Annotated in this window: 48 protein-coding genes, 2 tRNA genes, 1 pseudogene and 1 riboswitch (2 of these 52 only partly in view); of the genes and pseudogenes, 21 read left to right on the top strand and 30 right to left on the bottom strand. The window is 67.2% G+C overall.

Translation table 11 applies throughout. The annotated features are described in order from the left end of the window. A protein-coding gene (locus tag AC0IZS_RS32365) for a carbohydrate kinase family protein (protein WP_471639401.1) crosses the window boundary here: on the top strand, positions 1–850 show its 3' portion. 185 nt of this gene lie to the left of the window's left edge; the window shows 850 of its 1,035 coding nt (coding positions 186–1,035); its start codon lies off the left edge, out of view; its stop codon occupies positions 848–850. Between the two features lie 36 nt (positions 851–886). Here AC0IZS_RS32365 and AC0IZS_RS32360 read toward each other — a convergent pair whose 3' ends face one another. The 6 genes from AC0IZS_RS32360 to AC0IZS_RS32335 form a co-directional block, all read right to left on the bottom strand. After that, positions 887–2,275 (bottom strand): FAD-dependent oxidoreductase, encoded by a 1,389-nt coding sequence (locus AC0IZS_RS32360; RefSeq protein WP_471639400.1) that lies wholly within the window; start codon positions 2,273–2,275, stop codon positions 887–889. An 8-nt stretch (positions 2,276–2,283) separates the two neighbouring features. Further along, positions 2,284–2,853 (bottom strand): phosphonate degradation HD-domain oxygenase, encoded by a 570-nt coding sequence (locus AC0IZS_RS32355; protein WP_471639399.1) that lies wholly within the window; start codon positions 2,851–2,853, stop codon positions 2,284–2,286. 58 nt (positions 2,854–2,911) lie between these two features. Continuing rightward, entirely contained in the window at positions 2,912–3,940 is a 1,029-nt protein-coding gene (gene phnD / locus AC0IZS_RS32350; RefSeq protein ID WP_471639398.1) for a phosphate/phosphite/phosphonate ABC transporter substrate-binding protein, read from the bottom strand. Positions 3,941–4,045: 105 nt separating this feature from the next. Beyond that, entirely contained in the window at positions 4,046–5,494 is a 1,449-nt protein-coding gene (phnY, locus tag AC0IZS_RS32345) for a phosphonoacetaldehyde dehydrogenase (RefSeq protein ID WP_471639397.1), read from the bottom strand. Between the two features lie 19 nt (positions 5,495–5,513). Further along, the gene (gene phnA, locus AC0IZS_RS32340) at positions 5,514–6,740 is read right to left on the bottom strand and encodes a phosphonoacetate hydrolase (protein WP_471639396.1); all 1,227 of its coding nucleotides are present in this window, start codon (positions 6,738–6,740) and stop codon (positions 5,514–5,516) included. Position 6,741: 1 nt separating this feature from the next. After that, positions 6,742–7,470 carry a phosphonate utilization associated transcriptional regulator gene (locus tag AC0IZS_RS32335; protein WP_471639395.1) on the bottom strand — a complete coding sequence of 243 codons (729 nt, stop codon included), beginning with the start codon at positions 7,468–7,470 and terminating at the stop codon, positions 6,742–6,744. Between the two features lie 159 nt (positions 7,471–7,629). On the opposite strand from AC0IZS_RS32335, the gene AC0IZS_RS32330 reads away from it, so the two are divergent. Genes AC0IZS_RS32330 through AC0IZS_RS32315 form a run of 4 tightly spaced genes read left to right on the top strand, consistent with a single transcriptional unit; the run spans position 7,630 to position 12,759 of the window. Continuing rightward, the gene (locus tag AC0IZS_RS32330) at positions 7,630–8,670 is read left to right on the top strand and encodes a putative 2-aminoethylphosphonate ABC transporter substrate-binding protein (RefSeq protein ID WP_471639394.1); all 1,041 of its coding nucleotides are present in this window, start codon (positions 7,630–7,632) and stop codon (positions 8,668–8,670) included. 46 nt (positions 8,671–8,716) lie between these two features. Further along, positions 8,717–9,853 (top strand): putative 2-aminoethylphosphonate ABC transporter ATP-binding protein, encoded by a 1,137-nt coding sequence (locus tag AC0IZS_RS32325; RefSeq protein WP_471639393.1) that lies wholly within the window; start codon positions 8,717–8,719, stop codon positions 9,851–9,853. Next, the gene (locus tag AC0IZS_RS32320) at positions 9,850–11,583 is read left to right on the top strand and encodes a putative 2-aminoethylphosphonate ABC transporter permease subunit (protein ID WP_471639392.1); all 1,734 of its coding nucleotides are present in this window, start codon (positions 9,850–9,852) and stop codon (positions 11,581–11,583) included. Before AC0IZS_RS32325 ends, AC0IZS_RS32320 begins: the two co-directional genes overlap by 4 nt. Before the next feature lie 45 nt (positions 11,584–11,628). After that, positions 11,629–12,759 carry a 2-aminoethylphosphonate--pyruvate transaminase gene (locus AC0IZS_RS32315; RefSeq protein WP_471639391.1) on the top strand — a complete coding sequence of 377 codons (1,131 nt, stop codon included), beginning with the start codon at positions 11,629–11,631 and terminating at the stop codon, positions 12,757–12,759. Between the two features lie 49 nt (positions 12,760–12,808). Here the strand turns inward: AC0IZS_RS32315 and AC0IZS_RS32310 are convergent, their stop codons facing one another. The 11 genes and pseudogenes from AC0IZS_RS32310 to AC0IZS_RS32260 all read right to left on the bottom strand — a co-directional run bounded on the left by AC0IZS_RS32310 (position 12,809) and on the right by AC0IZS_RS32260 (position 21,223). Continuing rightward, entirely contained in the window at positions 12,809–13,411 is a 603-nt protein-coding gene (locus AC0IZS_RS32310; RefSeq protein ID WP_471639390.1) for a GNAT family N-acetyltransferase, read from the bottom strand. Positions 13,412–13,443: 32 nt separating this feature from the next. After that, positions 13,444–14,487, bottom strand: coding sequence for an ABC transporter substrate-binding protein (locus AC0IZS_RS32305; RefSeq protein ID WP_471639389.1), 1,044 nt, complete (start codon positions 14,485–14,487; stop codon positions 13,444–13,446). 136 nt (positions 14,488–14,623) lie between these two features. Further along, positions 14,624–15,562, bottom strand: a pseudogene (locus AC0IZS_RS32300) (NtaA/DmoA family FMN-dependent monooxygenase); the annotation flags it as partial. Positions 15,563–15,765: 203 nt separating this feature from the next. Further along, the gene (locus AC0IZS_RS32295) at positions 15,766–16,233 is read right to left on the bottom strand and encodes a hypothetical protein (protein WP_471639388.1); all 468 of its coding nucleotides are present in this window, start codon (positions 16,231–16,233) and stop codon (positions 15,766–15,768) included. A gap of 98 nt (positions 16,234–16,331) precedes the next feature. Continuing rightward, positions 16,332–16,553 carry a TOBE domain-containing protein gene (locus AC0IZS_RS32290; protein WP_179681338.1) on the bottom strand — a complete coding sequence of 74 codons (222 nt, stop codon included), beginning with the start codon at positions 16,551–16,553 and terminating at the stop codon, positions 16,332–16,334. Positions 16,554–16,863: 310 nt separating this feature from the next. Beyond that, a complete protein-coding gene (locus AC0IZS_RS32285; protein WP_471639387.1) occupies positions 16,864–17,055 on the bottom strand; it encodes a hypothetical protein in 192 nt (63 codons plus the stop codon). Between the two features lie 129 nt (positions 17,056–17,184). Then, on the bottom strand, positions 17,185–17,622 hold the full coding sequence (locus AC0IZS_RS32280) for a DoxX family protein (RefSeq protein ID WP_471639386.1): 438 nt from the start codon (positions 17,620–17,622) through the stop codon (positions 17,185–17,187). Positions 17,623–17,827: 205 nt separating this feature from the next. Next, positions 17,828–18,631, bottom strand: a complete 804-nt coding sequence (locus AC0IZS_RS32275; protein ID WP_471639385.1) for a DNA/RNA non-specific endonuclease — start codon at positions 18,629–18,631, stop codon at positions 17,828–17,830. A 136-nt stretch (positions 18,632–18,767) separates the two neighbouring features. Next, complete coding sequence (locus tag AC0IZS_RS32270) at positions 18,768–19,238, bottom strand: GNAT family N-acetyltransferase (RefSeq protein WP_471639384.1); 471 nt, start codon at positions 19,236–19,238, stop codon at positions 18,768–18,770. Between the two features lie 27 nt (positions 19,239–19,265). Further along, positions 19,266–20,687, bottom strand: a complete 1,422-nt coding sequence (locus AC0IZS_RS32265; protein WP_471639383.1) for an FAD-binding oxidoreductase — start codon at positions 20,685–20,687, stop codon at positions 19,266–19,268. A gap of 107 nt (positions 20,688–20,794) precedes the next feature. Further along, the gene (locus AC0IZS_RS32260) at positions 20,795–21,223 is read right to left on the bottom strand and encodes a DUF2069 domain-containing protein (protein WP_471639382.1); all 429 of its coding nucleotides are present in this window, start codon (positions 21,221–21,223) and stop codon (positions 20,795–20,797) included. 239 nt (positions 21,224–21,462) lie between these two features. On the opposite strand from AC0IZS_RS32260, the gene AC0IZS_RS32255 reads away from it, so the two are divergent. After that, on the top strand, positions 21,463–22,728 hold the full coding sequence (locus AC0IZS_RS32255; protein ID WP_471639381.1) for a YihY family inner membrane protein: 1,266 nt from the start codon (positions 21,463–21,465) through the stop codon (positions 22,726–22,728). Between the two features lie 124 nt (positions 22,729–22,852). Here AC0IZS_RS32255 and AC0IZS_RS32250 read toward each other — a convergent pair. The 6 genes from AC0IZS_RS32250 to AC0IZS_RS32225 form a co-directional block, all read right to left on the bottom strand. Continuing rightward, positions 22,853–24,093, bottom strand: a protein-coding gene (locus AC0IZS_RS32250; RefSeq protein WP_471636968.1) for an IS3 family transposase whose coding sequence is annotated in 2 segments (ribosomal slippage) — positions 22,853–23,736 and positions 23,736–24,093 — 1,242 coding nt in all. Because the reading frame shifts where the segments join, the coding sequence is not laid out codon by codon here. Between the two features lie 776 nt (positions 24,094–24,869). Then, on the bottom strand, positions 24,870–27,224 hold the full coding sequence (locus AC0IZS_RS32245) for a hypothetical protein (protein ID WP_471639380.1): 2,355 nt from the start codon (positions 27,222–27,224) through the stop codon (positions 24,870–24,872). Positions 27,225–27,293: 69 nt separating this feature from the next. Further along, a complete protein-coding gene (locus AC0IZS_RS32240; protein ID WP_057205579.1) occupies positions 27,294–28,181 on the bottom strand; it encodes a DMT family transporter in 888 nt (295 codons plus the stop codon). A 55-nt stretch (positions 28,182–28,236) separates the two neighbouring features. Further along, on the bottom strand, positions 28,237–28,686 hold the full coding sequence (nrdR, locus tag AC0IZS_RS32235) for a transcriptional regulator NrdR (protein WP_007856647.1): 450 nt from the start codon (positions 28,684–28,686) through the stop codon (positions 28,237–28,239). 12 nt (positions 28,687–28,698) lie between these two features. Then, on the bottom strand, positions 28,699–29,943 hold the full coding sequence (gene glyA, locus AC0IZS_RS32230) for a serine hydroxymethyltransferase (RefSeq protein ID WP_471639379.1): 1,245 nt from the start codon (positions 29,941–29,943) through the stop codon (positions 28,699–28,701). Positions 29,944–29,978: 35 nt separating this feature from the next. After that, positions 29,979–30,130, bottom strand: a riboswitch (ZMP/ZTP riboswitch). A 41-nt stretch (positions 30,131–30,171) separates the two neighbouring features. Further along, positions 30,172–31,026 carry a lytic transglycosylase domain-containing protein gene (locus tag AC0IZS_RS32225; protein ID WP_471639378.1) on the bottom strand — a complete coding sequence of 285 codons (855 nt, stop codon included), beginning with the start codon at positions 31,024–31,026 and terminating at the stop codon, positions 30,172–30,174. Positions 31,027–32,108: 1,082 nt separating this feature from the next. Between AC0IZS_RS32225 and AC0IZS_RS32220 the strand changes: the two genes are divergently transcribed. Then, entirely contained in the window at positions 32,109–34,901 is a 2,793-nt protein-coding gene (locus tag AC0IZS_RS32220) for a DUF349 domain-containing protein (RefSeq protein WP_471639377.1), read from the top strand. A gap of 225 nt (positions 34,902–35,126) precedes the next feature. Here AC0IZS_RS32220 and AC0IZS_RS32215 read toward each other — a convergent pair. Continuing rightward, positions 35,127–35,211, bottom strand: a tRNA-Leu gene (locus AC0IZS_RS32215). 304 nt (positions 35,212–35,515) lie between these two features. Next, positions 35,516–35,600 (bottom strand) — tRNA-Leu (locus AC0IZS_RS32210). A gap of 19 nt (positions 35,601–35,619) precedes the next feature. Between AC0IZS_RS32210 and rnr the strand changes: the two genes are divergently transcribed. Continuing rightward, the gene (rnr, locus tag AC0IZS_RS32205; RefSeq protein ID WP_471639376.1) at positions 35,620–37,953 is read left to right on the top strand and encodes a ribonuclease R; all 2,334 of its coding nucleotides are present in this window, start codon (positions 35,620–35,622) and stop codon (positions 37,951–37,953) included. Positions 37,954–38,004: 51 nt separating this feature from the next. Here rnr and AC0IZS_RS32200 read toward each other — a convergent pair whose 3' ends face one another. Continuing rightward, complete coding sequence (locus tag AC0IZS_RS32200) at positions 38,005–38,997, bottom strand: alpha/beta fold hydrolase (protein WP_471639375.1); 993 nt, start codon at positions 38,995–38,997, stop codon at positions 38,005–38,007. Between the two features lie 79 nt (positions 38,998–39,076). On the opposite strand from AC0IZS_RS32200, the gene AC0IZS_RS32195 reads away from it, so the two are divergent. Continuing rightward, positions 39,077–39,814 (top strand): helix-turn-helix transcriptional regulator, encoded by a 738-nt coding sequence (locus AC0IZS_RS32195; RefSeq protein ID WP_471639374.1) that lies wholly within the window; start codon positions 39,077–39,079, stop codon positions 39,812–39,814. An 18-nt stretch (positions 39,815–39,832) separates the two neighbouring features. Here the strand turns inward: AC0IZS_RS32195 and AC0IZS_RS32190 are convergent, their stop codons facing one another. Beyond that, positions 39,833–41,353 carry an NAD(P)H-hydrate dehydratase gene (locus AC0IZS_RS32190; RefSeq protein WP_471639373.1) on the bottom strand — a complete coding sequence of 507 codons (1,521 nt, stop codon included), beginning with the start codon at positions 41,351–41,353 and terminating at the stop codon, positions 39,833–39,835. 18 nt (positions 41,354–41,371) lie between these two features. Then, positions 41,372–42,331 carry a LysR family transcriptional regulator gene (locus AC0IZS_RS32185; protein ID WP_471639372.1) on the bottom strand — a complete coding sequence of 320 codons (960 nt, stop codon included), beginning with the start codon at positions 42,329–42,331 and terminating at the stop codon, positions 41,372–41,374. Positions 42,332–42,410: 79 nt separating this feature from the next. Between AC0IZS_RS32185 and AC0IZS_RS32180 the strand changes: the two genes are divergently transcribed. From AC0IZS_RS32180 to AC0IZS_RS32165, 4 genes are read left to right on the top strand one after another with little or no spacing between them, the layout of a single operon-like run. Continuing rightward, a complete protein-coding gene (locus AC0IZS_RS32180) occupies positions 42,411–43,400 on the top strand; it encodes a hydroxyacid dehydrogenase (protein WP_471639371.1) in 990 nt (329 codons plus the stop codon). Between the two features lie 4 nt (positions 43,401–43,404). Continuing rightward, positions 43,405–44,103, top strand: a complete 699-nt coding sequence (locus AC0IZS_RS32175) for an RraA family protein (protein WP_471639370.1) — start codon at positions 43,405–43,407, stop codon at positions 44,101–44,103. Between the two features lie 42 nt (positions 44,104–44,145). Further along, a complete protein-coding gene (locus tag AC0IZS_RS32170; RefSeq protein ID WP_471639369.1) occupies positions 44,146–45,126 on the top strand; it encodes a Bug family tripartite tricarboxylate transporter substrate binding protein in 981 nt (326 codons plus the stop codon). A gap of 7 nt (positions 45,127–45,133) precedes the next feature. After that, entirely contained in the window at positions 45,134–46,354 is a 1,221-nt protein-coding gene (locus AC0IZS_RS32165; RefSeq protein WP_471639368.1) for an alpha-hydroxy acid oxidase, read from the top strand. Here the strand turns inward: AC0IZS_RS32165 and AC0IZS_RS32160 are convergent. Together AC0IZS_RS32160 and AC0IZS_RS32155 are read right to left on the bottom strand one after the other, a co-directional pair. Then, positions 46,351–47,583, bottom strand: a complete 1,233-nt coding sequence (locus AC0IZS_RS32160; protein ID WP_471639367.1) for an FAD-dependent oxidoreductase — start codon at positions 47,581–47,583, stop codon at positions 46,351–46,353. The genes AC0IZS_RS32165 and AC0IZS_RS32160 overlap by 4 nt on opposite strands. A 49-nt stretch (positions 47,584–47,632) precedes the next feature. Beyond that, positions 47,633–48,967 carry an amidase gene (locus AC0IZS_RS32155; protein ID WP_471639366.1) on the bottom strand — a complete coding sequence of 445 codons (1,335 nt, stop codon included), beginning with the start codon at positions 48,965–48,967 and terminating at the stop codon, positions 47,633–47,635. Between the two features lie 169 nt (positions 48,968–49,136). Between AC0IZS_RS32155 and rpsB the strand changes: the two genes are divergently transcribed. From rpsB to rseP, 8 genes are all read left to right on the top strand, one after another. Beyond that, positions 49,137–49,889, top strand: a complete 753-nt coding sequence (gene rpsB, locus AC0IZS_RS32150) for a 30S ribosomal protein S2 (protein ID WP_322595741.1) — start codon at positions 49,137–49,139, stop codon at positions 49,887–49,889. 108 nt (positions 49,890–49,997) lie between these two features. Then, a complete protein-coding gene (gene tsf, locus AC0IZS_RS32145) occupies positions 49,998–50,927 on the top strand; it encodes a translation elongation factor Ts (protein WP_471639365.1) in 930 nt (309 codons plus the stop codon). 56 nt (positions 50,928–50,983) lie between these two features. After that, positions 50,984–51,706 (top strand): UMP kinase, encoded by a 723-nt coding sequence (pyrH, locus tag AC0IZS_RS32140; RefSeq protein WP_010457839.1) that lies wholly within the window; start codon positions 50,984–50,986, stop codon positions 51,704–51,706. 60 nt (positions 51,707–51,766) lie between these two features. Next, the gene (frr, locus tag AC0IZS_RS32135) at positions 51,767–52,327 is read left to right on the top strand and encodes a ribosome recycling factor (RefSeq protein WP_322595743.1); all 561 of its coding nucleotides are present in this window, start codon (positions 51,767–51,769) and stop codon (positions 52,325–52,327) included. Between the two features lie 29 nt (positions 52,328–52,356). After that, a complete protein-coding gene (gene uppS, locus AC0IZS_RS32130) occupies positions 52,357–53,088 on the top strand; it encodes a polyprenyl diphosphate synthase (protein ID WP_471639364.1) in 732 nt (243 codons plus the stop codon). 8 nt (positions 53,089–53,096) lie between these two features. Continuing rightward, entirely contained in the window at positions 53,097–53,954 is an 858-nt protein-coding gene (locus tag AC0IZS_RS32125; protein ID WP_471639363.1) for a phosphatidate cytidylyltransferase, read from the top strand. Next, on the top strand, positions 53,951–55,129 hold the full coding sequence (ispC, locus tag AC0IZS_RS32120; protein ID WP_471639362.1) for a 1-deoxy-D-xylulose-5-phosphate reductoisomerase: 1,179 nt from the start codon (positions 53,951–53,953) through the stop codon (positions 55,127–55,129). Before AC0IZS_RS32125 ends, ispC begins: the two co-directional genes overlap by 4 nt. 61 nt (positions 55,130–55,190) lie before the next feature. Beyond that, positions 55,191–56,129: the 5' portion of an RIP metalloprotease RseP gene (gene rseP, locus AC0IZS_RS32115; RefSeq protein WP_471639361.1), read on the top strand. 423 nt of this gene lie beyond the right edge of the window; only the first 939 of its 1,362 coding nucleotides appear in the window; its start codon is at positions 55,191–55,193; its stop codon lies off the right edge, out of view.

Genomic DNA, 56,129 nt, shown 5'->3' with positions numbered 1-56,129 from the left:
TGAACTCGCGGCGCAGCTCGCGGCCGATGGCGTGCAACTGGCCCTGCCCACACCCGTGGGCGAGGTCACCTCGCTGGCCGTGGTCAACCTCACCGAGCAGGGCCACCCCGACTACGCCTTCTACCGCGAAGGCGTGGCCGACCGCACCGTGAGCCCAGCGGGGCTCAACGCCGCCTGTGCCGCCCACGGTGAGGCACTGCAGCTGGTCTGCACTGGCGCCCTGGCCCTGGATGCGCGCGATGCAGCCATCTACCTGCCCTGGCTGCAGGCCCAGCGCGCCGCGGGCCGCTGCGTGGTGGTGGACGCCAACCTGCGCCCCTCCGTCATGCCCGACCTGCCCGCTTACCGCGCACAGGTCCACGCCGCCCTGACCGAGGCGCACATCATCAAGGCCAGCGACGAAGACCTGGACCACCTGCAGGTGCCCGGCACCGGTACGCTGGAGCGCGCCCGCCACCTGCTGGCTGCCAACCCCCGCGCCCGCCTCATGGCCCTGACCCTGGGCGGCGAGGGCGCCTGGCTGCTGCAGCAGCAAGGGGAGGGTGCTGACCAGTGGTTTGCCAAGGAAGCCCAACCCCTGGCCGTGGTCGATACCGTGGGCGCAGGCGACAGCTTTCTCGCGGGCCTGCTCGCTTACCTGCTGCGCGCCCATGCGCAACAGGACCGTTCGGCACCTGCGGGCATGGCCGACTTCATCGCGGCACTGCCAGCCGCCGTGTACCAGCAGGCCCTGCGCCACGCCCTGGCCAGCGCCAGCCTGTGCGTGCAGGAGCGCGGCTGCGTGCCGCCAAGCTGGCAGGTCGCGCAGGACTGGGCTGCGCAGCACCCTGCGCTGGGCCAACAGCCCTGAACGGGGCTTTCAGCCGCAATGGGGGGTAATCGGCCGTCAGGCCTTGTCGGCTTTGCCGGCAGCGCTGGCCAGCTTGCTGAGCATCCGGTCCGCCAGCCAGGGTTGGCGGTCTTCATCCTCCGCCAGCTCCTTGCGGCGGATGGCGTTGCGCACGACGATGGAGCCCACGAAGCGCAGTGGCTCCGGCGGGAATTGGCCCAGCGGGCCGCTCGTCAGCGGGCTGCGCGTCCACGCGTTGTCCTGGTCCAGCACCAGGGACGACAGGATCTGCCCCCCCATGTAGGTGGGGCCGACGCCATTGCCCGAATAGCCGAAGCCATAGTAGATATGCGGCGCACCGTTGAAGCGGCCGAAAAATGGAAACCCCGTCACCGAGCGGTCCGACGGCCCGTTCCAGCTGGCGGTGATCGGCGTGCTGCGCAGGCTTGGGAAGAACGAATGCAGGGCGCGCGTCAACTCGGCCTCGTAGGGCGAGCGCTCGTCGAACACCCGCGCCATGCGACCGCCCCAGGCGAAGGTGTTGCCGCCCTTGCCCAGCATGAGGCGGCCGTCTATGGTGCTGCGGTAGTAGTACACGAAGGTGCGCGAGTCGAGCACCGAGACGCCGTTGTCGAGCCCGATGGCCTTGAGCAGGTCCGGGCATTTCTCAGTGATGACCATATCGCTCGACACGATGGCGATGGTGCGCTCGAACTGGGCAAAGGCGCTGGCCATCCATGCATTCATCGCCAGCACCAGCTTCTTCGCCTTGACCGTGCCGCTCGGTGTGCGCACCACGGTGGGTTGGTCGTTGGTGAAGTCCAGCATCGGGGTGCGTTCATGGATGCGGATGCCCATGGCAAGCGCCACGCGCCGCAGCCCGCGCACCAGCTTGCCCGGATGCACGGTGGCCGCAACCGGCGAGAACACCCCGGCCAGGTTGCGCGCCGAGCCGGACCGCGAGGCCACCTCGTGTGCAGGCAGGTGCTGGTAGGAGTGGATGCCCCGCGCCTCCAGCGCCTGCACCATCGGATCCAGCGTGCCGATCTGGGCCTGTGACGTGGCGGTGTACAGCGTACCGTCCTGCCGAAATTCTGCGTCGATGTCGTGCGCCCGGCAGAAGTCGCCGATGTGCCCCACGGCCGCCTCCGATGCCTTGACCAGGCGCACCGCCTCGGCTTCTCCAAACAAGCGGTGCAGCGTGAGGAACTTGGCCGACCAGGTGAGCAGGCAGCCGCCATTGCGCCCGCTTGCGCCGGCTCCGCAAAGGTCGCTCTCGAGTATCACGATATCGAGTTCGGGGGCCTGCAGCTTGGTCTGGATGGCCGTCCACAGGCCCGTGAAACCACCGCCGACGATGCATACGTCGGCGCTGTGTTCACCCTGCAGGGCTGGGGCCAGGTCGCCGTCGATGAAAAGCGCTTGTTCGATCCAGAAGGGACGCATGGGAATCCTCAGGAGGCCAGGGGCTGGCGGTGCTCGGCCGCGCTGATTTCGAGATGGCGCACGAAGTGCTCCAGGCAAGGGGTGTCCGCAGTGGCCGACTTGGCCATGTCGTCCCAGCGCCGCAAACGGACCGCGTCCATCGCATGGGGCAATGCCTCGAAGGCCGTGGCCTGCGCCTCGTTGAAGACACCGCCTTGCAGCGCCAGGCTGCGCCTGGAGTCGGGCGACAGCTCTGCGAGGTAGCCCGGCTCGCGCGCGCACAGAAAGCGCTTGGCGTCCACATGCAAGCGGATCGGCTCCAGCGTCCCGGGACCGAAAAGCGCGCGCAGAAACGGCATGCAACGGTACTGGTGTACGTCGTCCAGTCCCTCCTGGGTGGGCGTGCCGCCCCACTCGTGCAGCAGGTGCCCCAGGTCATGCAGCAGCGCGGCTGCGATCAGGGCACTGCCGGCGCCCGCCTGCTCGGCCAGGTGGGCCGACTGCAGCGCATGTTCAAGTTGCGTCACTGGCTCGCCGTCATACTGGGCGTGGCCCCTGGACAGGAAGAGGCCGGTGATGTCCGGGATGGTGAGGCTCATGGTGGGCTGTTTGTGGGGAGTTTCGGGTGGAGGCATCGCTTCATCTGGCGCTCCCGCATCACGGGCCATCCAGGCGGGTGGCGTTGAGCACGGTGTCCAGGCGCGCGGCGCGCTTCGTCAAGCCCTCCATCACGGACTGAAAGCGCTCCGGCGAATTCGCCTTGCCGTCCATGGCGGTGGTCAGCATCTGAAAGAGTTCCAGGTCCACCACAGGGCGCAACTGGTAGTTGGAGGAGGCCCGGAAGCCCGAGAGGCCATTGATGGCTTTCAAGGTGGCTTTCTCCGCGTCGCTGCGCCCATAGGCGGTGAAGAACTTGCGGATGCGCTGCTGCGTGGCGGAGGGCAGGTCTTTGCGGTAGAGGATGGGATCGTTGGGTATCAGCGGCGACTCCCAGACCACGCGAACCCGCGCCAGCTTGTCTGGAAACTCGGCCTGGTAGCGGGGCAGTTCCTCCGTGTTGTTCGTGGCCAGGTCCACCCGCCCGTCGGCAACGGCCAGGAAGTTGTCCAGGTGGTTGGCGTGGCTGATCTGCTTGAAGTGCTTTTGCGGCTCTATCTTGTTCTTGGCGAACACGTAGTAGTTGGGCACCAGGTAGCCGGAGGTGGACTTCTTGTCGCCCGAACCGAAGCTGTAGGCGCCTGGGCGGCCCACCACATCGGCCAGCGACTGGATGGGGCCATCTTTTCGGGCAAAGAGAACCGAGCGATAGCCGCGTGAACCGTCCACCCTTACCATCTGCGCGAAGACGGTCGCGCGGTCGCTTTCCACCAGATCAATCGCCAGTTTGTTGTTGATCCATGCCAGCTGAACGCGCCCGTCCATCAGCGCGCCGGAGATGTCTGCGTAGTTTTTGGAGGCCAACACCTTGACCGGAATCTGCAGCTCTTTCGCGAGAGCTTCCGTGAAAGGTCTCCAGTCTTCGACGACCTTCTCGACGCTTCCCGCGACAATCAGCCCGACGGTCAGCGCGGAGTCCTTGTCGGCCGCACGGGCGGCGAGGGGGCCCAGCAAGGCAAGCGACGCCAGGGCCCACCCCAGGCGCTGGCGGGCATGGACTGTGCGGCGAGGTCGTTCATCGGCATTCATGGAAATACATCCTTGGTTTCGAACCAGGCCAACGCGGGCTGCTCCAGGACCCTCGCGGCGCCGTGCGGCCACCGATAGCTGTGGTGGCCGACGGCGCTTCGGGTACTACCAGGGCAGTGAATAGGTCTTGGTATTGGTGAAGCTCTTCATGGCCTCCAGCACGCCTTCCTTGTAGCCCAGGCCGGAGTCCTTGATGCCACCGAAGGGCGTCAGCTCCAGCCGGTAGCCGGGCACTTCGCGCACATTCACGCTGCCCACATTCAACTCGCGGATGAAACGGGTGATGTGGTCCAGCCGGTTGGTGCACACCGATGACGAGAGGCCATAGGCCGTGCCGTTGGAGATGCGGATCGCGTCGTCGATGTCCTTGAAGCGGATCACCGGCGACACGGGCCCGAAGGTCTCCTGCTTGGCGACGGTCATCTCGGGATCCACACGGTCGAGCACCGTGGGCGCATAGAGCGCACCCTGGCGCTCGTGGCCGCACAGCAGTTTTGCGCCGGCAGCGATGGCTTCGTTGACCACGGCCTCGAAGTGCTTGGCGGCCGCTTCGTCGATCACCGTGCCCATGTCGGTGGCGGGATCCATCGGGTCGCCGTACTTCAACGCCCGGGTCTTGGCGACCAGCAATTCAACGAACTGGTCGGCCACGGCCTCATGCACCAGCATGCGCTTGACCGCCGTGCAGCGCTGGCCCGAGTTCTTGTAGGAGCCGCTGGCAGCGAGCGTTGCGGCCTCTTCGATGTCGGCGTCATCCATCACGATGATGGGGTCGTTGCCGCCGAGTTCGAGAATCTGCCGCTTGTAGGCGGCTTTGCCGGCGATGTACTTGCCGATGGCCACGCCGCCGGTGAAGGTCACCAGATCGACATCCGGGCTGGTCAGCATCTCGTCGGCGATCTCGCGCGGATCGCCCGTGATGACCGACAGCATGGGCGGCGGCAGGCCCGCCTCGTACAGGATGTCGGCCAGGATGAAGGCGGTGAGCGGCGTCTTTTCGCTGGGCTTGAGGACCATGCGGTTGTTGGTGGCGATGGAGGGCGCAACCTTGTGGATGACCTGGTTCAGCGGGTGGTTGAACGGCGTGATGGCCGTGATTGCACCCAGCAGCGGCTCTTTCAGGGTGTAGACCTTGCGGCTCTTGCCATGGTGCGTGAGGTCGCAGGAGAACACCTGCCCGTCGTCGACCAGCGCCTGGTTGGCCGCGAACAGCAGCACATCGGAGGCACGGCCCACTTCATACAGCGAGTCCTTGCGGCACAGGCCCGATTCGAGCGTGATGGTGCGCGATATCTCGTCCAGGCGCGAGGCAATGATCTCGCCCGCCCGCATCAGTATCTTGTAGCGCTCGTAGCGTGTCAGCGTGGATTTGTAGTCCCGGGCGATGCGGTAGGCCCGCCTCACATCGTCCAGCGTGGCCTTGGGCACGGTGGCGATCACTTCGCCGGTATAGGGGTAGGTGACCTCGATGCTGCGGTCGCAGTAGACCCTCTCACCGGCGATGCGCAAGGCCTCGCGATGGATGGTCGCCGGCTTCAGACTGGGTTGGCTCATGGAGTGCTCCGCAATGCGGTTACTGGGCGTGGTTCAGTGCGATGTCGAGGGCATCGAAATTGCGCAGCCGGCGGCCGGATGCGATGCCTGTGACGGGGCGGTTGCAGATCAGCGGCACGCGCTGCTCGGAGACGCCGCCGTGGGAGCGCAGCGGAACCTCCAGCGCCGACAGGTCATGCCGGCTGGCCGAGGTACCGATCACCGTGTCGCGATTGCTGACCACGACGATGTCCCCAATGCGGTCGGGCGGCAGCTCGAAACGCTTGGCCGCCTCGGCCCGCGACAGGACGGACTCCATGCCCGGCACCTGCTTGATGCGCTCGATCCACTGCGCAGCGGTGGACTCGTCGGGCGCATAGACGGTGGCAAAGGAGCCGAGTGCGCCGTGGTGCACCACGTAGGGGTCGGTGATGGGCAGGATCACCCGTGCCTTCTCGGGCCCGTACCATTCGTCGAGCACGTCCTGCAGGTAGATGACGTTGGGCGAGCCGTCGGCACCGTGCTTGTCGTTCATGCCATGGTCGGCCGTGAGCACGATGGTGGCGCCCAGTTCGTCAAGCTGCGCCAGGTAGCCATCCATCATGGCGTAGAAGGCGTTCGCTGCAGGGCTGCCGGGAGCCGCCTTGTGCTGGACGTAGTCGGTGGTCGAAAGGTACATCAGGTGCGGGCGGCTCGATTGCATCAGCTTGACACCTGCCGCGAAGACGAACTCCGACAGTTCTGCACTGTAGACCGAGGGCACCGGCATGCCCACCATGTTCACCACGTCGTCGATCCCGTTTTCTTCGATGGTTGCCTGGTCCGACTTCTCGGAAGAAAAGCAGATTCCCTTCATCTTGTGGCCCAGGAGCTTGCGCAGCTTGTCCTTGGCGGTGACCACCGCCACCTTGGCGCCCTCATCGGCAAACGCCGCCAGGATGGTGCCTGCGCGCAGGTACTTGGGGTCGTTCATCATCACTTCCTGGCCGAGGTCGCGGTCGAAGAAGTAATTGCCACAGATGCCGTGGACCGAGGGCGGGGCACCGGTGACGATCGACAGGTTGTTCGGGTTGGTGAAGGATGGAACCACGCAGTCGGCCAGCAGGTCCGCACCGGTTTTGCGCATGCGCGCCAGATACGGCGCCACGCCTGCGGCAATGGCCGCATCCAGGTAGGCGGGCTCGCAGCCGTCAACGCAAACGATGACGATCGGGCGCAGCATCCAGCGGTAGCTGCGGGCGTTGACTTGCAGTGTCTCCTGTGTCATTTCAGACTTCCTTTTGATGGGGTTGAGAGGTGAGGGCGGCAGTGGGCGTCTCGGTGCGACCGAACGCCTTGTGCATGCGGGCACGGCTGTCGGCAACGTGCTGGCGAAGTGCGAGCCCTGCGGCATCGGGATTGCCGCTGGCAATGGCTTCGACAATGTGGCTGTGCTCGTCTGCGGAGACCCGCAGGCCACCGCCGCTGTCCAGTGCGCGCATGCGAAAGAGGTGCAGTTCCTTGACCAGGCGCTTGTAGGTTTCGGTGAGCTTGCGACTGCCTGCGGTGTCGAGCAGGATTTCGTGGAACTGGAGATTGAGCTGCGCGTATTGCTCCACGTCCTGCGCCAGGGCGGCTGAGCGCATGGCTTCGAGCATGGCGCGAAGGCGTTCGACCGCATCGGGCTGGATGGCAAGGGCCACGCGCCGTCCGATGATTTCTTCGAGCGCCTCCCGCAGCTCATAGATCTCGTCCGCCTCCTCGAAGGCGATCTCCCGGACGAACACGCCACGGTTCTTCTCGTTGCGCACCAGTCCGGCCTCTTCCAGTGCGCGCAGGGCTTCGCGGATGGGGCCACGGCTGGTGTTGAAGCGCTGGGAGAGCTCGCTCTCATTGATGCGGCTGCCGACGGGCAGCTCGCCGGTCATGATCAAACGCTCGATCTCTTCCTGCATCAGCATGGGCAGCGAGCTGGTCTGAAGAAAGGCGAGGGCGGCGGAATGAGGGCTTGAGGTCATGGATGGCGATCTTACGCGGATATTGAAAACTGTCAACAATTTACTATTGACAGTTTTTAGTCGGCAATTTACATTGCATTCACCGAGCATGGAAGAACATGTGCCGGAGCCCGCCAAAGCCCTTCCAAGGGATAGCAAGCCCTCTATCAGGAGTAACAGATGACGATGAAAGCAAGCACAAGCCGCCTAGCGGCGGCCCTATTTCTCACTGCGATCAGCCTTGTGGCGGGCAGCACTGCCTGGGCACAGAAGACGCCCCTTCTGGTCTACACGGCGCTGGAGACCGATGCCATGAAGCTCTACAAGGACGCCTTCGAGAAGGCCAACCCAGACATCGAAGTGAAGTGGGTCCGCGATTCCACCGGCATCGTCACTGCCAAGCTGCTGGCCGAAAAAGCCAATCCGCAGGCCGATGTGGTGGCCGGCCTGGCGGCCAGCAGCCTCGCGCTGCTGCAGCAGGAGGGGATGCTGCTGGCCTACGAGCCCAAGGGGTTCAAGGAGCTCAACCCTGCCTACTCCGATACCGCAAGGCCCCCGGCCTGGGTCGGGATGGACGTGTGGGCGGCAACGATCTGCTTCAACCGGGTGGAGGCCCAGAAGCTGGGTCTGCCCAAGCCCGAAAGCTGGAAGGACCTGACCAAACCCATCTACAAGGGGACCATCTCCATGCCCCACCCGGCTTCGAGCGGTACGGGCTACCTGGATGTGTCCTCATGGCTGCAGATGTGGGGCGATGCGGAGGGCTGGAAGTTCATGGATGCCTTGCACCAGAACATCGCGCAGTACGTGCATTCGGGGTCCAAGCCCTGCAAGCAGGCCGGTGCCGGTGAGTTTCCGATCGGCATTTCCTTTGAGTTCCGGGCCCACCAGGTCAAGAAATCCGGCGCACCGGTCGATCTCATCTTCCCCAAGGAAGGCCTGGGCTGGGACATCGAAGCCACCAGCCTCATGAAAACCAGTACCAAGCTGGAGCAGGGCAAGCGGTTCGCCGACTGGATGGCCAGCAAGGAGGCCAACCAGATCTCGTCGCGCTGGTGGGCCGTCGTGGCCTATCCCGGCCTGGTGTCGAAGCTGGAGGGTATTCCTGAGAACTACGAAAAGCTGCTCGCCAAGAACGACATCAACTGGGCCGCGAAGAACCGCGAGCGCATATTGGCCGAGTGGAGCAAGCGCTACGAAGGCAAGGCAGAGCCCAAGTAAGAGGCCCGGCGGCATCCCATCAGCCCCATAACCACGAGTGCGAAAAATGGACATGACCGACACCCGATTCATCGCCAGCCAGATACCTGCCGCGCCCCCTGCCGCGCTCGAGATCGTGGGCGTTCGAAAGGACTTTGAAACCTTCAGCGCGCTGCGCGACGTGCATCTGCGTGTCAACAAGGGCGAGATGCTGTGCTTCCTGGGCCCTTCGGGCTGCGGCAAGACCACGCTGCTGCGCATCATCGCGGGCTTGGAAACACAGACCTCCGGGCAGATCCTGCAGGACGGCAAGGACGTCTCCTGGCTGCCCCCGGATGGGCGGGACTATGGGATCGTCTTCCAGTCGTACGCGCTGTTTCCCAATCTTTCGATTGCCGAAAACGTGGGCTATGGGCTGGTCAACAGCCGCGCAAAAAAGGGGGAAATCAAGGCACGTGTCGAGGAGTTGCTGAAACTCGTCGGCCTGCCGACCTCTGGCCACAAGTACCCCAGCCAGCTGTCTGGCGGGCAGCAGCAGCGCGTGGCGCTGGCCCGGGCCCTGGCCACGCGCCCTGGGCTGCTGCTGCTGGACGAGCCGCTGTCGGCGCTCGACGCGCTCGAGCGCATCCGGCTGCGTGGAGAGATCCGCCGGCTGCAAAAGCAGGTGGGCATCACCACCATCATGGTCACACACGACCAGGAAGAAGCACTGTCCATGGCGGACCGCATCGTGGTCATGAACCATGGGGTGATCGAGCAGGTCGGCACACCGATGGACATCTACGAACGGCCCGCCACCCCCTTCGTGGCGGATTTCGTCGGCAAGGTCAACGTGCTGCGCTCCGTGGCGCTGGGGAACCAGCGTTTCCAGGTGGGGGACATGGAGCTGGAGTGCAGCGCCTGCGATGGCCGGTTCGAGCCGGGCGAAGACGTGAATCTCTATTTGCGCCCCGAGGACCGTGCGGTCGAGCACCTGGACCACACCACCGCCAACCGGCTGCAGGTGCTGGTCACCAAGGTCGAGTTCCTGGGTGGGCTGTGCATTGCCGAGGTCACGGCCGATGCGCTGCATGGGCAAACGCTGGGACTGCACTTTTCCCTCAACCAGCTCCATGACCTGGGCATCCGCGAAGGCAACACCATCGACATTGCCCTGCGTGCCAACCGCATCCGTGCCTTTTCTGCGCGCAGGCCCGGGCCATGACCGCGCTGTCCCGCCCCGCTGCTGCCATGGCGGCAACCCCCACGCGGCCCCTGTTGCGCTGGAGCCGTGACGAGACCATCGCGCGGGCCATCCTGCTGGCCGTGATGGCCATGCTGCTGGTCTTTCTGGTGGCCCCGCTGCTGACCATCCTGGCGCAGGCCGTGCAGGACAAGAGTGGCCGCTTCGTCGGCCTCGCGCACTTCATCACCTACTTCAAGACGCCGAGCCTTCTGAGCGCGGCCTGGAACTCGATCTGGGTGTCGGCCGCCGTGGTGGCGATCTCCGTGCCTGTGGCCTTCGTGTTCGCCTATGCACTGACCCGCAGCAGCATTCCGGCGCCACTCAAGGCCGTCTTTCGGCTCATCGCGCTGATCCCTTTGCTGGCGCCATCACTGCTGTCTGCCATCTCGTTCGTGCAGTGGTTCGGAAACCAGGGCGCGCTCAAGTTCCTGCTCGGCGGCATGTCCATCTATGGGGCCCCGGGGATCATCCTCGCCGAGGTCTACAACACCTTCCCGCATGCCCTGATGATTCTGGTCACGGCCCTGTCGCTCGCCGACGGCCGGCTGTACGAGGCGGCCACTGCGCTGCGCACGCGGCCGTTTCGCCAGTTCATGACCATCACGCTGCCCTCGTGCAAGTACGGCCTCATCAGCGCGGCCACCGTGGTGTTCACCTATGTGATCAGCGATTTCGGTGCGCCCAAGGTGATCGGTGGCAACTTCAACGTGCTGTCGGTGGACGTTTTCAAGCAGGTCGTGGGGCAGCACAACTTCTCCATCGGTGCGGTGGTCGGCATGCTGTTGCTGATTCCGTCGGTCATCTCCTTCGTGATCGACTATGTGGTGCGCCGCAAGCTCAAGGCGCAGCTCACGGCCCGCTCGGTGCCATACGTCCCCAAGCGGCGCAAGGTCGCCGATGCGCTGCTGACCCTGTTCTGCACGGTGGTCTGCGGCCTGCTTCTGGCCACCATCGGCATGGCGATCTACACCTCGCTGATCTCGCTGTGGCCCTACGACCTTTCGTTCACGATGAAGCACTACCACTTCGTGCTGATCGAGAGCGACATGGCGGCCGCCTACGGCAACAGCCTGCTCGTTGCCATGGTCACCGCGGTGGCCGGCTCGCTGATCGTCTTCGTGGGCGCCTACCTCATCGAGAAGACGCGCAACCTCGGCCTGATGCGGCCCGCCATGCACCTGATGGCCGTGCTGTCCATGGCCGTGCCGGGCCTGGTGCTCGGGCTGGGCTATGTGATGTTCTTCAACCATCCCGGCAATCCCTTGAACTTTCTGTACCAGACGATGGCGATCCTGATCATCTCGATGGTCATCCACTACTACACATCCAGCCACCTCACCGCCATCACGGCGCTCAAGCAGTTGGACAACGAGTTCGAGGCCGTGTCGGCGTCCCTCAAGGTGCCGTTCTTCAAGACCTTCATGCGCGTGACCGTGCCGGTGTGCCTGCCGGCCATTCTGGATATCGGGCGCTACTTCTTTGTGGTGTCGATGGCCAGCCTGTCGTGCGCGATCTTTCTCTACACGCCCGAGACCATCCTCGCCTCGGTGGCGATCATGCACCTGGACGATGCCGGTGACATCGGCCCCGCGTCTGCATTGGCCAGCCTGATCGTGATCACCTCGACGCTGGTGTGCATTGCCTACTCACTGCTCACGCGCGTGCTGCTGTCACGCACACAGGCCTGGCGCAACCTGGCCCGCAGCTGACCCTCACCTTCCAACCCGGTTCCCTTCCCCGCCTGGAGACAAACCATGAGCCAAACCCCCACCCCCATCCTGCTGACCCCTGGCCCTCTGACCACCTCTGCCCGCACGCGCCAAGCCATGTTGCGCGACTGGGGATCATGGGACTCGGACTTCAACCAGATCACCGCACGCATCCGCAAGAACGTACTCGACATCGTGCATGGCACAGGGACGCACGAGTGCGTCCCCTTGCAGGGGAGCGGGACCTTTTCCGTGGAGGCGGCGATCGGCACCGTCGTTCCGCGCGACGGCCACGTGCTCGTACCGAACAACGGTGCCTACTGCCAGCGCCTGGCCAAAATCTGCAAGGTCATTGGTCGCAAGGTCAGCACCATCGACTACACGGAAGACAAGCCCATGTCACCCGCCGATGTCGACCGCGCACTGGCCGCCGACCCAAGCATTACGCACGTGGCGGTAGTGCATTGCGAAACCGGGGCCGGCGTCCTCAATCCGCTGCACGAAATCGCCGTGGTCGTCGCCAGGCACGGCCGCGGATTGATCATCGATGCGATGAGCTCCTTTGGCGCACTGGAGATCGATGCCCGTCAGACGCCATTCGACGCCGTCGTTGCCGCATCCGGGAAATGCCTCGAAGGCGTTCCCGGCATGGGCTTCGTCATCGTCAATCGCAGCGTTCTGGAGGGATGCGAGGGCAACTGCCACTCGCTGAGCATGGACCTCTACGACCAATGGGTCTACATGGAGAAGACCACGCAATGGCGCTTCACGCCGCCGACGCATGTGGTGGCGGCGCTGGACGCGGCGATTACCCAGTACCTGGAGGAGGGCGGTCTTCCAGCCCGTGGCGGGCGCTACGCGCGCAACTGCAAGGCATTGATCGATGGATTGGCGGCATTGGGTTTGCGCCCCTTTCTCGATCCCGAAATCCAGGCGCCCATCATCGTGACCTTCCATGCACCAGACGATGCCAACTACAACTTCAAGGCCTTCTACCAGGAGGTCAAGAGGCGCGGCTACATCCTTTACCCCGGCAAGCTGACGCAGCTCGAGACGTTCCGTGTCGGCTGCATGGGGCACTTCGGTGATGCGGGCATTCCTGGAGCGGTGGACGCCATCGCCGACACACTCCAGGCGATGGGTATTCAGCGGGTGTCGAGTCCGGTGCTGGCCTGAGCCACGCCCGTGCCGTTCGTTGTCCCATCACGATGGCACGCTTGCAGCGTCACCTGTGAAGCCCGCGCACCATGATCGTGTACCGCGCATTCGTGGTGGGCTCCAGGTGCGAAGCCAGGGCGCGGAACCCCAGGCGGGCATAGAAGCCTTCGTTGCGTGTGGAAAACGTCTCCAGGTAGCAAGCCACGCCCGCTTCATCCGCCGCTGCCAGCGTGGGCACCAGCAACTGTGCGCCCAGGCCCTGGCCCTGCGCTGCAGGGTCGATGCCCAGGATCGACAGGTACCAGGCGCCCTGCAGTTCGGCCCCACTGGCGCGCGGGCCCATGAAGGCAATGATCTGGCGGTAGTGGTCCATGCCGCGCGGGCCCAGCACGCTCTGCAGGTGGTCCGACTTGGCCTGGGCGTCGGCCGCTTCGATCTGCGCCGGGCGTGGCAGGGCCCAGATGGCCATGCCCAGGCGCGGGTCGTCGAGCGTGTGGCACAGGCCGCCGCGCTGCGCCTCGCGCACGGCGCAGTCCAGGTAGTGCGCCAGCACCGCGAGGCGCGCGGCTGCATCGTGTGCGAAGTCGACGGTGACCGCCTGGTAAAAAGGATCGTCGATCAGCGATGCCGCCAGAGCGGGCGTGGAAGGGTGCAGCGAAGGCGTGGACATGGGCGCGGACCTTACCAGACCCGAGCCGTGGATCAAGACCCGGGCTGCGCGTAGGCCTCTTCGAAGAAATAGTCCTTCCACGAGGCGGCCTTGTTCTTGAGCACGCCGAGCTTTTCCAGCTCGTCGGCGTACACGAAGGTGCGGTGCGGCGACACGGTGAAGTCGTTCTCCGGGTCTTCCACGATCTTGCGCACCAGCTCGGGCGCGAGCTTGGACTTCTGCACGCGGATGAAGATGTCGGCCGCCTTGGCCTTGTCGGCCTTGACGATCTGCGCCGCCTCGACCAGCGCGGCGTAGAACGCCTTGTAGGTCTTGGGGTTCTCGTCGTGGAACTTCTGCGTGGTGTAGAGCACGTTGAACGTGGCCGGCCCGCCCAGGATGTCGTAGGAGCTGATGAGCTTGTGGATGTTCTTGTTGGCGGCCAGGGCCTGGTAGTAGAACGGCGCGCTCGAGAAATGCGTGTTGATCTCCGTGCCCCCCGATATCAGCGCTGCCGTGGCCTCCGGGTGGGGCAGGCTCACCGAGATCTTGTCGAAGCGCTTGAAGTCGTCCTTGCCGAACACGCGCGCCGTCTCGATCTGCAGCGTGCGCGACTGGAAGCCCACACCCGCAGCCGGCACGGCGATGCGGTCCTTTTCGCCCAGGTCCTTCAAGGTCTTGACCGTGGGGCTGTTGGTGAGCAGGTAGTTGGGCAGCGAACCCAGCGCCGCCACGGCCTTCACATTCTGCTTGCCGCGCGTGCGGTCCCACAGCGTGAGCATGGGCGGCACGCCGGCGGACACCACGTCCAGCGAGCCGGCCAGCAGCGCCTCGTTCATGCCCGTGGCGCCCGAGATGCTGGCCCACTCCACCTGCACATCCAGGCCCTGCTGCTTGCCGTGCTTTTCGATGAGCTGCTGGTCGCGCACCACGTCGAGGACCAGGTAGCCGATGCCGAACTGCTGCGCAATGCTGATCTTGCCCTCGGCCTGCGCGGCCAGGGGTACCAGGCCCAGCAGGGTGGCGGCCGCCAGGGCCAGGGCGCGCCCGGCCAGTGAAGGCCGGCCGTGCTGCGCTGCCTTGCGTTGTTCCTGCATGCTCCTGTCTTGTTCCATGCCCCGTCCAGCCATATCGTTTCCCTGTTCAATCGTTCGTGGGTCCAAGCGGCAGACTCTAGGGCCGAGCCGGGCGCGCGGGAACGAATGAATCGTGCATACCTAACAACCAATTCATCTATGCAGGTTGCCGTGCCGCAGGATGCATTGGCCGTGCCAGGCCCAGGTGCTCGCGCAGCGTGCGCCCCTGGTACTCGGTGCGGAACAGGCCGCGGCGCTGCAGTTCGGGGATCACGAGCTCGGCAAAGTCCCTGAGGCCGTGCGGCAGGGTGGGGGCCAGCACGTTGAAGCCATCGGCCGCGCCGGTGGTGAACCAGTGTTCGAGCTGGTCGGCGATGGATTCGGGCGTGCCGACGAGGGTCCAGTGCCCGCGCGCGCTGGCCACCTTTTCGTAGAGCTGGCGGATGGAGAGGTTCTCGCGCCGGGCCATGCCCTCGAAGAGTTCCTGGCGGCTTTTCCAGCCCTCGGTCACCGGCAGGTCCTGCGGAAACGGGCCGTCGATGTCGTAGCCCGACGGGTCCACATTCCCGAGGAAGGTAGAGAGCAGGCCCACGCCCAGCACCGGGTCGATCAGGCCCTGCAACTGGTCGAACTTGTCCTGCGCCTCCTGCTGCGTGCGCCCGACGAAGGGCGATATGCCGGGCAGGATCTTGAGCTGCTCGGGCGTGCGGCCATGGGCCGCCAACCGGCCCTTGAGGCCGCTGTAGAAGGCCCGAGCCTCGGCCGCGCTCTGCTGCGCGGTGAACACCACCTCGGCCGTGGCGGCGGCCAGGTCCTGCCCATCGCCCGAGGAGCCCGCCTGCACCAGCACCGGGTAGCCCTGCGGTGCGCGTGGCGTCTGCAGGCCGCCGTGTACCTGGTAGTGCTCGCCGGTGTGGGCCACGCGGTGCAGCCGGGTCGGGTCGAAGAAGCGGTTGGCCACCTTGTCGTGGATGAAGGCCTCGTCCTCCCAGGTGTCCCACAGGCCCTTGACGATCTTCACGTACTCGTGGGCCCGGGCATAGCGGTGCGCGTGCGCGAGTTGCTGCTCCAGCCCGAAAGCGCGCGCCTCGAAATCGCTGCCCGAGGTGAGGGCGTGTCATCACTCATTTCACCCCCGAGAAAGCCTGCAGCGCGGTGCAGTGCAAGGCGCCCTGAGTGTCGCGTAGCACGGCTACGCAAGCGAAGGGCAACGCCGCAATGCGCCGCGCTGCAGGCTTTCCCTTCGGGCTGGCCCCGGCATGCGGCGTCTGCTTTGTCACATGGCTTGCCAATAGCCCGCTATTGGCTGCGCCGCGCTTCGCGCATCCATCCGCCTGCCGGGACCAGCTCGGGGGCGAAATAAGTGATGACACGCCCTGTTCCAGCCGCTGCGCCCGCCGCTCGCCTGGTCCAGCGATGCGTACTTGCGGGCCAGGTGGTAGGGCGGCAGGTAGGTGGACGACACCGTGGCCACCAGGCCGATGTGGGTGGGGACTGCGACAGCGCCGCCAGGGTGATGAGCGGATCGAGCGGATACCGCAGGGCATTCCTGGCCACCACGTCGTCCGGCGGGCCGGGCAGGCCCACGTTGTCGGCGAAGAAGATGGCATCGAACTTGGCAGCCTCGGCGATGCGGGTCCACTCCTTGAGCGATTCGATGCGGCTGGCTGCGCCCGGGTCCACGTCGGGGTGGCGCCAGGCGGCCAGGTGGTGGCCGACGCCGAAGAAAAAGGCACCGAGGTGCATCTGGGGGCGGTGTGTGGTCATGGCAGGGGCTTTGAAACGACAACGACGCCCGGCACGCACCCCATGGGTGGCGTGCGGACGCGGGCTGGAAAGAGGGTGCTGCGGGTGGCGCTGAGCTCTCAGAGCTTGGCGATGGAGACCTCGGTCGACTTGACGAGGGCCACCACTTCCGAGCCCACCGCGAGCGCCAGCTCATCGACCGAGCGTGTGGTGATGACGGAGGTGACGATGCCGTAGGGTGTCTCGACATCGACTTCCGAAACGACTGAGCCGCGGATGATCTCGCGGATCTTGCCGCGGAACTGGTTGCGGACGTTGATGGCCTTGATGCTGGATGTCATGGGGTGTGCCTTGCGGTAAAGGGGGAGGAAGGGAGCAGCATCAGGGCGTTGGCCGCAAGAGGCCGGTCACCAAGAATGCGCCAGAAGAGGGCGGGACAGCGCTGCAAAGGAAGCACGTGCCGCCTGGGCCTGGGTGCGCTTGGACACCCGCATGCGCACATAGCCATGCGGCGCCCGACGCGCCAGCGCCGCAGGGGAGCCAGGTGTCACGCCCCAGGCCCGCGCCGTCAGGGCCAGCACGCGGCGCGCTTGCGTTGCGGGCGACAACGGTGGAAGAAGAAGTGCGGTGCGCGCCATGGCAGGCCTGGCTTCAGACGCGGGCCGCCGTGCCCGGGCTGCCATGGTGGGCCGGCTCTGCGTGGGCAGACGTGGCGACCAGAAAGCCCACGATCAATGCGACCGCGCACACCACGAGCGCGCCGATGGCCAGGTTGCGCAGCGCCATCCAGAAGGCGCCATCGGGCGGGCTGAGGTCAAGGTCTTCGGTGGTCACGGGCAGCATGGCAGGGGCTCCTGGTTCGTCAATGCAGACGGGCGGGGTGGGCGCGATTGTCGGAAGGGGTGGGCACCCATGGAACGACTTTTGTGTCAGTTGCATATAGCCAAATCAACCGAGCTCGCGGTGGCGGGCTCAGGCGCTCACGGGCAACGGGGCCTGCGCTGGCGCCTTGGTGCGGCGCGCATCCACGCTCCAGGGCCCCGCCCCGGCCGCCGCGATATACAGGAACACGAAGGAGAACAGCACGGCAGCCTCTCCCTGGTTCAGAGAGGGTGCCAGCACATGGCCCTTGGTGGCATGGCCGATGAAGTAGGCGAAGGCCGTGAGGCCCGAGAGCACGAAGGCCGTGGGCCGTGTGAACAGGCCGATGAGCAGCAGCACCCCGCCGACCAGCTCGAGTATGCCGGCCAGGCCGAGCAGGGAGACGATCTGCAGGTTGTCGAAATACGCGACGTGCGGAAAGCCCAGCAGCTTGGCCGTGCCGTGCTGCAGGAGCAGGAAGGCCGAGATGATGCGCAGCACGGACAGCGCGCGGGGCGCCAGAATTTCGGGGTGGCGAAGCAGTGACATGGTGAAGTCCTTGCGTTGAGATGGGAGACGAAGAAGGCGGCGCCTGGTTCCCAGGGGCACCGACCAGGTCATTCTGCGCAGGCAGGCCACGCCATCCAACGAAGGAATGCGAGTTTGCAGATGCGGTTTCCGTTGGCCGCAACCCACCCGTCCCGTCCAGGGCCCCCTTGCCGCCCGAAGCGATGGGAGGCGCCTCGGGGCGGTGTCAATGTGCGGCGGCCAGCGCCGGCAGAAACTCCACTCCCGTTCGCTTCACCAGCTCCTGGTAGCTGATCGGCGGGCCTGCCCGCTCGCCCTCGCGGTTGGCCTGCCAGTGCGCCCAGGCGCGCTGTGTGCTGGCGTCGTACACCAGCTTGAACAGGTAGGCCGGCACGCGCACCTTGTTGGCGCCGATGGCTGGGCTCTCGGCGGTGAAGACCGGGCCGGTGATCACGTACACGTCGCCTCGGGCGCGCAGCACATAGCGCCGCGTGTCCTGCTCGATGCGGGCCCAGGGGCCGCCGTTCTGCCTGGGGTCCTGCGGCACCATGTTGGCCAGCGAGAAGCTTTGCGCCATGGCCGTGGGGGTGGACATGTCCGCCGCCGGTGCCATGTGCCCGCGGCTGTAGCCCGAGCGCTTGTAGTCGTCGAGCTCGGCGCGCTCGCCGCGGGGCAGGCGGGCATCGGCAAAGAACTTGTTCGAGCGCTTCTCGTCGGCGCCTTCCAGCACCTGGCGGTTCAGGCGCTGGGCCACGTAGACGGGTGTGCGCGTCTCGCCGCTGTGCAGCACGGCAAAGGCCTCGTAGCACAGCTCGCGCTGCTGGGCGCGGCGCGGCACCGGCGGCGGCTTGCCGCCCACGAAGAACTGCGGGCAATGCACGAAGCCCGTGGGCTGCGCGCTGCGCAGGCCGGCGATGCTGTCGAGAAAGGTGGTGGGAGTGCGGGCGAGGGAGGGGGCGGCGGCGCCAAGGACCAGCGCCAGGGCCGTGGCCCCACGCGCGGCGCGGGGCCAGGAAAAAAACAGATTCAAAGCAGGGTATCAAAGCAGCGAAAAGGGCGCTGATTGGACCACTGCGGTAGGCCTGTTTTGGCCTTACCGGCCGTAATGCTGCAAGGTTTTTCTGCCGCTTGCAGAGCTTACGTTTGGAGGCAGTGAATCGGGTCCGTCACAGCTCTTTCGCGTAGACGATGAACCCGTGGTGTTTGGCCACCTTGTCGTACAGCAAGCGACCAGCCGCATTGGTCTCCTGCGTCTGCCAATACACGCGCGAAGAGCCGGCCGCACGGGCCTGTTCGTACACGGCTTCGATCAGCAGGCGGCCGATGCCACGCCCGCGCGCGGCCTCGCGGGTGAACAGGTCGCTCAGGTAGCAGACCGGCTCGATGCGCGTGATGCTGCGGTGGTACAGGCAGTGGGTCAGGCCCAGCAGCGCGCCGCTGCCTTCCTCCTGTGCCACCAGACAGTGCATCGGCTCGGCCGGGTCGAGAAAGCGCTGCCAGGTGCTTGCCGTGATGTGTTCGGGCAGGGCCGTGGCGCCGAAGCGCCCGTAGAAGGCGTTGTAGCCGTCCCAGAGCGGGCGCCAGGCGGCGTAGTCGTCTGCAGTGGCGGGGCGGACAGACACCGGGGCAGTCGTCATGCGGGGTTCCTGCAAGGGACGGAGCGTTCAGCGGTTGAGCACGCGCCCGGGGTTCATGATGCCCTGCGGGTCCAGCGCCTGCTTGACGGCGCGCATCATCGACAAGGCAACGGGCGACTGGTACTTTTCGAGCTTGTCGGCCTTGAGCTCGCCGATGCCGTGCTCGGCCGAGAAGGAGCCGCTGAACTCGGCCACCGCGTCGTACACCAGCTGGTGCACATGCTCTTCGTGGTCGCGCAGGAAGGCCTTGGGATCGCCTTCCACGGGCGCCTGCACGTTGTAGTGCAGGTTGCCGTCGCCCAGGTGGCCGAAGTTGACCAGGCGCACGCCCGGGATCTCGCGGCGCAGCACGGCATCGGTGTGGGCCACGAAGGCGGGGATGCGCGAGATCTGGATGGAGATGTCGTGCTTGATGTTCAAGCCCTCTTCGGCCTGCGCCAGGGGGATGTTCTCGCGGATGTGCCACAGCTGCTGGGCCTGCGTGAGGTTTTCGGCCACCACGGCGTCGGTCACGCAGCTGGCTTCGAAGGCGGTCTCCAGCAGCGCTTCGAAGCGGCCGCGCGCATGCGCTTCGGATTCGCTGTCGGAGTTTTCGAGCAGCACGCACCAGGGCGCGTTCTCGTCACCCAGGAAGGGCACGCGCAGCTGCGGCATGTGCTTGCCCACCAGGCTCAGCGCGAACTGGCCCATCACCTCGAAGCCCGTGAGGCCCGCGCCCAGGTGCTTGTGCGCCAGGCCCAGCAGGGCCACGGCATGCTCCATGGAGGGCACGGCCGCCCAGGCCGTGAGGCGCGCAGCAGGCTCGGGGTAGAGCTTGAGCGTGGCGGCGGTGATGATGCCCAGCGTGCCTTCGCTGCCGATGAACAGGTCGCGCAGGTCGTAGCCGGTGTTGTCCTTGCGCAGGCCCTTCAAGCCATCCCACACCTCGCCCTGGGCGGTGACGACTTCCAGGCCCAGGCACAGGTCACGCGCGTTGCCGTAGCGCACCACCTGCGTACCACCGGCATTCGTGCCCAGGTTGCCGCCGATGGTGCAGCTGCCTTCGGCCGCCAGCGACAGGGGGAACAGCACGCCCGCGTTCTGCGCCACATCCTGCAGGTTCTGCAGGATGCAGCCGGCCTCCACCGTCATGGTCAGGTTGTCGGTGTCGATGCTGCGCACGGCGTTCATGCGTGTGAGGCTCAGCACCACCTGCGTGCCGCTGTCGTCGGGGGTGGAGCCCACCGCCAGGCCGGTGTTGCCACCCTGCGGCACGATGGCCGTGCCGGCGGCCGCACAGGCCTTGACCACGGCGGCCACTTCCTGCGTGCTGGCAGGGCGCACCACGGCCAGGGCCTTGCCGCGCACGCGTCGGCGCCAGTCCTGCTCCCAGGCAGTCAGGTCGCCATCGGTCAGCACGTGGGCCGGGCCGACCAGGGTGCGCAGGGTGTCGAGGAGGGTGGTGGTCATGTCGTTGGCCTTTCGTCTACAGCGGTCAGGGCTGCTGCCGGGGCGGGCGCCAAGGCATTGCAGCGTGATAGGTGGATTGTCGGGTAGGGCTTGTCGCTTGTATCGTGTCAGGCGGCGGGGGATGGTGCCTGCCCTTCCTGTAATTCTTTGGCCGCCGCCATGGCCTTCGCATTGCGCTGGCGCAGCCGCACGTGCAGCGTGCAGGCGGTGAAGAGCACCAGGCACAGCAGCACCTCAGCCCAGGCCAGCCACTGCGACGGGGGCTTGTCGCCCCAGCCGCGCACCACGCCCTCGGTGAAGTACAGCCAGATCACCAGGCTCACCCAGCGGTAGGTGTACATGCGGTTCTTGAGGATGCCGGCCAGCGGGATGCACAGCGGCAGTGCCTTCAGGGCAATCCATGAGCCGCCAGGGCGCACGGGGGCCAGCACCAGCTCCCAGGCCAGGCACAGCACGATCAGCGCCATCACGCTGCCGGTGGCCACCCAGCGGGTGGCGGCAATGGCGTGGTCGGAGACGGGGAGGGAAGCGGTCATCGGTGGCGGTGCAGCAATTGGCAGTCGGTGGGTGGATGGCACAGGGGCTCAAAAAAAAAACTGTCGGTGGGTCCGGGTGCGATGGGCGGGGTCAGTGGGCAGTCCGTGGCCATTGTGCTTGCGGCCCGCAGCGCGCTTGGGCCCACAATGCGCGGTGTATGTCGCCTGCCCGCAGTCATTGCGATGCAGCGTTTTCACACCCCCTGTGGCCCCTTGCCGGGCCTAGGATCATATCGGCCATGCCCTTGACCTTGCAGACTGTCGCCTTGCGCATCGAAGCGCTGATCACGCAGCTGTCGCATTTCCCCTGGAAAACGACGGCCCTGACCCTGCGCGAGCGCTTTCGTGAGGACCACCTGGGCCTGACGGCCAGCAGCCTGACCTTCACCACCACGCTGGCGCTGGTGCCGTTCTTCGTGGTGGCGCTGGCGGTGTTCACGGCCTTCCCCATCTTCGGCAAGGTGCAGGACGTGCTGCAGCGCTGGCTGGTCGACAGCCTGGTGCCCGACAGCATCTCGCGCCAGGTGCTGGGCTACCTCACGCAATTTGCCGCCAAGGCCAGCAGCCTGGGCGTGGCGGGCTTCAGTATCCTGTTGGCCACCGCGTTGGCGCTGATCCTCACCATGGACCGCACGCTCAACGACATCTGGCGCGTGCGCCGCCTGCGCCCCCTGGGCCAGCGCGTGCTGATCTACTGGGCCGTGATCACCCTGGGCCCGCTGCTGCTGGGTGTGAGCCTGGCCGTCACCTCGTACGTCATGTCGGCCTCGGGCGGGCTGGTGAAGGCACTGCCCAGCGGTGTGCAACTGCTGTTCGACTCGATCCAGTTCTTCGTGCTCGCCGGCTGCATGGCGGCGCTGTACCACTACGTGCCCAACACCCCGGTGAAGTGGCGCCACGCCTGGGCCGGCGGCCTGTTCGTCTCGGTCTGCATCGAGCTGGCCAAGCGGGTGCTGGCGATTTACCTGAGCAACGTGCCGACCTACTCGGTGGTGTACGGGGCCTTCGCCACCTTGCCGATCCTGCTGGTATGGATCTACGTGGCCTGGGTCATCGTGCTGCTGGGTGCGGTGGTGACCGCCTACCTGCCCAGCCTGCTCGCGGGCGTGGCCCGGCGTGGCACGGTGGCGGGGTGGACCTTCCAGCTGGCAGTGGAGGTGCTGCAGGAGCTGTACCTGGCGCGCCGCCATGTGCAGAAGGGGCTGCGCGCGAGCGAGTTGGCGCAACTGCTGCGGCTTGACGTGTTGCAGCTCGAACCGGTGCTCGATGCCCTGCTGTCTCTGGATTGGGTGGGGCAGATCAATGACGCGCAGGCCGATCCGGATGCGGCGGATGTGGCGGAGCCGCGGTATCTGTTGCTGGTGGATCCTTTGGCTACTTCGGTCGAGCCGCTGGTGGAAAAGCTGTTGCTGGAGCGGGCGGAGAGTCTGGGGTCGTTCTGGAGCAGTGCGGGGTTGGAGAGGATGAAGGTGGCGGATTTGCTCCGGGGGGCTGTGCGGGGGTGAGCTTGCTCCGTTAGTTGTGGTTGCTGTGTGCCTGGGTTGAGGGCGGGAGCCGGGATATGCGCCCGGCGGCGCACCTACCTTCTTTTGCGTGACCCGTCCTGAATAGCGTTGACACCTCAAACGGTTAAACAAGCCGGAGCAACCCGGCCAATGACGCCCGATGCACCGCATCGGGTGTTTGCATTTTCAGCGACAGATGAACCCTCTCGTGGTTGTATATCTCTATTGACTGCTGCACCATGCGCCTGGCTTGATGGATGTCTTGTGGCCGGCTCAACAGGAACTCCGTCTTCAGAATCCCGTTGACCCGCTCGGCCAACGCGTTCTGGTAGCAGTCGTAGCCGTCCGTCATCGAGCAGGTAAGTCCATGGCTGCGGTGAAGCTGCTGGTAGTAGGTCGAGCAGTACTGAATCCCCCTGTCCGAATGGTGTACCAGGCGCTGGCGGGTCTGGCGCTGCCTGAGCGCCATCTGCAACGCCTGCGCCACCTCCTCGGTCTGCAAGCTCTCGTGCACGTGCCAGCCCACGATCTTGCGGGAGTGGGCATCCGTCACCAGGCTCAGGTACACGAACCTGCCTGCGGTGGGCAGGTAGGTGATGTCGGCCACCCAGACTTGCTCACTGTGGGCAGCATGCACCTGCTGTGGCCCGACCTTGAGCAGATTGGGATGGCGCCTGAAGCGGTGGTGGCTGTGGGTGGTCTTGTGGTACGCACGTCCAGGAGGAACCAGCATCCTGGCGTTGCGCAACACGTCGAACATGGCGTCCCGGCCCAAGACAATGCCCTGCAGGCCCAATGGTTCACGCAGCATGTGATGCAGCTTTCGCGTGCCCACCCGAGGCTGGCGCATGCGCAGCTCCTTGACCTGTTGAACGACAACCTTGGCGTGCTCCACGCGCTGGGCATGTCGGCAGCGCCCTTGGTAATACGCTTGGCGACTCACGCCCATGTGCTGGCAAGCCCTGCTCACGCTCAGCCCTTGGATGAGGGCTTGGTCGAGGACTTGCCAGAAGGCTTTTTTACGATGCGCACCCCATAGTCCTTGCGCAGCACGTCGATCACGGCTTCGAACAACTGCGCCTTCTGCTGGGATTGCTGCAATTGCGCCTTCAGCGCTTTGATCTCTTGCTCGGGTGTGAGGGGGCTGGGGGCTTTGTCGATGGGCATTGCCGTCAATGATGCCGCACGCGGCCAGCCCAGTCTGCCGTGTTTGCGAAGCCACGCCAGCACCGTCGACTTGCCCTGGATGCCGTAATGCACCTGGGCTTGTTTGTAGGTGAACTGGCCTTTTTCTACCTGCTCGACAACTGCCAGCTTAAAGGCCATCGTGTAGTCGCGCTGCGTGCGCTTGGTCCTTGATTCCATGACACTTTTCCTTTTTGGGGAGGGAAGGTGTCAACGCAGGGCAGGACGGGTCAGCGTCGCCAAAAGAAGGTAGGCCAAGAAAAGGCGACCCCGCTGCCCGTGTCCCCCATCGCCCTATCGGGCGCTGGGGGCAGCCTGCGATGCTCGGTCCTGGGGTGACGCCGAAGAACTCCCTGCGCTGCCTCTGCGAGGCAGCTCCGGTCAGACAGCTTCGGCGAGCCAGACAACGATGCGCGTGTCCTTCGGCACGCGCTCACCCCAGGCCCTGCGCTTCTCGGCACGGTCAGAAGGGGGGGGACGGGCTCCACACGGGCCATTGCTTCGCTCGGCCCCAACTGCCTCGCTGCGCTTGGCCTGGGCAGAGCGATCGCGCTCCAACAGTCGGCAGCGCGCAGCGCGCGCGTCCCCGACCCAAGGCGCAGCTGCGCAGCAGCAGCCGTCTTTGTCCCCGCTCCCCACCCCTTCTGGCTGCGCCGAGAAGCGCAGGAGCTGGGGTGGGCGTGTGTGCCGAAGGACACACACGCTTCGTCATCTGACTTGCCGCAGCTGTTTGAGCGGAGTTCGAAGAACGCAGCGAGTTCTGCGGCACCACCCCAGATCCGAGCATCGCAGGCTGCCCCCGTTCGCCCGACAGGGCGAACGGGGGACGCAGACTGGGGGCCGCCTTCTCTTTGGTGACTTTCTCTTGGCGGCCAAGAGAAAGTTACTGCGCCGCCGGGCGCACATCCCGGCCTCCGCCCTCAACCCAGGCAAACGGCTGAAAAGAAACCCTGAACTCAACGCGCCGGCGCAGCCACGGACGCAGCTGGCCCTACCACCGCAGCAGCAGGTACAGCACCACTGGCCCCAGGCGCAGGTACCACAGCCGGTGCAGCCACCGGCGGCGTCACCGTCACCCGCGGCACCCACCGATCCAGCCAATGCGCCCGCCACGCCACAAACCCCACCACGACCACGGCAACCAGAACCCCCAGCCCCACCCACACAGGGCTTTTGGACTCCGCAAACGGATCATCGAGCATGCGCCGTGCATTGGCCGGCACCTTGGCCACCTGCGACAGGGATCCACCCAACCGGGTGTTCACCCGCATGCGCCCATTGATCGCCCAGCCGCTGGCATCCAGGATGGGCCCCAGGCTGCGCTGGCGCAGCTTGAGCCAGGCGATCAGCATGCTCGGCCCCGAGATCGCCAGCACGATGCCGATCAGGGCCAGCGGGATCCACACCCCCAGGTCCACGAACTTGCCGAAGATGCCCACCAGCACCGCGCTGATGCTGCCCAGCGCCACGCCGATGGCCGCCACCGTGCCCACGTCGGTGCGGCGTGGGGTGCCGGGCACGGTCACGCTGCTGGCGTTGGTGCCCACGGTCTTGAGATCGGTGCTGGCCAGGGTGCTGGCGGCCGTGCCCAGTGACTTCTGCGCGCGCGCATCGCTGGCCGAGGCGCGCTTGGCCACCTGCTCTTCGATCATGCGAACGAACTTCTTGTACGGCGAGAAGAAGGCCTGGCGGATGCTCGTGGGGTTCTCGATGATACGGGTGATGGTCGCGTCCCAATCGTGGCCATCGCGGTCGTAGAACACGCCGTTGCGGCCCACGAAGAGGAAATCCACGTCGCCCGCGGTGAATGCCGCCACGATGCCCATCTTCTGGCCCTTGCGCGTGCAGTCGCAATACGCCAGGTAGGTCTTGGCCAGGCCGGCGAGCTTGGCGTGGCGCGCGGCGTCGGGCACCTGCACCACTAGGTCGCAGCTGCGCGCATCCAGGTACAACGTGCCGGCCTGGAAGATGGCACCGCGGCGCTGGTAGAAGGCCGAGAACGAGACAAAATTGTTGAGCAGCTCCAGCAGGTCGCGCTTGAAGCGCAGCAGCTTCTCCAGCCCCTGCGCCTGTTCGTTGTGGGCCTGTTCGGCCTCGTCCTCGTCGATGAGGGCCATCACGCGCTGCTCGGCATCGCCCGCCAGCAGCACCTCGCGCACGTCTTCGTCCAGTGCATCGAGGCGGGTGGCAGGTCGGTCGGCCAGCCACTGCTGGCAGGGCGCCAGCGACTTCTGGATCAGCTGCCACTCGTCCTGCGTCAGGCTTTCGGCGTTGCTGCGCGCCAGCAGGGGCTCCACCGTGCGCTCGCGGAAGTTGCGCAGGGCCTTGGCCCAGGCCGGGTTCACGCCGTGGCGCAGGGGCAGGGCGCCCCCGGGGGTGATGGGGGCCAGGGGCAAGGTGGTGATGGCCGGCGAGGCCAGGCCCAGGTCCTGGCCCGCCATGGCGCTGTACTCATCGAGCGAAGGGTTCAGTGCCGTGGCGGCGCGCGGGTCGTAGGCGGCCAGGCGGGTGCGGGCGAAGAAGTCCTCCACCTTCGCGGCCACGGCGTTCATGGCCTCGGTGGCGGCCAGGGTGCGCTCGCCCAGGGCCAGGCCGGTGGTGGCGCCACGCGCCTGGGCGGCCCAGGCCCTGAGCTGGCCGAGCTCGGCAAAGAACGCCTCGGCGCGTTGGCGGTCGATGCCGGGCAACTGCTTGTCGGTGGTGGGCGCAATGCTGCCGTGCGTGGTGATGATGTGCGCGATGGCCTCGCGCGCCACGCTGTCGTCCTTGCCTGCGGTGTCCACGGTGATGATGCCGTCGCCGTTGAAGCGCATGCCGCTGAGCTGCTTGCTGCGTTCGAGCACGTCGGCCAGCGCAATCGCCGTGGCCTCGGGCTTGCCGGCCATGGCCAGCAGGCGCCGGGCCTCCGCGGCCAGCGCTGCGCCGTCTTCGGTGCGGTCGTCGATGGCGCCGATCTCCAGCGTATCGCCGGGGCGGGCCAGTTCGTCCGCGCTGTGCAGTTGCGCACAGGCCCAGGCACAGGCGGCCAGCAGTTCGGGCGGGCGGATGCGCCCGTCCTTGTCGGTATCGATCAGGTCCAGTGTGCGTTCATCGAACTCGATGCCGCGCGTGGGGCAGGCCAAGGCCACCCAGAGCTTCTGGTCGAGTTCTGCCAGGTGGGCGATGTCCGCGCCGCTCTGAATGATGACCTGGTCCACGCCGCCGGCGCGAAAGAACTGCCAGGCGTGCTGGGGTGGGGGCTGCTCGGGCTGCAGCGGGGCGCGGTGGGTGGGGAGGGATGTGGCGACGGTCGGCTGCGGCTGAGGGTCCATGTCCTCATTGTCGGCAGCCTGCGCCCATCGCCGCCCCGGACCTGGGCGAACAGGCCTGTAGGCAATCTCCTACGAGCGCGATCCGGCGCCCAGCCAGCGCAGCGGATTGAACCCCGTCACCAGGCCCGTGGCCACCAGCACCAGCAGGCCGCCCCAGAGCATGCCCGGGCCCAGGGCTTCGCCCAGGAACAGGTGGCCCCAGGCCACGCCGAACAGCGGGATCATGAAGGCGCTGCTCATGGCCGCCACGGGCGAGACCTGGCTGAGCACGCGCAGGTTGAGCCAGTAGGCCAGGCCCGAGGTGACGATGCCCATGACCGCCACGGCGGCCAGCGCCGTAGGCGTGAACTGCGCCTCGGGCAGGCTCCAGGCCGCGCCGGGCAGCAGCATGACCAGGGCCGTGCCGTGGATGCCGGCCGCAATCGCCAGTGGCGGCATGCGCGTGGTGGCGCGCTTCATCCACGGGGTGGACACGCCGTAGCAGGCCGATGCTGTCATGCACGCCAGGGCGGCAATGATGAGTGCTGGTGTGGGCGTGACCGGGCCGAGCTGCACGATGAGCGCCACGCCGGCAAAGCCGCAGAGGCAGCCCAGCCACTTGCGCGCGCTCAGCGTGTCTTCCTTGAGCCAGGCGGCAGCGATCACGCTGAACGGCACGGCCATGGTGTTGAGCAGCGAGCTGTAGCCCGCAGGCAAGTACAGCGCCGCCCAGGAGTACAGCAGGAACGGGATCGCCACCGTGAGCGCACCCAGCCCGACCAGCTCGCGCCAGTGGCGCCAGGGCCAGCGCTCGCCGGCCACGCGCATGATGAAGATCAGCGTGAGCGTGGCCAAGCCGATGCGCAGGGCGGCCATGACATTGGGCCCGAGCACGGGGCTCGCGACACGGATGAAAAGGAAGGAGGCGCCCCACAGGGCAGACAGCAGCACGAGCTGCAGGAAATGGCGGGTCTTCACCCGTGCATTGTCGGCCAGCCGCGCAAAGTCTGCTGGCGACCGAGCACCGCAGGTGCTACTTGCGCACCTCGTCGACCATGGCGCGGAAGTCGTCGATGTCCTCGAAGCTGCGGTAGACGCTGGCAAAGCGGATGTAGGCGATCTTGTCGAGCTTCTTGAGCTCGCGCATCACCAGTTCGCCGATGCGGCTGGAGAGCACTTCGCGCTGGCCCAGGTTGAGCAGCTTTTCCTCGATGCGCTCGATGGCGCTGTCGATCTGCGTGGTGCTCACGGGGCGCTTGCGCAGCGCCAGGTTGAACGAGCCGAGCAGCTTGCCTCGCTCGTACTCGATGCGCCGGCCGTCTTTCTTGACGATGGCCGGGAAGTTCACTTCCGGCCGCTCGTAGGTGGTAAAGCGCTTGTCGCAGGCGCCGCACTGGCGCCGGCGGCGAATGAAGTCCCCTTCTTCAGACACCCGGGTTTCGACGACCTGCGTTTCCTGGTGGCTGCAAAAAGGGCACTTCATGGCGGTGCCGGATCAGCCGTAGACCGGGAAGCGCGCCGTCAACGCATTCACCTTGGCGCGCACGGCAGCGATGTTGGCCTCGTCGCGCGGGTTGTCCAGCACGTCGGCGATCAGGTTGGCGGTGATGCGCGCTTCTTCTTCCTTGAAGCCGCGCGTGGTCATGGCAGGGGTGCCGATGCGCACGCCGCTGGTCACCATCGGCTTTTCAGGGTCGTTGGGGATGGCGTTCTTGTTGATGGTCATGTGGGCGGCGCCCAGCACGGCCTCGGCTTCCTTGCCGGTGATGCCCTTGGCGCGCAGGTCGACCAGCATCACGTGGCTTTGCGTGCCGCCGGAGACGATGCGCAGGCCGCGGGCGGTCAGCGTTTCGGCCACGACTTGGGCGTTCTTGATCACCTGTTCCTGGTAGGCCTTGAAGCCGGGCTGCAGCGCTTCCTTGAAGGCCACGGCCTTGGCCGCGATGACATGCATCAGCGGGCCGCCTTGCAGGCCGGGGAATATGGCGCTGTTGATGGCCTTCTCGTGCTCGGCCTTCATCAGGATGATGCCGCCGCGCGGGCCGCGCAGGCTCTTGTGCGTGGTGCTGGTGACCACGTCGGCATGGGGCACGGGGTTGGGGTACACGCCCGCGGCGATCAGGCCGGCGTAGTGGGCCATGTCCACCATGAAGATCGCGCCCACGTCCTTGGCCACCTTGGCAAAGCGTGCGAAGTCGATGTGCAGGCTGTAGGCCGAGGCACCGGCGATGATCAGCTTGGGCTTGGTTTCGTGCGCCTTCTTCTCCATGGCGTCGTAGTCCAGCACTTCATTGGCGTCGAGGCCGTAGGAGACCACGTTGAACCACTTGCCCGACATGTTCAGCGGCATCCCGTGCGTGAGGTGGCCGCCTTCGGCCAGGCTCATGCCCATGATGGTGTCGCCGGGCTTGAGGAAGGCCAGGAACACGGCCTCGTTGGCCGAGGCACCGCAGTGCGGCTGCACATTGGCGGCATCGGCACCGAAGATCTTCTTGACGCGGTCGATGGCCAGTTGCTCGGCCACGTCCACGTGCTCGCAGCCACCGTAGTAGCGCTTGCCGGGGTAGCCTTCGGCGTACTTGTTGGTCAGCTGGGTGCCCTGGGCCCACATCACGGCGGGAGAGGCGTAGTTCTCGCTGGCGATCAGCTCGATGTGGTGCTCTTGCCGGGCGTTCTCGGCCGTGATGGCGGCAAACAACTCGGGGTCGGCTTGTTCGACAAGAATATTGCGGTCGTACATGTGTGGCAGTCCTATGAACTTGTGTCCCTTGAAACAAGGGCTGCCCAGGCGAACGGCTGAACGCGGCGGGCATGACACCCGTGCGGCACGCTCCCCAGTGGTTCACAAGGGGCAAGCCCTTGCCGGTTTCCACGTCAGCGGCAGCCCGGTTGCGGGGCTGCGCCTATCGCCAGTTGCGTACCTGCGTAGTGTATCCCAGGCGGCGCGGCCGCTCCAGGAATGTGGGTCTCAGGAGGGCTGCGAGAGCAAGGCCACCTTGTCACTGCCGCCATTGGCAGGCGAGGCGGGGGCTGGCAGCTTGACCGAGGCGGGGACCGATTGCACCGGCGCCTGCGTGGACAGGGTGGCGGGCGGGTTGGTTGGCATGGCGCGGCCACCGGCCACCTGGCGCAGGCGGAAATGCTCGGCCAGGACCTTGGCGGTGTAGCCGCCGTCGTCGGGCAGGTTGGCCGCACCCACGTAGTAGCGCAGGCCGCCTTCGAGCGAGCCAGCGCGGGCGATGCATTCCTGCAGCACCTTCACGCCCACGCGCAGGTTGGTCACCGGGTCGAAGGCCGCGAAGTGGCCGCCGAAGTTCTGGTACTTCTCGGTATGCACGGTGGTCATCACCTGCATCAGGCCCTGTGCACCCACGGAGCTTTGCGCAAACGGGTTGAAATTCGACTCGATGGCCATGATGGCCAGGATCAGGGTCGGGTCGAGTTTGTTGCGGGCACCGAGCTCATAGGCCTCGGCCACCAGCACGCTCAGCGGCTCGGGGGCCACGCGGTACTTCTTGCTCAGCCAGAACGCCACGGCAGCCTGCTCCTTGGGCAGGTCCTTGGGGTTGCCGGCGGTGGCGCGCTCGCTCGCTTCGGGCTCGATGGGCATGCCCAGCACGGCGACCTGGCGCGCCTGCAGCCAGTTCATGAGCTTTTCTTCTCCGGCCTGGCGCAGATCGGGCCGGGCGCTCAAGGCGATAACGACGAATGCAACGGTCAGCCCGATGAGGGCGAAGCTGCTGTGGGTGATTTCAAGAAAACCTTCGGTCACATCGGCTGCGAAGGTTCGCACGCCGGAGACTATTTTTCCTGACGCTGTCATAGCTCTTCCTTTCTGGGGCGCTTCCCTGAGGCCCTGCCACCACGGGTGGTTGGCAGGATCAGGCGTATCACCTGGATTGGTACGCCATCAAATTCAGGGCCTGCAAAAAGCAAGAGGGGCCGTGAGTTGACTTAGCCGGGTTCGGCAGCGGGTTGGGGTTTTTACTAGCCATTTTTGAGGCTGGCGGATTCTAGGAGGTCACCAAATACCTAGTCAATACTAACAAATTGAATCGTTAGATTAAAAAAGCATGAAAAATCTGGTAGAAAACACAGGGTTTTGCCATTTTTCGCCCGAAGCGGTTGCCTGGCCGACCACAGCCCGGTGACGGCCATGTGTCAAATTCAATCGGCTTTTACCGCACCATTGCAAAACCGGGTTGAGGTCGGCTGCCGACTTTGGTAAGGTTCGTCTGCCTGTTGATTTCAGGCATCGCCAGACGAAGCGAACTCTCCCGCCGATGGGCATTCAGTGCCGCGGTGCAGCAGATGAAACTTCCACGGCACCCCCTGGAGGCAATACCTTGCCTCCTCGCATGGTGGACCTTCATCTCCGCCTTGCGAAACGATGGCAAAGACCGTTGTGTCAGCCGTCAAGCCCGGGAGACTGTCCACTTCGGAAAGTCCCCCGGGCTTTCTTGTTTGTGGGCCCGCGCCTGGCCTGCGATGGGCTGGGGTTGTGCAGGTGCCGGCCAGGTGGCCTTCCATGCGGCACAGGCATGTGTGGGGCGTTGTGCTGCAGGGCTCCCACGCAGGTCTGCACGGGCCTGTGTTGAACTGCCTCAAGGCATTGAATGGGCCCTTGCCGCATATATATAGATAATGGGGGCAATTCCCAGAGCGGGCGCAGGCCCGTGGGAGACACCGCAACCCTGCGAAGCAGGGTGCAGATGCCCGCACACCGGGTGGCCCTGGACAGGACATCCCCGAGGGATGTTTCGCCAGGACGGCTGGTGGCCCGCCTGCACGAACCCGGTGAAAATAGCCCGTTTTCTGCCATGTACCTGCTTTGGCTGGCGCGAGCCTTGGTGGCCTCGCGCACCCACCCGGAGCAGGGATGGCCGTTCGTAATCCATTGGATCCATGTTTCCATTTTTTTCCCGCAGCAAAATGTCCGACGCACCTGAAGTGAATCCGGCCCCGGCCAAAACCCAAGAGGCGCATCCCCTGGATGCACTGACCGGCGGCGCCTTCTCTGCCGCTACCTCGGGCGAGCGCGCCTCCCGCATCCGCGACTGGCTGGCCACGCAGCCTGCGCAAGAGCAACTGCAGGAAGTGTTCAAGGAACTGAGCGGCCGCGACAAGGGTGCTGCCCGCGCCGTGCGCGAACGCCTCGACGAGATCCGCCGCGCCAAGGGCCAGGAAGTGATTGCCGCCGAGTGGGCCGACAAGGCACAGGCCCTGCTGTCCGCGCCCAAGCTCAACATCGCTGATGCCCTGGCATGGCAGCGCGATGCGGCCAAGGCCGGCGCGCCGCTGTCGCGCGAGCCGCTGTCCCTGCTCAAGGTACAGGTGGCCGACCGGGTCAAGGTCATCGAAGACCTGCAGCACCGCGTGCAGGTGCAGCGCGAGGCTGCCGTGCTGCTCGCGCAGCGCATCGAAGTGCTCTCCACCAAGCCCTGGCGCGACGCGCATGGCGCGCTGGAGCTGCTGCGCGCCGACGTGGCCCGCTGGCAGGAGCAGGCCCAGGAACTGACGGGCGACGCCAGCTGGGCCAGCGTGGAAGCACGCTTCCCGCCGCTGCTCGATGCCTCGCGCACGCAACTGCTGGTGGTATGGGATGCCTTCCAGCCCGCCGTGGCCCAGGCTGCTGCCGCTGCTGAAGACGCCAGCGCCCCCCTGCCACCCGTGCCCGTGTGGGCCGATGAATTGCGCGCCGCCCGTGGCCTGCCCACCGAAGCCGCTGCAGCAGCAGCTGCCGCAGGCGCGGCGGCTGGCGCTGCCAAGCCGGCCCGCACGCAGAACAAGCCCAAGGTTGATCCCGAAGTGCGCGACAAGGCCGTGCAGGCCGTGCGCGAGGCCCTGGTGGTGCTGGAGAAGGAAACCGCCGAAGGCCATGGCAAGGCCAGTGCTGGTGCTGCCGCCGCACTGCGTGCTGTGCTCAAGAACCACGGCAAGCACATCGATGCCGCCCTGGAGCAACAGGTGCATACCGCCCTGGTGGCGGCTGGCGAGCTCGAAGGCTGGCAGCGCTGGGGTGCCGACCAGGTGCGCGAGGACCTCGTGGCCAAGGCCGAAGGCCTGCTCAACCGCCCCGAGGGCCAGGCCCTGGGTGGCCGCAAGATGCAGGAAACCCTGCGCGCCCTGCGCGAGCAGTGGAAGCAGGCCGACCAGGGTGGTGCGCCCAACCACGGCCTGTGGAAGAAATTCGACGAGGCCTGCAACGCCGCGCACAAGGTCGTGGAAGCCTGGCTCGACAAGATCCGTGCCGATGCTGCCGAGCACAAGGCCCAGCGCCTGGCACTGATCGAAGAGGTCAAGGCCTGGACGCAGGAACATGCCGCTTCGGGCGACTGGAAGGGCATCAACCGCGCGCTGTACCAGTTTGGCGACCGCTGGCGCGAAGGCGGCCATGTGGGCGAGAAGATCTTTGCCGAGCTGCAGCCGCTGTGGAAGCAGGCCATTGCCGGCGCTGCCGCGCCGCTGGAAGCCGCGCAGAAGGAAAGCCTGGCCCGCCGCCACGCCATGATCGACGAGGCCGTGGCCCTGGGTGCCGCGCCCATGCTGCGCATCGACGCCGTCAAGGCGCTGCAGCAGCGCTGGCAGGCCGAGGCGCAGACCGTGCCGCTGGACCGCAAGCACGAGCAGAAGCTGTGGGATGCGTTCAGGAAGCCCATCGACGAGGCCTTCAACCGCAAGTCGGCCGACCGCGAAAAGGCCGTGACCGAACTGAGCGCGCGTGACCGCGTGGTGCTCGATGCCTCCAAGGCCCTGGAAGCCGCCAACGCCACGGGCGATGCGCAGCAGATCCGCGCCGCCGTGCAGGCCCTGGAGGCCGCGCTGCGCGGCCAGGCCCAGGCCGCCGAGGCAGCCGCCTCCGCCCAAAAGAGCGAGCAAAGCGCTGCGGCATCGGTGGCGCAGGCCGACGAAGCTGCTGCTGCAGCCGGTGAGGGCGAAGCGCCCGCGGCCGAGGCGGGTGCTGACGGTGAAGCTGCGGCCCCGGCCGCCGCGCCCGTGGCACCGCCCAAGCCCGCCCGCCCCGTGGTGGCCGTGCGTGGCGATGACCGCCCCGGCATGAAGAAGGATGCACCCGCAGCCCCCGGCCGCGGTGCGCGCCCTGGCGAGCGCCGTGATGGCGGCCGTGGCGATGCGGGCCGTGGCGGACCGCGCGATGGCCGTCCCGGCGACCGGGGTGCAGACCGCGGCGGTGACCGCGGTGGCCGCTTCGGCGACCGCCCGGCCTACGAAGACCGCGGCCCGCGCCTGGGCGACACGGCCTTCCGTGCCCAGCGCGATGCCATGGAGCACGCACAGATGGCGTTGAAGAAGCTGGCCGCGCAGGCCCACGGCGAGGCGCTCACGCAGCTGCTCACGGCCTGGGAAAAGCGCGACGCGGCGCAGGTGCCGAGCACGCAGGACCTCGGTGGCCGCGTGACCCCGGCCGTGCGTACGTCCTGGACGCAGGCCCTGGCGACCGCGCCCAAAGGCGATGCGGCCGAAGCGCTGCTGCGCCTGGAGATGGCGGCCGAGGTGCCGACACCGGCCGAGCACATTTCCGCGCGCCGCCTGTTGCAGTTGCAGCTGCTCACGCGCCGCAACGACCCCGCGCCCGAGCAGACCTGGGGCCAGGATGCTGCCCGCGTGCTGGCCAGCCCGAGCGACGCGGCCACGGCCCGCCGCCTGCAGAACGTGCTCAAGAACCTGCTGCGCAAGTAAGTAAGGGGTTAATGCGGGGCTCGTGGGTCCTGCGCTGCCTTCGAAGCGCCTTCGTGTGCATGCCCAGGGGCATGGATGCGAAGGCGCTTTGTCTTTGGTGAGGTGGGTGGGTGTGGGCGTGTGCCGGTGCCCTGGGCACAGGGGGCCATGCGCCGGTGGGAGCTGCTTGTGAGTGCAGTCGCAAAATAAAAAAGCCGTTGCGAATGCAACGGCTTTTTCTTTGTTTGGTGCCCAGGAGAGGACTCGAACCTCCACGATGTTACTCGCTAGTACCTGAAACTAGTGCGTCTACCAATTCCGCCACCTGGGCTTTCAGATCAGCTTTGAATTATAGAACGTTTTTTTGGGGTCGCCAGCAAAGTTGCCCACTTTTTTGAAAATTGTTCGCTGCGTGCTGCTTTTTTTGCGGCGTGCGAGCGACCGCGCAAGGGGCATGTCCGCATGCGGCCGATGGCATTTGGTCGTGCAGGCACGGGACCGTGTGCATTGCCCATCTTTCGGTGGTCGCCTGGCTTGTGCGTGGCGCGAGGTGCATGGGCTGCGGAAAATAAAAAAGCCGCTGTGGGTACAGCGGCTTCGATATTTTGAAAACCATCACTGGTTCTCGTTAAACTTGGTGCCCAGGAGAGGACTCGAACCTCCACGATGTTACTCGCTAGTACCTGAAACTAGTGCGTCTACCAATTCCGCCACCTGGGCATTTCAGGAAAGACTCAGATTGTATATCAAAAAAACCACCCCCGGCGCGCAGTCCGCGCATTTGTCGGACGAAATTGAAGGAAGCGTGCAGGGGCACCGTGATGGCCATGGTTTCGTCGTGCGTGATGACGGCGAAGGCGACATCTACATCCCCCCCAACGAAATGCGTGCCGTGCTGCACAAGGACCGCGTGCGCGTGCGCATCGTGCGCCAGGACCGCCGGGGTCGCCCCGAAGGCCGCGTGGTCGAAATCATCGAACGCCCGCCGCAGCCCATCATCGGCCGGCTGCTGCAGGAGAGCGGCGTGTGGCTGGTGGCGCCCGAAGACAAGCGCTACGGCCAGGACGTACTGATCCCCAAGGGCGCCACGGGCGCCGCCAAGCCCGGCCAGGTGGTCGTGGTCGAACTGACCGAGCCGCCGGCCCTGTTCGGACAGCCCGTGGGCCGCATCACCGAAGTGCTCGGCGAGGTGGATGACCCGGGCATGGAGATCGAGATCGCGGTGCGCAAGTACGGCGTGCCGCATGAGTTCTCGGCCGAGTGCCTGGCGCAGGCCAAGGAACTGCCCGACAAGGTGCGCGCGCAGGACAAGAAGCGCCGCGTGGACCTGACCGACGTGCCCCTGGTCACCATCGACGGCGAGGACGCGCGCGACTTCGACGATGCCGTGTACTGCGAGCCCGCGCGCGTGGGCCGCGGCAAGGGCTGGCGCCTGCTGGTGGCCATTGCCGACGTGAGCAACTATGTGGAGACCGGCAGCGCCATCGACATCGATGCCTACGACCGTGCCACCAGCGTGTACTTCCCGCGCCGCGTGATTCCCATGCTGCCGGAGAAGCTCTCGAACGGCCTGTGCTCGCTCAACCCCGATGTCGAGCGCCTGTGCATGGTCTGCGACATGCTGGTCAACGCCAAGGGCGAGGTGCATGCCTACCAGTTCTACCCGGCGGTGATGCACAGCCATGCGCGCTTCACGTACACCGAGGTGGCGGCCATCCTGGCCAACACGCGCGGGCCCGAGGCCAGCAAGCGCAAGGAGCGCGTGCCCGACCTGCTCAACCTGCACGACGTGTACCGTGCGCTGCTGATTGCGCGCCGCCAGCGCGGCGCGGTGGACTTCGAGACCACCGAGACGCAGATCATCTGCGACGAGAACGGCCGCATCGAGAAGATCGTGCCGCGCACCCGCAACGACGCGCACAAGCTCATCGAGGAGGCCATGCTGGCCGCCAACGTCTGCAGCGCCGACTTCATCGCCCAGGGCGGCCAGCCCGGCCTGTTCCGCGTGCACGAAGGCCCCACGCCCGAGAAGCAGGAGATCCTGCGCAACTACCTCAAGGCCATGGCCGTGGGCATGACCATCGGCGACGATCCCAAGCCCTCGGAATTCCAGGCCATCGCCGAGGCCACCAAGGACCGGCCCGACGCCCAGCAGATCCACACCATGCTGCTGCGCTCCATGCAGCAGGCCATCTACACGCCAGTCAACAGTGGCCACTTCGGCCTGGCGTTCGAGGCCTACACCCACTTCACCAGCCCCATCCGGCGCTACCCAGATCTGCTGGTGCACCGCGTGATCAAGGCCATCCTGGCCAAGACGCAGTACAAGCTGCCCTCGCTGCCCACGCCGGGCGAAGCCCATGCCAAGCTGGCCAAGCGCCTGGCGTCCCGCGTGGCGGCGCCGGGCACCAAGCCGCGCAAGGACGTCAAGCCGCCGAGCCGCGAAGTCCAGGCCTGGGAGGCTGCGGGCCTGCACTGCAGCGCCAACGAACGCCGTGCCGACGAGGCCAGCCGCGACGTGGAGGCCTGGCTCAAGTGCAAGTACATGCGCGAGCATCTGGGCGAGGAGTACAGCGGCGTGGTCAGTGCGGCGACGAGCTTCGGCATCTTCGTGACGCTGGACGCCATGTACGTCGAAGGCCTGGTGCACATCACCGAGCTCGGTGGCGAGTACTACAAGTTCGACGAGGCGCGCCAGGAACTGCGCGGCGAGCGCACCGGCATCCGCTACGCCATCGGCGCGCGCGTGCGCGTGCAGGTCAGCCGCGTGGACCTCGACGGTCGCAAGATCGACTTCCGCCTGGTGCGCGAGGGCGAGGAGCTGGTTGGCCGCGCGCTCAAGGACAAGGGCGTGTCGCAGGATGGTCCCGGCGGTTCCGGCAAGGGCCCGCGCAAGGGTGGCAGCGGTGGCCGCTCCAAGGCCAAGGCCGCCGATCCCTCGGCCACCGAGATGGCCTCGCTCACGCGCGAGCGTGCGGCACGTTCACCGATCCAGGAGCTCAAGGCCTCGGTGAAGAAGGCGGCCGCCAAGGGCAAGCCCGGCAGCAAGGGGCGCAAGCCGCGCCGCGGCTGAGCCTGGCACGCCGACGAACCGAACAGCCCGCGTTTGCGCGGGTTGGTTTTTTCAGGGCCGTGCTGAGCGGCTGTCCGGGTCCTGCGGTGTTGTCTGTTGCAGGAACGCGAGGTAGCGCTGCGCCGTGTCGCCGGGCACTTCCATCATGGGCAGGTGGCCGATCCCGGCCAGGCGCTCGATGCGCGCTCCCGGCAGCAGGGTGCGCAGTGTCTCGCTGCCCGAAATATCGAACACGCGGTCCTGCTCGCCCCAGAGGGCCAGCGTGGGTTGTTGCAGGCCTGTCGCCAGGCGCTGGCTCAGCAGATGCCGGTCCTTGAGCTGCGCGTCCCACAACCGCGCGTTGGATGTTGCATTGCGCGCGGCCGCCTGTTCTGTGGCGTGCAGGATGGGGTAGGGCAGGAATGGGCGCTTTTCGAACACCAGCGCCATCATGGCATCGAACCCGGCGGCATCGGCGGCCACCAGCGGGCGCTGCCCGGCATCGATGAGCTGGTCCATGCGGCTCGGCTGCGGCGAGCGCAGCCCGTGCGGTGCGCCGATAAAAGCCACGCTGGCTACGCGCTGCGGGTGTTCCAACGCCAGCAGTGCCGCAACGGTGCCGCCCATCGAGTTGCCGGCCAGGTGGGCCCGGTCGATGCCCCAGGCATCCATCAGCTCGCGCAGGCGCCTGGTGTGGGCCGCGTAGTCGTAGGGCAGGGCCTCGTCGCGCGTGCTCTGGCCAAAGCCCGGCAGGTCGGGTGCGATCACGCGGTGCGTGGTGGTGATGGGGCGCGCAAAATCCGCCCAGTGGTCCTTCTCTGCAAAAATGCCGTGCAGCAGGATGATGGGCAGGTCGCCATGGCCTTGTGGCGTGCCGGGCTGGGTCGGGCCGCTGTCCAGGTAATGCACTTCGTGTCCTGCGATGCGGACGGTCTTGGCCGATAGGCCCGAAAGCTGGCGGTTGAGGTCCAGCAACGGTTGCTTGAACCAGCTGGGGGTGCCGTAATAGAGCGCGGTGGTGGCCAGTGCCAGTGCCGCGGCGGTAGAAATGAGGATGCGCTTCAAGAACAGGTCTCCGTGGTGGGGGATGGATTGCGCTTGAAGGCTACCGGGAGCAGCGTTTGAAAACTTGCATGTTTGGGCTATGCCGACACACAGCACCCTGACCCTCGGGTCTGACCGCGCGCTCTATGTGGGGGATCTGCCCGCGACGGGTTGGCATTGCCATGCCGCCCCCGTGCTGCTGATCGGCCTGTCGGGCCGGTTCGCCCTGCACCTCAAGCCCGGTGAAGTCGAAACCTGCCACAGCGCGCTGGTCGATGCGGGCGTGCAGCACCTGCTGGACCCCTGCGGCGAGCAGGTGGCGCTGATGTACCTGGAGCCCGACTCGCGCGAGGCCCGCGGCCTGCGCCGCCAGTTCGATCAGCGAGGGCCTGTGGTCCTGGATGTGGCCATTCCCGTGGGTGCGCGCAGCGCCATGGAGGGCTACCTGCGCCACTTCGACCTGCATTCCCTGCTGCGGTTGCCGTGGGCGCCGGCGGCACCGCTCGATGCGCGCGTACGGCACAGCCTGCAGGCCCTGCGCACGCCGGGGGACGGCCGGCTCCTGCGCGATGGACTGGCGGCCGAAGTGCAGCTGTCGGCCTCGCGCTTCAACCACCTGTTCCGTGCCGAGATGGGCGTCAGCCTGCGCAGCTACCGGGTGTGGTCGCAGGTGCGCCTGGCCATGGCGGGCCTCGCGACCAGCCCGCGCCTGACCGACGCTGCCCTGCACGGCGCGTTTTCCGATTCGGCGCATTTCAGCCGCATGTTCCGCCAGACCTTCGGCATGACGCCGTCGAGCGTGCTCAAACCCCTGAAAGAGGTGCTGCTGGTGCCGTGATGCCCGGGGCGGGGGCGGTCAGCGGCCGATCCGCCGGGCCAGTGCGCTGGCCGTCAGGGCCTGGCCCTCGGGCCAGCGGTCGGCCGCCAGGCCATGGGCGTAGACGGCTTCGCTGGCGGCGCGCAAGGCACTGGCGCCCGCCGCCAGGCGAGCGCCCACCATGCCGGCCAGCACGTCACCCGTGCCGGCGGTGGCCAGCCGGCCATTGCCCGTGGGGTTGATCGCGGGCACGCGGTCGGCCGCGCTCACCACCGTGCCCGAGCCCTTGAGCACGGCCACGCAGTTGAACTGGGCGGCCAATTGCTGGGCGGCATCCAGCCGGTCGGCCTGCACCTCGGCAATGGTCAGGCCCAGCAGGCGTGCGGCCTCCAGCGGGTGCGGGGTGAGCACGGTGGGCTGGCCATGCTGGCCGCGCGCCACCACCAGGGCATGCAGCGCTGCGTCGCGCGCGATGAGGTTCAGCGCATCGGCATCGAGCACCAGGCGTGCCGCATGCACGATCACTTCGCGCAGCACGCTGCCCACCGCCTCGCCACCGCCGCAGCCGCAGACCACGGTGAGCTGCTCCAGCTCCAGCGCGCCGAAGCGGCGCAGCATCAGCTCGGGCTGCTGAAGGTCAACTTCCTGGTGGCCCGCATCCAGCAGCGCCACCAGCACGCGGCCCGCGCCCTGGTGCAGTGCCGCCGATGCCGCCAGCAAGGCTGCGCCGGCCATGCCCATGCCGCGCTGGGACAGGCCTTCGCCGCCCACCACGGCCACATCGCCATGGCTGCCCTTGTGGCTGGCATGCGCGCGCGGCGCGGCCAGGGGTGGGCCCATGAGCCAGGCATTGGGAGGCTCATGACCGGGTGCCACGCCCAGGTCATCGAGCCATACGCTGCCCGCTGCATCGCGCCCGGCAGCGGTGAACAGGCCCGGCTTGAGCGTGAGCAGGCTCAGCGTATGGCGTGGCGAGGGGGCATGGTGCAGGAAGGCTTCGGACGCCAGACCCGCGCCGAACTGGCCGGTGTCTGCACCAAGGCCCGAGGGCAGGTCCACCGACAGCACGGGTGCCGGACTGGCCTGCAGTTGCCGCAGGCAGGCCAGCAGGCGCTCATGGGGTAGGCGTGGTGTGGCACCCGGTGCCGGCGCGGTGATGCCGATGCCCAGCAGGGCATCGATGCACAGGTCGGCCCGGGTCAGGTCGGTGGGGGGCGCATCGGCCCATTCCACCCCGGCGGCCAGGGCCCGCTCCCACGACTGGCGTGCGTCGGGCGGTGCGGTCTCGGGCGTGCCCAGCCAGGTCACCACCACCCGGCGCCCGGCCAGGCGCAGGTGCATGGCGGCCTCCAGGCCATCGCCGCCGTTGTTGCCCGCGCCGCAGGCGATCCATACCGTGCTTGCATGGGGTGCCAGGGCCTGGGCGAGTTGCGCCACGGCCAGTCCGGCGCGCTGCATCAGCGTGTGGGGTGGCAGGTCGGCGGCGGCTTCTCGCTCGATGCGGCGCGTGGCGGCGGTGTGGTGCAGTGCATGGGGGTGCGCGGGGGTGATGCGGTGCATGCCGCGCATTGTGCGCCGTCAAGGCCCTGGGCGGGCCTTTCTGCGCCCGCGGGCGGGTGTCTCTGTGGGCGCCATGTTCCCGAACAGTTCCTCGCTGCGCTCGCGCAGCAGAGTCAGTACGCGCTGCGTGGCGGGCGACAGGTAGCCCGTGCGCCGGTGCGTCACGCCCAGCATGCGGCGCAGCGTGGTGGCAGGCAGTGCCACCTCGCGCAGCGCTGCCCCGCGCTCCAGGGCCAGGGTGTGGCGCGATACGAAGGTCAGCAGGTCGGTGCGGGCCACCATGCGCGGCAGCAAGGCGATGGAGCCGCTTTCGAGCCGCACCTCGGGCGTGGGCAGCCCGCGCGCGCTGAACGCCAGGTCCAGCCATTGCCGGCTGGGGATGTGCGCACTGGGCAGCGCCCAGCCGTAGTCGAGCAGGGTGCGCATCTCCAGCGTGCGCCGGCGGAACACCGGGTGCGTGCGCGCGGCGGCGACCACCACCACGTCCTCCACCAGGCCATGGGATTCGAGCTCGGGGTCACCGTCCACCGCCAGCCCCACCAGCAGGTCGAGCTGGCCCTGGCGCAACTGGGTGCGCAGTTCGGCGCTGGGGCCCACCACCACATCGATGCGCACGCGCGGCGCCTCGGCCAGCACGGCACGGCACAGCTCGGGCACCAGGTGCTCCGCAGCGATGGGGCCGCTGCCCAGGGCCACCTGGCCGGCCGAGCCTTCGGCGAAGTCGCGCACCTCGCGCAGCAGTTCGTCGCTGGCCGAGCGCAGCAGGCTGCAGCGCGCCAGCAGCACCTCGCCCACCCGCGTGAGGCGGATGCCCCGGCCCGCGCGCTCGAACAGCGGGCTGCCGACCAGGTCCTCCAACCGCTGGATGCACTTGGTCAGCGCGGGCTGCGAGCGGCCCACCTCCTCGGCGGCACGCCCCAGGTGGCCCAGCCGCGCCACGGTCTCGAAGAAGCGAAGGTCGCGCAGGTGCAAGTCCATCGTTTCATATCCAAAAGTGATGATTCAATGATCATTATCGAATAGACGGAATGGATTGTGGTTCCGAGAATCGCGCTCCATGACCTTTCAGATCTTCGTGACCGCACCCCGCCTGGCGCCTTCCGGCCTGGCCCTGCTGCAGCAGCACGGCTGCACCGTCCACTTCCTGCGGGGTGCCAACGACAGCGCCGGAGTGCTGCGCCAACTGGCCGCCACGCCCTTCGATGCCGTGATCTCGCGCACGGTGGACCTGTCTGCCGAGGCCATCGCCGCCTGCCCGAGCCTGCGGGTGATCTCCAAGCACGGCGTGGGTGTGAGCAACATTGCCGTGGAGGCTGCCACCCGCCAGGGCATTCCCGTGTACGTGACGCCGGGCGCCAACGCGGCCTCGGTGGCGGAGCTGAGCATCGGCCTGATGCTGGCCGCGGCCCGCGGCATCGTGCGCCTGGACGCCGAGTTGCGCGCCGGCCGCTGGACGCGTGCGCAGGATGGTCTGCAACTCGCCGGCCGCCGCCTGGGCCTGCTGGGCTTTGGCCAGGTGGGCCAGCGCGTGGCGCGCGTGGCCCAGGCCCTGGGCATGCAGGTGCATGCCTTCGATCCTGCGCTGCAGGGCCCTTCGCCCGTGCCCGGCGTGCAGCTGCATGCTGCGCTGGCCTCGCTGCTGGCGGTGAGCGACGTGCTCAGCCTGCACGTGCCGCTCAATGCCGCCACGCGCGGCCTGATCGACGGCGCCGCGCTGGATCTGTTGCCGCCCGGTGCGCTGCTGGTGAACACCGCGCGTGGCGAGGTGGTGGACGAGGCGGCCCTCATCGCCCGCCTGGCCGATGGCCGTCTGGCGGGTGCCGGCCTGGACACCATGGCCACCGAGCCACTGCCCGCCGGCCATGCGCTGGCGCAACTGCCTTCGGTGGTGCTCACCCCGCATGTGGGGGGCTCCACGGCGGCGGCTCTCGATGCCATGGCCGAAGGTGCTGCGCGCAATGTGCTCGGTTACCTGCAAGGCCAGTTGCCCGACGTGCGCAGCTGCGCCAATCCCCATGTCTTTTCCACCAAGGCTCTTGCGGCCTGACACCATGACCACTGCCAACAACCCTCCCTGGCCACCCGGCTATGCCGTGAACCCGCGCGTGGGCGCACTCGACGCCGAACTCGTGGCTGCCTTCCGCACAGTGCCTGCGGCGCATGCCAGCGACTGCCTGGGCCGCGGCGTGGGCGCCCTGGGCCTCGCTGCCTACCACGGCGACCTCAAGCTCACCCTGTGCGGGCCGGCCATCACGGTGCGCGTACGCCCGGGCGACAACCTCATGATCCACGTCGCGCTGCAGATGGCGCAGCCCGGCGACGTCATCGTGATCGATGGTGCTGGCGATCCCACGCAGGCACTGATCGGCGGGCTCATGCGCACCACCGCCGTGGCGCGCGGCATCGCCGGCTTCGTGGTGGACGGCGCGATCCGCGACCTGGCGGAGTGGGCCGAGGGCGGTGTGGCCGCCTATGCGCGCAGCCACACCCACCGCGGCCCCAGCAAGGATGGCCCGGGCGAGGTCAACGTGCCGATTGCCTGCGCAGGCATGAGCGTGGCGCCGGGCGATCTGGTCCTGGGCGATGCCGATGGCGTGCTGTGCGTGCCTGCCGCCCAGGCCGCGGCCCTGCTGCCGCTGGTACGTGCCCATGCGGCGCGTGAAGACAAGATCCGCGCCGGCAACCGGGCCGGCACGCCCGACCCCGAACGCTTCAACGCACTGCTGCGCCAGCGGGGCTGCCCAGTCTGAGCGCGCGGGCACTGTTCAAGAACCACAACGAGGAGACAAAGCATGCAACGACGTGAATTCCTGATGGCGGCAGCGGCGGCTGCCGCAGCCGGCACTGCCCCGGCACTGGCGCAGTCGCCTGTGGGCTACCCTGCGCGGCCCCTGCGCTTCGTGGTGCCGTTTCCGCCCGGCGGCGGCACCGACACCACCGCGCGCCTGATCGCCGAGAAGTTCAGCTCCCTGCTGGGCTGGACGGTGGTGGTCGACAACAAGCCCGGCGCGGGCGGCAACATCGGCCTGGATTTCGTGGCCAAGGCGCCGCCGGATGGCTACACCATCGGCATGGGGCAGGCGGCCAATCTGGCCATCAACCCCTCGCTGTACCCGAAGATGCCGTTCGATCCGCTCAAGGACCTCACCCCCATCGTCTCGGTGGCCGATCAGCCCGTGGTGCTGGTGGTGCGGGCCGATTCGCCACTCAAGACCCTGGACGATTTCGTGAAGGCCGCGAAGGCACAGCCCGGCAAGGTGGGCCTGGCGCAGGCGGGCAATGGCACGGTGGGCCACCTGGCAGGCGAGTTGCTGGAGCGGCGCGCGGGCATCGAATTGCTGCAGGTGCCCTACAAGGGTGCGGGCCCGGCCTTGAACGACCTGCTGGCCGGCCAGGTGGAGGCTTACTTCGGCAATACCGTCTCGGTGATGAGGCAACTGGCGGGGGGCAAGATCCGCGCGCTGGCGCTGAGTTCGGCACGCCGCATCGGTGCGCTGCCCAACGTGCCCACGGTGGCCGAGCAGGGCTTTGCGGGCTTTGATGCCACCACCTGGCTGGGCCTGGTGGGGCCGGCCGGCATGCCGGCCGAGGCGGTGGCGCGCATCAATGCCGAGGCGCAGAAGATCCTGGCCCGCGCGGACGTGAAGGAAAAGCTCGCGCAAGAAGGCAGCGAGCCCACGCCTGGCACGCCGCAGCAGTTCGCCGCCCACATCAAGGCCGAGCATGCCAAGTGGAGTGCGCTGATCCGCGAGGCCAACATCCGCATCGAGTAGGCTGGCCATGACCGCTGCCCAGACCCTGACCGTCCCTTCGGGTGGCTCGCGCACGGTGGCGGCCCATACGCCGCGGCGCCTGCGCCCCATCCTGTCGCTGGAGGATTTCGAGCCCGCCGCGCGCCGCCTGCTACCGCGCCCCGTGTTCGGCTACGTCGCCGGTGGCTGCGAAACCGATGCCTCGCTGGCCGGCAACCGCAGTGCGTTTGCGGAGCACGCCTTCGTCCCGCGCGTGCTGCAGGGTGTGGCCCAGCGCTCGCAGGCCACCACGCTGTGGGGCCGCACCTGGTCCTCGCCCTTCGGCATCGCACCGATGGGCATGTGTGCCCTGGCGGCCTACCAGGGGGATCTGGCGCTGGCGCAGGCCGCCGGGCAGGCCGACATTCCCATGGTCTGCAGTGGCACGGCACTGATCACGCTGGAGGACGTACACCGCGCCAATCCGGATGCGTGGTTCCAGGCCTATGTGCCGGGTGAGGTGGCGCGCATCGAGGCGCTGGTGGAGCGCGTGGCGCGTGCAGGCTACGGCACGTTGGTGGTCACGGCCGACACCGCCGTCTCGGGCAACCGCGAGAACCACGTGCGCGTGGGCTTTTCGAGCCCGCTGCGGCCCAGTCTGTCGCTGGCCTGGCAGGGCGTGTCGCATCCGCGTTGGCTGCTGGGCAGCTTTGCGCGCACCCTGCTGCGCCATGGCATGCCGCATTTCGAAAACTCCCAGGCCACGCGGGGCGCACCCATCCTGTCGCGCAACGCGGCGCGGGATTTCGGCGCGCGCGACCACCTGGACTGGGAACACCTGCGGCGCATACGCCGGCTCTGGCAGGGGCGTCTGGTGGTCAAGGGCATCCTCAGCGTGGCGGATGCGCAGGCGGCACGCGACTGCGGGGCGGATGGCATCATCGTCTCCAACCATGGCGGCCGCCAGCTCGACGGCGCGGTCTCGCCGCTGCGCGTGCTGCCCGGGATCGTCGCGGCGGTGCCCGACATCCCGGTGATGATGGACAGCGGCGTGCGCCGCGGCAGCGACGTGCTCAAGGCCATTGCGCTCGGCGCACGCTTCGTGTTCGTCGGCCGGCCTTTTTTGTACGCCGCAGCGGTGGCCGGCCAAGCCGGCGTGGCCCACGGAATCGGCCTGCTGCAGCAGGAGATCCACCGCAACATGGCGCTGCTGGGGGCCGCGCGTGTTTCGGATCTGAGCCAGGGGCGGGTCGTGCCCTTGCGGCCCTAAAACCGCCGCATCCCCAGGCCGTCCAGGTCCACCCCGGGGCTGCGCTGGGCCACCAGGTCGGCGATGGCGCGGGCGCTACCGCTGGCCAGGGCGAAGCCGCCCGTGCCGTGGCCGGTGTTGAGCCACAGGCCGGGTATGCCGCTGGCACCGATCACGGGCGCGCCGTCGGGCAGCATGGTGCGTGCGCCGCGCCAGGCCTGCACACCGCCCGAGAGCTGTGCGCCGCCGGGGAACCAGTCGTTGAGGGTGCGGTACAGGCGCGCCAGGGTCGGGGCGTGGTGCTCCGCGTGGGCGCTGCCCAGCTCGGCGCCTCCGGCGATGCGCACGCGCAGTCCCAGGCGGGTGATGCTGATCTGCTGCTGCATGTCGACCACGCTGGCCTGCGGGGCGTGCGTGTCTTCGCGCAGCGGCGCGCTGACGGAGTAGCCGTACAGGGCCGTCATCGGCAGCGGCAGGCCGAGCGCCGGCAGCAGGCTGGCCGAGGCCATGCCGGCGCACAGCACCACGGCATCGAAGCGGCGCGGTGTGGCCTCGCCCTGCACCACCACGCCCATGGGGTTGGTCGCCAGGCGGTCCACGCGCGTGCCGAAGGCGAATTGCACGCCCCCCGCCTGTGTGCCCTGGCGCAGCAGTTGCGCGAACAGGCGGCAGTTGCCTGCGGCAGCGCCGGGCAGCGAGATGGCCCCGGCCAGCGGTGTTTCGGGCGACAGGCCGGGCTCGAGCTTCTGTGCGGCGGCGGCATCGATCTCCTGCACGGCCACGCCCGCATCGCGCAGGCACTGCAAGGCGGGTTGCAGGTGGGCCCGGTCCTGTTCGGTGCGCAGCAGCAGCAGGCGGCCGGGGCTGGCCTCGAAGTCAAGTTCGTGCCCGGCTGCGATCTCCAGGGTGCGCGCCAGGCTGTACTGGGCCAGGCGCTCGAGTGCGGTGGCCGGGCCGGGGCCGCGCTTTGCGAGGCGCTTCCAGTGCCACAGCCAGGACACGTCGGCGCGACCAAAGCCCTGGGCCAGGCGCACGTTCGATTGCGCTCCCAGGAGCCGCACGGCAGGCGCCATGCCTGGCAGGGACCAGGGGCTGGGCAGCACGGGGGCCAGCAGGCCGGCGGCGGCAAAGCTGGCATCTTCGGCGGCGGCGTTGCGCTGCTCGAACACGGTGACCTCATGGCCGTCGCGGGCCAGTTCGTAGGCGGTGGTGACGCCGATGATGCCGGCGCCCACGATGGCAATCTTCATGAATGGGAAGTATGGCTTGCGTTTGCTGCTTTGCAGCAAACGGCAATTGTTATTTTTCTTGCAGCGCTTCTTCGATGCGCAGGCCGGCGTTGAGCACACCGTCGTCGCGCAAGGCCCCATGCCAGACCATCAGGCCGACCGGGAGTTCCCCCCGCACGTGGCAGGGCAGGGACAGAGCGCAGCCGTCCAGCAGATTCACGAGGCTGGTGTTGCGCAGGAGCAGCGTGTTGACGCGAAAGAATTCCCCGTCGCGCTCGCTGCCCGGTGCCACGCTGGCGATGGTTGGCGCCGTGATCGGCACGGTGGGCGAGAGCAGGGCGTCATAGCCGTCGATGGCGGCGTGCATGCGCTCCTGCCAGGCGCAGCGCGCCTGGATGAGGGCAAGGTATTCCCAGGCCGCGAGCGTGGCTCCCTTTTCAATGCGGGCGCGCACCCGCGGGTCGTACTGGTCCCCCTTGTGTGCCAGCAGCTCGCGGTGCCAGGCATAGGCTTCGGGGGGCGAGAAGCCGTACGCGGGTTGCTGGGCCGATTCGGGCAGGGCGATGGTGTCGATGCGCGCGCCGGCCCGGCGCAGGGTGTCCAGTGTGCGCTCGAAGGCCTGGGCCACCGTGGCGTCCATGCCGTCCAGGAAGAGGGTGGTGGGCACGGCCAGGCGGTAGCCGGCCAGCGGGGCAGGGCTGCGCGTGACGCGGGTGGCCGACAGCAGCTCGTGTACGACGATGGCATCGCCCACGCTGCGCGTCATGGCGCAGGCCGTGTCCAGCGTGGTGGACAGGGGGACCGCGCCCGAAGTGGGCACCAGGCGCTGCGTGTTCTTGAAGCCCACGATGCCATTGAGGGCGGCCGGGATGCGGATGGAGCCGCCCGTGTCCGAGCCCAGGCCCACGAAGGCCGCGCCGGTGGCCACGGATACCGCCGCCCCTGACGATGAGCCGCCGGGCACGCGCGCCTGGCCAGGCAGGGCGCCAAAGCGCGCGTCCCAGGCGGCGGGCGTGCCGAAGTGGGGGTTCACCCCCACGCCGGAAAAGGCGAATTCGACCATGTTCGTGCGGCCGATGAGGCTGGCACCGGCCGCGCGCAGGCGCGCCACGGCCGGGCTGTCCTGTTGCGCCGGGGTGCTGTCGGCGAGCGCCGTGGAGCCTGCTGCCGTGGGCTGGCCGGCGACGTCGAACAGGTCCTTGACCGAGATCGCCAGGCCGGCCAGGGGCTTGAGCGCCACGCCGGGCTGCACCGCCGTGGTGCGTGCCGCATCGAACCGGGTCTGCAGGAAGGTGTGGGCATTCGCCGGGGCCTGGGCTGCTGCGATGCAGCGTTCGAGTTCGGCGGCCGGGGTGCTGGCGCCAGCCCGCAGGGCCGCGCGGGTGGCAAGAAGGTCGGCAAGCATGGGTGTGCTAGAATCCTTGGGTTTTGCTGGGAGCAGTAGCGCTTTGCGCGTGGCGGCTTGTAGCAAAACCAATCGCAAACCAGCCCTGTCAAGGTGTTGCAGCGTTCGTGGGAAACACGGCGTTGCAAATATTGGGGCTGATTTTAGACCTAACCTTTGGAGTATTTTTATGTCCGTTACCATGCGCGAAATGCTGGAAGCCGGTGTCCACTTCGGTCACCAAACCCGCTTCTGGAACCCCAAGATGGCCCCCTACATCTTCGGCCACCGCAACAAGATCCACATCATCAACCTGGAAAAGTCGCTGCCACTGTTCCAGGAAGCACAGAAGTTCGCCAAGCAACTGGCTGCCAACCGCGGCACCATCCTGATGGTCGGCACGAAGCGCCAGGCCCGCGAAATCCTGTCCACCGAAGCCCTGCGCGCCGGTGTTCCCTTCGTTGACCAGCGCTGGCTGGGCGGCATGCTGACGAACTTCAAGACCGTGAAGACCTCGATCAAGCGCTTGAAGGACATGAAGGCCCAGCTGGAAACCGGCCTGGACAGCCTGAGCAAGAAGGAACAGCTCACGTTCACCCGCGAGATCGAGAAGCTCGAGAAGGACATCGGCGGCATCCAGGACATGGCTGCACTGCCTGACGCCATCTTCATCATCGACGTGGGCTTCCACAAGATCGCCGTGGCCGAAGCCAAGAAGCTGGGCATCCCGCTGATCGGCGTGGTCGACACGAACCACTCGCCCGAAGGCATCGACTACGTGATCCCCGGCAACGACGACTCGGCCAAGGCCGTGACGCTGTACGCCCGCGGCATCGCCGACGCGATCATCGAAGGCCGTGCCAACGCAGTGAACGAAGTCGTCAAGGCCGCTACCTCCGAGAGCAGCGACGAATTCGTGGAAGTGCAAGAAGCCGCCGCCTGATAGCCCGGCTGCGCGATCCGTCGCGAACAAAAGCGGGGCTCCTGGTTAGCCCCCTTTTTTTTAGCCCGAATCTGAAGACTCACTGAACTGAACACCGAAGGAACAAAGATGGCTGCAATTACCGCAAGCATGGTTGCCGAACTGCGTGGCAAGACCGATGCCCCCATGATGGAATGCAAGAAGGCCCTGACGGAAGCCGACGGCGACATGGCCAAGGCCGAAGAGCTGCTGCGCGTCAAGCTGGGCACCAAGGCTGGCAAGGCCGCTTCGCGCATCACTGCCGAAGGCGTGGTCGCCAGCTTCATCAGCGGCACCACCGGCGCCCTGGTCGAAGTGAACAGCGAAACCGACTTCGTGAGCAAGAACGACAGCTTCATCGCACTGGCCAACGCCGCTGCCGAACTGATCGCCAAGCACAACCCTGCCGACGTGGCTGCCCTGGGCGCTCTGGCCTACGAGCAAGACAGCTTCGGCCCCACGCTGGAAGACGTGCGCAAGGGCCTGATCGGCAAGATCGGCGAGAACATGTCCTTCCGCCGCTTCAAGCAGTTCAGCGGCGCCAGCAAGCTGGCCTCGTACCTGCACGGCACGCGCATCGGCGTGGTCGTCGAGTTCGAAGGTGACGAAACGGCTGCCAAGGACGTGGCCATGCACGTGGCCGCCATGAAGCCCGTGGCCCTGACCAGCGCCGACGTGCCTGCCGACCTGATCGAAAAAGAACGCTCGGTGGCTGCTGCCAAGGCAGCGGAAGACAAGGCCAAGGCCGAAGCCGAAGGCAAGCCCGTGCAGTCCGACGAGATCGTGACCAAGCGCATCGAAGGCGGCGTGCAGAAGTACCTCAAGGAAGTCTCGCTGTTCAACCAGGTCTTCGTGAAGGCTGCGGACGGCAAGCAGACCGTCGAGCAGATGCTCAAGGCCACCAACACCACCGTCAAGGGCTTCACCCTGTACGTGGTGGGCGAAGGCATCGAGAAGAAGGTTGACGACTTCGCAGCCGAAGTGGCCGCCCAGGTGGCTGCCGCCAAGGCCGCTGCCTGATCGCTCCCTGCAACAACCCCACCAAAGCCCTGCACCACCTACCGGAGAAATTTCCCATGTCCAACGCTGCACCAGCCCACAAGCGCATCCTGCTCAAGCTGTCTGGTGAGGCGCTGATGGGGGATGACGCCTTCGGTATCAACCGCGCCACCATCGTACGCATGGTGGAGGAGATCGCCGAGGTCACCCGCCTGGGTGTGCAGGTGGCGGTGGTGATCGGTGGGGGCAATATTTTCCGTGGCGTCGCGGGCGGCTCGGTCGGTATGGACCGGGCCACCGCCGACTACATGGGCATGCTGGCCACCGTGATGAACGCTCTGGCCCTGGCCGATGCGATGGACAAGCAGGGTCTGGTGGCCCGCGTGATGTCCGCCATTGCCATCGAACAGGTGGTCGAGCCCTACGTGCGCCCCAAGGCGCTGCAGTACCTCGAAGAGGGCAAGGTCGTGGTCTTCGCGGCCGGCACGGGCAACCCCTTCTTCACCACCGACACGGCTGCGGCCCTGCGCGGTGCCGAAATCGGCGCCGAGCTGGTGCTCAAGGCCACCAAGGTGGACGGCGTTTATACTGCCGACCCCCAGAAGGATCCCACGGCCACGCGCTACACGAAGCTCAGCTTCGACGAGGCCATGTCCCGCAACCTGGGCATCATGGATGCGACCGCCTTCGCCCTGTGCCGTGACCAGAAGCTGCCGGTGCGGGTGTTCTCGATCATCAAGCACGGTGCGCTCAAGCGCGTGGTGATGGGCGAGGACGAAGGCACGCTGGTCTACGCCTGATGACGATGCACGGGCTGGCTGCGTGCCGGCCCGTCTCTGGTCCGCCCCGAGGAGAAAAACATGACGATTGCCGACATCAAGAAGAACGCAGAGACCAAGATGGACCAGTCCATCTCGGCCTTCAAGAACAACCTGCAGAAGATCCGCACGGGTCGTGCCAACCCCTCGCTGCTCGACAGCGTGCAGGTCGAGTACTACGGCTCCTTCGTGCCCCTGTCGCAGGTGGCCAACGTGGCGCTGATCGACTCGCGCACCATCAGCGTGCAGCCCTGGGAAAAGGGCATGGGCGCCAAGATCGAAAAGGCCATCCGCGAAAGCGACCTGGGCCTGAACCCGGCCTCCATGGGCGACCTGATCCGCGTGCCCATGCCGCCGATGAGCGAAGAGCGCCGCAAGGAAATGACCAAGCTGGCCCGCACTGAAGGCGAGAGCGCCAAGATCGCCATCCGCAACCTGCGCCGTGACGCCAATGAGGCGGTCAAGAAGCTGGTCAAGGACAAGCTGGCGTCCGAAGACGACCAGAAGCGCGCCGAAGCCGACGTGCAGAAGTTCACCGACCGGCACATCGCCGAAGTCGATGCGCTGGTGGCGGCCAAGGAACAGGAAATCATGGCGGTTTGAGCCCCGGTTCACGGGCTCGATCGTTCTACATGTCTGTACCGCAGGTGGTGCCGCACCACATCGCCATCGTCATGGATGGCAACGGCCGCTGGGCCACGCGCCGCTTCCTGCCGCGCCTGGCCGGCCACAAGCAAGGGGTCGATTCACTGCGCCGCTGCGCACGCGCCTGCGTGCAGCGCGGCGTGGGCGTGCTCACCGTCTTTGCCTTCTCTTCCGAAAACTGGAACCGGCCGGCCGAAGAGGTCTCCGGCCTCATGGAGCTGCTGGCCATGGCGCTGGCGCGCGAGGTGCCCCAACTGATGAAGGACGGCGTGCGCCTGTACTTCGTGGGCGAGCGCGCGGGCCTCTCGGCCAAGGTGCGCGATGGCCTGGCCCAGGCCGAGGCCGCCACGGCCCACAACACGCGCCTGGTGCTCAACGTCTGCTTCAACTATGGCGGGCGCTGGGACATTGCCCAGGCCGCGGCGGCCCTGGCTGCCAAGGGCGAGCCCATCACCGAAGCCAGCCTGAACGCGGCCATGGGCATGTCCCACGTGCCCGACCCGGACCTCGTGGTCCGCACCGGCGGGGAGATGCGCATCAGCAACTTCCTGCTCTGGCAGGTGGCCTATTCGGAGCTGTTCTTCAGCGACCGGCTGTGGCCGGATTTCGACGAATCCGCCCTCGACGAAGCCATTGCGGCTTACAGTGCGCGGGAACGCCGTTTCGGCAAAACCTCTGAACAGCTCCTGTCCGCGCATCCCGATCCGATGCCGGGCTGAAAGGCCCTATGCTCAAACAGCGCGTCATCACTGCCCTTGTCCTGCTGGCCATCCTGCTGCCAGCGCTGTTCTATGGCTCGCCCCTGCCGTTCACCGTGGTGGTGCTGGTGCTCATGGCCGCCGGTGCCTGGGAATGGGGCCGCCTGTGCGGCTTTGGCCAGGCGGGCTCGCTCGCCGTCGGGGCCGCCTGTGTGGCGCTGTGCCTGGGCTCGTGGGCGCTGGGCTGGCTCGCGCAGCCGCTGACGGTGCTGTGGATTGTGGGCGGGGCCCTGTGGGTGCTGGGCACGGCCTGGCTGCTGCGCGCTGGCGTTCCCGGCTGGCCGCGCATCCCGGCGGCCGTGCGCCTGGTCGCCGGCGTGCTGGCCCTGTGGCTGGCCTGGCTGGCGGTGGTGCAGGCGCGCCATGTGGGCATCAACTTCCTGCTGTCGGTGCTGGTCCTCGTCTGGGTGGCCGACATCTTTGCCTATTTTGCGGGACGCGCCTTCGGCCTGCGCTTCACCAAGGGCAAGCTGGCCCCGTCCATCAGCCCCGGCAAGAGCTGGGAAGGTGTGTGGGGTGGTTTGGCGGGCGTGCTGGTACTTTCGTTCGCCTGGGTGGCGGCCGATGCCCACTGGCAGGCCGAGGTGCTCAGTTTCTACAGCCGCATGGCCCGCCAGGGCTGGTGGCTGCTGGTGGTGGCGGCCCTGTTCATGACGGCGATGAGTGTTTCCGGTGACCTGGTGGAGTCGCTCATCAAGCGCAGCGCCGGCGTCAAGGACAGCAGCAACCTGCTGCCCGGCCACGGCGGCGTGCTCGACCGCGTCGATGCCCTGCTGCCCACCCTTCCCCTGGCGATGATGCTCACGAGCCTGACGACCCCTCTATGAAACAACGGCTTACCGTTCTCGGCTCCACCGGCTCCATCGGGACCAGCACCCTCGACGTGGTGGCGCGCCACCCCGACCGCTTCGAGGTCTTTGCGCTGAGCGCGGCCACGCAGGTCGACCTGATGCTGGCGCAGTGCGCGCAGTTCGCGCCCCGTTTCGCGGTGATGGCCAGCGCGCCCCATGCCCGTGAGCTCGAGGACAAGCTGCGCCAGAATGGCCTGGCCACCCGTGTGCTGTACGAGGCCGACGCGCTCGAAATTATTGCCTCCCACCCCGACGTGGATTCCGTGATGGCCGCCATCGTCGGTGCCGCGGGTCTCGCGCCCTGCCTCGCGGCTGCGCGTGCGGGCAAGCGCCTGCTGCTGGCCAACAAGGAGGCTCTGGTGGTCGGCGGCGGCCTGTTCATGCAGACGGTCAGGGAGGGCGGTGCGACGCTGCTGCCCATCGACAGCGAGCATTCGGCCATCTTCCAGTGCCTGCCCGAGGACCCCGCCACCTGGCCGGACCGGGTGGACAGCATCCTGCTGACCGCGTCGGGCGGGCCGTTTCGCCAGCGCGACCCGGCCACGCTGTCGGAGATCACGCCCGAGCAGGCCTGCGCGCACCCCAATTTCTCGATGGGGCGCAAGATCTCGGTCGATTCCGCCACCATGATGAACAAGGCCCTTGAAGTGATCGAGGCGCGCTGGCTGTTCGACCTGGCGCCCGACCAGATCAAGGTGGTGATCCACCCGCAGCAGATCATCCACTCGATGGTGCAGTTCAAGGACTCCTCCATCCTCGCGCAACTGGGGACGCCCGACATGCGCGTGCCCATTGCCGTGGGCCTGGCCTGGCCCGAGCGCATCGCCAGCGGTGCCAGCCGGCTCGATTTCTCGGCGCTGAGCGCGCTGGCCTTCGAGGACGCCGACGCCATCCGCTTCCCCGGCCTGCACCTGTCCTGGCAGGCGCTCAAGGCGGCCGAAGGCACGACGGCCGTGCTCAATGCGGCCAACGAGGTGGCCGTAGGGCGGTTTTTGTCGGGCCGGCTGCGTTTTGACCACATCCACGCCGTCAACCTTGCAACTTTGGACGCGGTTTCGCCCTCCAAGCCGGATTCCCTGGCAGCGCTGCTCGATCTGGACGCCCAGTCGCGCAGGGCGGCAGAGCAGGCCGCCGGCCTGCTGGCCGCCTGACCGGTTCCATCTTTCACCCGATGGCCCCCGCTGCTGTCCCTGTTGACCCACGGAGCCTCCCATGCTGCTGACCCTTGTTGCCTTTGTCGTTGCCCTGGGGCTTTTGATTGCCGTTCACGAATACGGCCACTACCGCGTGGCCGTGGCCTGCGGTGTCAAGGTGCTGCGCTTTTCCGTGGGCTTTGGCAAGCCGCTGTTCACCTGGCGGCCCAAGGGTTCCCCGACCGAATTCGTGCTCGGCGCCTTCCCGCTGGGCGGCTATGTGCGCATGCTCGACGAACGCGAGGCGCCTGTGGCGCCCGAAGAGCGCCACCTGGCCTTCAACACCCAGCCGCTGCGCTCGCGCGCGGCCATTGTGGTCGCCGGCCCGCTTGCCAACCTGTTGCTGGCGGTGCTGCTGTACTCCATCGTCAACTGGAATGGTGTCGAGGAACCCAAGGCCGTGCTGGCCAGCCCTGTGGCGGGATCGGTGGCCCACAGTGCCGGCCTGCGCGGCGGCGAACTGGTGCAGCGTGCGGCCCTGGGTTCGGATGAACTGGAACCCGTGCGCTCGTTCGAAGACCTGCGCTGGCTGCTGACCCGCGGCGCGCTGGAGGGGGAATCCGTGCGCCTGGACGTGCAGCCGCAGACCGGCGCGCACCGCGAGATGGTGCTGGACATGTCGAAGATCGACGCGCGCGAGGCCGATGCCCAGCTGTTTCGCAAGATCGGCATCCTCGGCCCCTGGACCCGCCCGGTGCTGGGCGAGGTGATGGCCAAGGGTGCGGCGGAACGCGCAGGCCTGCAGCAGGGCGACGTGGTGCTCAAGATCGGCGCCACCGAGGTGGTCGACGGGCAGCAACTGCGCGAGCTGATCCGCCAGTCCATGCGGGGCACGGAGCCGCTGTCGCAGCCCTGGCTGGTCAACCGAGCCGGGAGCTCGCTCACGCTGGAGGTGTTGCCCGACGCCCAGCCCGAACTCGGCGCAACAGTCGGCCGCATCGGTGCCTACGTGGGTGCG

The organism is Acidovorax sp. AC410 (genome assembly GCF_979253235.1).
Note: the sequence above shows the minus strand (reverse complement) of the source record. Positions and strands in the feature narration are given on the sequence as shown.

Excerpts from the sequence above, each read along its gene's own strand:
- phnY (WP_471639397.1), bottom strand. The coding sequence starts at position 5,494 with ATGAGCCAACCCAGTCTGAAGCCGGCGACCATCCATCGCGAGGCCTTG.
- AC0IZS_RS32295 (WP_471639388.1), bottom strand. The coding sequence starts at position 16,233 with ATGACCACACACCGCCCCCAGATGCACCTCGGTGCCTTTTTCTTCGGC.
- tsf (WP_471639365.1), top strand. The coding sequence starts at position 49,998 with ATGGCTGCAATTACCGCAAGCATGGTTGCCGAACTGCGTGGCAAGACC.
- AC0IZS_RS32355 (WP_471639399.1), bottom strand. The coding sequence starts at position 2,853 with ATGAGCCTCACCATCCCGGACATCACCGGCCTCTTCCTGTCCAGGGGC.
- AC0IZS_RS32175 (WP_471639370.1), top strand. The coding sequence starts at position 43,405 with ATGACCACTGCCAACAACCCTCCCTGGCCACCCGGCTATGCCGTGAAC.
- AC0IZS_RS32335 (WP_471639395.1), bottom strand. The coding sequence starts at position 7,470 with ATGACCTCAAGCCCTCATTCCGCCGCCCTCGCCTTTCTTCAGACCAGC.
- nrdR (WP_007856647.1), bottom strand. The coding sequence starts at position 28,686 with ATGAAGTGCCCTTTTTGCAGCCACCAGGAAACGCAGGTCGTCGAAACC.
- AC0IZS_RS32325 (WP_471639393.1), top strand. The coding sequence starts at position 8,717 with ATGGACATGACCGACACCCGATTCATCGCCAGCCAGATACCTGCCGCG.
- AC0IZS_RS32280 (WP_471639386.1), bottom strand. The coding sequence starts at position 17,622 with ATGTCACTGCTTCGCCACCCCGAAATTCTGGCGCCCCGCGCGCTGTCC.
- pyrH (WP_010457839.1), top strand. The coding sequence starts at position 50,984 with ATGTCCAACGCTGCACCAGCCCACAAGCGCATCCTGCTCAAGCTGTCT.
- AC0IZS_RS32125 (WP_471639363.1), top strand. The coding sequence starts at position 53,097 with ATGCTCAAACAGCGCGTCATCACTGCCCTTGTCCTGCTGGCCATCCTG.
- AC0IZS_RS32305 (WP_471639389.1), bottom strand. The coding sequence starts at position 14,487 with ATGCAGGAACAACGCAAGGCAGCGCAGCACGGCCGGCCTTCACTGGCC.
- AC0IZS_RS32360 (WP_471639400.1), bottom strand. The coding sequence starts at position 2,275 with ATGCGTCCCTTCTGGATCGAACAAGCGCTTTTCATCGACGGCGACCTG.
- AC0IZS_RS32225 (WP_471639378.1), bottom strand. The coding sequence starts at position 31,026 with ATGACAGCGTCAGGAAAAATAGTCTCCGGCGTGCGAACCTTCGCAGCC.
- glyA (WP_471639379.1), bottom strand. The coding sequence starts at position 29,943 with ATGTACGACCGCAATATTCTTGTCGAACAAGCCGACCCCGAGTTGTTT.
- AC0IZS_RS32310 (WP_471639390.1), bottom strand. The coding sequence starts at position 13,411 with ATGTCCACGCCTTCGCTGCACCCTTCCACGCCCGCTCTGGCGGCATCG.
- uppS (WP_471639364.1), top strand. The coding sequence starts at position 52,357 with ATGTCTGTACCGCAGGTGGTGCCGCACCACATCGCCATCGTCATGGAT.
- AC0IZS_RS32195 (WP_471639374.1), top strand. The coding sequence starts at position 39,077 with ATGCCGACACACAGCACCCTGACCCTCGGGTCTGACCGCGCGCTCTAT.
- phnA (WP_471639396.1), bottom strand. The coding sequence starts at position 6,740 with ATGACACAGGAGACACTGCAAGTCAACGCCCGCAGCTACCGCTGGATG.
- AC0IZS_RS32155 (WP_471639366.1), bottom strand. The coding sequence starts at position 48,967 with ATGCTTGCCGACCTTCTTGCCACCCGCGCGGCCCTGCGGGCTGGCGCC.
- phnD (WP_471639398.1), bottom strand. The coding sequence starts at position 3,940 with ATGAATGCCGATGAACGACCTCGCCGCACAGTCCATGCCCGCCAGCGC.
- AC0IZS_RS32160 (WP_471639367.1), bottom strand. The coding sequence starts at position 47,583 with ATGAAGATTGCCATCGTGGGCGCCGGCATCATCGGCGTCACCACCGCC.
- AC0IZS_RS32290 (WP_179681338.1), bottom strand. The coding sequence starts at position 16,553 with ATGACATCCAGCATCAAGGCCATCAACGTCCGCAACCAGTTCCGCGGC.
- frr (WP_322595743.1), top strand. The coding sequence starts at position 51,767 with ATGACGATTGCCGACATCAAGAAGAACGCAGAGACCAAGATGGACCAG.
- AC0IZS_RS32315 (WP_471639391.1), top strand. The coding sequence starts at position 11,629 with ATGAGCCAAACCCCCACCCCCATCCTGCTGACCCCTGGCCCTCTGACC.
- AC0IZS_RS32260 (WP_471639382.1), bottom strand. The coding sequence starts at position 21,223 with ATGACCGCTTCCCTCCCCGTCTCCGACCACGCCATTGCCGCCACCCGC.
- AC0IZS_RS32185 (WP_471639372.1), bottom strand. The coding sequence starts at position 42,331 with ATGGACTTGCACCTGCGCGACCTTCGCTTCTTCGAGACCGTGGCGCGG.
- AC0IZS_RS32220 (WP_471639377.1), top strand. The coding sequence starts at position 32,109 with ATGTTTCCATTTTTTTCCCGCAGCAAAATGTCCGACGCACCTGAAGTG.
- AC0IZS_RS32330 (WP_471639394.1), top strand. The coding sequence starts at position 7,630 with ATGACGATGAAAGCAAGCACAAGCCGCCTAGCGGCGGCCCTATTTCTC.
- AC0IZS_RS32180 (WP_471639371.1), top strand. The coding sequence starts at position 42,411 with ATGACCTTTCAGATCTTCGTGACCGCACCCCGCCTGGCGCCTTCCGGC.
- rpsB (WP_322595741.1), top strand. The coding sequence starts at position 49,137 with ATGTCCGTTACCATGCGCGAAATGCTGGAAGCCGGTGTCCACTTCGGT.
- AC0IZS_RS32170 (WP_471639369.1), top strand. The coding sequence starts at position 44,146 with ATGCAACGACGTGAATTCCTGATGGCGGCAGCGGCGGCTGCCGCAGCC.
- AC0IZS_RS32265 (WP_471639383.1), bottom strand. The coding sequence starts at position 20,687 with ATGACCACCACCCTCCTCGACACCCTGCGCACCCTGGTCGGCCCGGCC.
- AC0IZS_RS32320 (WP_471639392.1), top strand. The coding sequence starts at position 9,850 with ATGACCGCGCTGTCCCGCCCCGCTGCTGCCATGGCGGCAACCCCCACG.
- AC0IZS_RS32245 (WP_471639380.1), bottom strand. The coding sequence starts at position 27,224 with ATGGACCCTCAGCCGCAGCCGACCGTCGCCACATCCCTCCCCACCCAC.
- ispC (WP_471639362.1), top strand. The coding sequence starts at position 53,951 with ATGAAACAACGGCTTACCGTTCTCGGCTCCACCGGCTCCATCGGGACC.
- AC0IZS_RS32285 (WP_471639387.1), bottom strand. The coding sequence starts at position 17,055 with ATGCTGCCCGTGACCACCGAAGACCTTGACCTCAGCCCGCCCGATGGC.
- AC0IZS_RS32270 (WP_471639384.1), bottom strand. The coding sequence starts at position 19,238 with ATGACGACTGCCCCGGTGTCTGTCCGCCCCGCCACTGCAGACGACTAC.
- AC0IZS_RS32190 (WP_471639373.1), bottom strand. The coding sequence starts at position 41,353 with ATGCACCGCATCACCCCCGCGCACCCCCATGCACTGCACCACACCGCC.
- AC0IZS_RS32255 (WP_471639381.1), top strand. The coding sequence starts at position 21,463 with ATGCCCTTGACCTTGCAGACTGTCGCCTTGCGCATCGAAGCGCTGATC.
- AC0IZS_RS32165 (WP_471639368.1), top strand. The coding sequence starts at position 45,134 with ATGACCGCTGCCCAGACCCTGACCGTCCCTTCGGGTGGCTCGCGCACG.